The sequence below is a fragment of the Streptomyces sp. NPDC096046 genome (assembly GCF_040303285.1).
In the GTDB taxonomy this organism is placed as follows: Bacteria; Actinomycetota; Actinomycetes; order Streptomycetales; family Streptomycetaceae; genus Streptomyces.
The window spans coordinates 47,576-92,120 of record NZ_JBEOSZ010000031.1 but is presented as its reverse complement, the minus strand read 5'-3'; the positions used below and the strand labels follow the sequence as shown (position 1 = coordinate 92,120).

The window sequence follows — 44,545 nt, the reverse complement described above, 5'->3', positions numbered from 1 at the left end:
CCGGGCGGCCGCGGGGCCGGGCGGGGCGCCGCCGCGCCCGCCTCGCGAGCCCCCCCCGCCCGCGCGGGCGGGCCCCCCCCGCCCGGCGCCGGCGCCGGCGTCCGTGCCTGTCCCGGACACAGCGGCGGCAGTGCTCGTGCCCGGGGCGGAGGCACCGGCGGAGGCCCAGACGCCGGACACACCTGCGGCAGTGCTCGTACCCGGGCCGAAGGCACCGGCGGAGGAGCTGGTGCCAGTACCGGACACACCTGCCGCGGTGCTCGTACCCGGGCCGGGCGTGAGGCCCGGGTCGGGGGCAGCGGTGGCGGTGGCGTCCGTGGGGGACGGCCCGTACGAGAGCGGGGAGCCGTCGGTGTCGGTCTTCGACGACGAGCGCCCGCTCTCCTACGTGCCCTTCTACGGCATCCCGTACATACCGCTGCCCATGGTCAACCGGCACCGCGTACGTGTCAGATCCTGACGCCGCCCGCCCGGAGGTACGCCAAAGGGTCGACGTCCGAGCCGAACCCGGGCCCCGTCCGCACCTCGAAGTGCAGATGCGGGCCCGAGCTGTTGCCGGTGGAGCCGGAGCGGCCGATGCGCTGGCCGGCACTCACCGACTGCCCGTCCCGTACGGAGATCGCGGACAGGTGGGCGTACTGGCTGTAGCGGCCGTCGCCGTGCCGGATGACGACCTGGTAGCCGTAGGAGCCACCCCACCCCGCGCTGACGACGCTGCCCGCCGCGACCGACTTGACGGTCGTGCCTGTGGGAACGGGGAAGTCGACGCCGGTGTGATAGCCCTTCGACCACGCCGAACCCGCCTTGCGGTAGGGCGTCCCGAGGGAGGCGCTGACGGGGGCGACGAGCCCCTGCCGGGTGGCCGTGGACCGGTCGGCGCGCTCCCTGTTCTGGTCCTTCGACCGCTCCTTCGACTGCTCCTTGGGCCGTTCTTTGGCACGGTCCTGGGCCGGCTTCTTCGTCGAGGGCTTGGCCGACGGCGCCGGCCGGTGCGCCGGACGCGTCTTCGTGGCGCCCTCGCCGCGCAGCGCCAGGCGCTGCCCGGGCACGATCAGGTCGGGGTCGGCGCCGATGGCCGACCGGTTGGCCGTGTACAGGCCCCGCCAGCCGCCCCGTACGTCCTGGTCGTCCGCGATGCCGGAGAGCGTGTCGCCGCGCACCACGGTGTACATCTCGGCGTTGCCCGCCCGGGACTGCGGCGTGGACTGCGGCCGTACGTCCTCGAAAGAGGTCTTCTTGGCGTCCTTCTGCTTCGTGCGCTCGGCGGCCGGCCGGATGTCGGGCTCGCCGCCGCCCCGGGTCAGTCCGGCCCGTACCGAGCAGACCGGCCAGGCGCCCGGGCCCTGCCCGTCGAGCACTTTCTCCGCGACGGCGATCTGCTGGTCCTTGCTCGCCAGGTCCGCACGGGCCGCGTAGGCCCGGCCGCCGTAGGCCTCCCAGGTGGACTGGGTGAACTGCAGCCCGCCGTAGAAGCCGTTGCCGGTGTTGATGTTCCAGTTGCTGGTGGACTCGCAGGCGGCGACCTTGTTCCAGGTGTCCACGTCCGCCGCATGGGCGGCGCCGGTGCCCATGAACGGCAGCGCCATGCCCGCGCCGCCCGCCGTGACGGTGAGTGAGGCGCGGTTGATCCTGTTCGGCTGATACCGGCGGTGCCGGCCCCGTGCGGCCATGGAAAGCCCCCCTGGACATGCGTCTGGAGGGGCAAAAGTAAGCGCGGCGAACCGGCCAGAACAAGACGGCTATCAGCCGCCCGGGAGTCCAAATGGCCGGTATGAGGCCCCTGTTGCGCGACGTGCGCCTCGGCGGTGCACCGTGTACGGCACGCGGTGCGCGGGTGCGCCGTGCGCGGGGACGCGTACATCGGCTGAGTGCCACGGGGCTCGGTTCCGTATCAGCCTGCGCCACGCCGTGCGACCCGCGCGTGCGGACGACGTAGCGGCACGCAAGGATGGTCGACGGGGGGATGCCCCAGGGCACCGCCCACCGGCAGCACCGGTACCGAGGTCTTTAGGAGCGAACCGAATGAGCAGTACAGCGCAGATCGGCGTCACGGGTCTCGCGGTCATGGGCCGCAACCTCGCCCGCAACTTCGCCCGCAACGGCTACACGGTGGCGGTGCACAACCGGACGCCCTCGCGCATGCACGCCCTGGTGGAGGAGTTCGGCGGTGAGGGGGAGTTCATCGCGTGTGAGAGCGCGAAGGACTTCGTGGCGGCGCTGGAACGGCCCCGCCGGCTGGTCGTGATGGTGAAGGCCGGTGAGCCGACGGACGCGGTGATCCAGGAGTTCGCGCCGCTGCTGGAGCCCGGCGACATGATCATCGACGGTGGCAACGCGCACTTCGCGGACACCCGGCGCCGGGAGCGCGACCTGCGTGAGCAGGGCATCCACTTCGTCGGCATGGGTGTCTCCGGCGGTGAGGAGGGCGCGCTGAACGGGCCGAGCATCATGCCGGGCGGCCCGAAGGAGTCCTACGACTCGCTGGGCCCGATGCTGGAGAAGATTTCGGCGAAGGCGGCCGACGGCTCGCCGTGCGTCTCCCATGTCGGTCCCGACGGTGCCGGGCACTTCGTGAAGATGGTGCACAACGGCATCGAGTACGCGGACATGCAGCTGATCGGCGAGGCGTACCAGCTGCTGCGGGACGTCGCCGGGTACTCCCCCGCCGAGATCGCGGAGATCTTCCGGACCTGGAACCAGGGCCGTCTCGACTCGTATCTGATCGAGATCACGGCCGAGGTGCTGTCGCACGTGGACGCGGAGTCGGGCAAGCCGTTCGTGGACGTGGTGGTCGACCAGGCCGAGCAGAAGGGCACCGGCCGCTGGACCGTGCAGATCGCGCTGGACCTGGGCGTTCCGGTGTCCGGTATCGCCGAGGCGGTCTTCGCGCGCTCGCTGTCGGGCCACGCGGAGCTGCGGGAGGCCTCGCGCGGGCTGGCCGGCCCGAAGGCGCAGCCGCTGAGCGAGGCGGAGGCCCGGGCGTTCGCCGACCGGGTGGAGCAGGCGCTGTACGCGTCGAAGATCGTGTCGTACACGCAGGGCTTCCACGAGATCGACGCGGCCCGTGCCGAGTACGGCTGGGACATCGACCTGGGCGCGGTGTCCGCGCTGTGGCGGGGCGGCTGCATCATCCGTGCGGCGTTCCTGGACCGGATCCGCGCCGCGTACGACGCCCGGCCCGACCTGCCGAGCCTGCTGTCGGACGCGACGTTCGCGCGGGAGATCGCGGACGCCCAGGACGACTGGCGCGAGGTGCTGGTCGCCGCGACCCGCCACGGTGTGCCGACGCCCGGCTTCGCCGCGGCGCTCGCCTACTACGACGCCCTGCGCGCGGAGCGGCTTCCGGCCGCGCTGACGCAGGGGCAGCGGGACTACTTCGGTGCGCACACGTACCGCAGGGTGGACCGTGACGGTTCGTTCCACACGCTGTGGGGCGGGGACCGGTCGGAGACCTCCGCGTAGGTGCTGCCGCTGAGGGCGGTGCGCCGGGCGGTGGACGGCAGCACGCGCCGTCCACCGCCCCGTTCGCGTACCGGGGGTCAGGACAGGGGCGGGCCGGGCTCAGGGTTCGGTACGGGGTCCGGTCCCGGGGGGATCGGTGAGGGGTCGGGACCCGGCACGGGGTCGGGGCCCGGGGGTGCCGGCGGGGTCGGGCCCGGCGGCGGGGTGGGCGCGGGCGGCGGCGGAGTCGGCTCCGGGCCCGGCGGGGGCTGCGGGTTCGGGACCGGGTCGGGGTGCGGCTCCGGGCGCTGGGGATCCGGGCCCGGCGTCGGGGCCGGCGGCACGGGATCGGGAATCGGGTTCGTCATCAGGTCCTCCAGCCAGTGGGACGACTCCGGCTCTGGACTACTCCCCCGCCTACCCGGCCCGCCCCCTGCGCAGTCACTCCCCCGCAGGACGGGGACGGGACCAGGTGGGGGTAACGCGGGCCGGGCTGACGGGAACGGCCGTCAGAAACGGCCGGGGTGGTCCCTCAGCCAGTCCTTCGCCACCGCGAGGAGGGCCTGATCGGCCGGCTTCGCCTCGTCCGGATGGCGTTCGGCCCACCTGGTGACGTAGGGGCACAGGGATGCGACCGTACGGTCCTCGCGGCCGGCCAGCGTGTAGAGCTCACGGGCGAGTGAACCCGCGATGCCCTGGCCCTCGTGGGCCGGCTCGACGATCGTGTGGACGGGCACCAGGGCGCGCTCGGGGCTGTCGAGCACGAAGTACTCGATGCGGCCGACGACTCCGCCGCCGGACACGGCCTCCAGCCGGCCCGCCGCCCTGTCGTCACGGATCTCCGGGTCGCCGGTCCCGGGGTCGCTGGTCTCCGGGTCGCTCATGGACACGCTCCTCGTCTTGCTGCGGTCAGGCCCCGACGGCCTGCGGGCTGCGCTGCTGGTCCGAGCCGGGCACCGGCTCGGACGGGTCGGCGCCCAGAGCCACGATCCGGTTGTCGCGGTCCACGTGCACGACCCGGGGAGTGAGTGCCCGCGCCTCGGCGTCCGTCACCTGCGCGTAGCTGATGATGATCACCAGATCACCGGGGTGGACGAGATGGGCCGCTGCCCCGTTGATCCCGATCACGCCGGATCCGCGCTCGCCCTCGATGACGTACGTCTCCAGCCGGGCGCCGTTGGTGATGTCCACGATGTGCACGAGCTCGCCGGGCAGCAGATCGGCGGCGTCGAGCAGGTCGGCATCGATGGTCACCGATCCGACGTAGTGCAGGTCGGCCTGGGTGACGGTGGCTCGGTGGATCTTGGACTTGAACAGAGTACGCAGCACTTTGGACTCCTGGAAGACGGCTCCCTGCCAGCTTTGTGCAGGTCAAGGGCGGTCGTCACTCTACACGGGCACGCGTCGAAGTCGACGACTGTGAGGAACATCGCGCTCTCATTGGGGATGGGGCTCCCTGCCTGGAGTTCCGCGCCATCCAGGCTGTTGTGACGCCACCGGCCAGGTGCCTGTCCGACAGCCTTTCAGGATGTTCGGGAACTGATGCCGACCAGATGCCGACTTGCCTGACCATGCGCCAGGCACGCGCTCCGTCGAGCACGGAGCCACTCTCCGCGTCGACCTGGAAGTCGTTCAACGCGCCCGGCGGTCCGGGGCTTGGTGATGGAGATCCATGTCGGCCACCCAGCACCGCGCGGTACGGCCCTTCTTCCAGCGATTGCAGTCTTCGCAGGCTGGAACGAAGTTCCAGCAGACGCCTGCTCCGGTATCGGCGAGGGGCATCTCGTGGTCAATCGTGGTGGCCGCGGAGCGACCGCAGTGGACACACAGGCCCCGATGCGCCATCAGGACCATGAGCCACTGCCAGGTCTTCTGTTTGCCTCGCTCTCCACGACGGATCTCGTCCATCACACCCCCTCCGTTACCGCAGGCTGATCAACGGCGATCGCAGAAGGCGGCGCTGACAATCGAAGGGCGAGCCGGACGTCGCGGTGGACGTACCCCCGCCTCCGAGGCAGCGCGCGGGCAACTTTCGCGGCTTCCCGTACCGCCCCCAGGTCCAGTTCATCCGCACTGATGTCCAGGTCCGGTGCCTTGGGCAGCCGGTAGAAGTACAGCGGGAAGTGAGCCCACCCTTCGACGCGGCCCACGGCAGTGGCAGTCCAGTCCAGTGGCGTTGTGCGGCTCGGCACCTGAGTCCACGGGTCCGGGACACGTGGGACGTGAGGGCCTGTCTGGTGTGTCACTTGTGCTCCAGTGCTCCCGGATGAAACCGATCACGAAGACGCCCACGACCGCCACCGTGGTGGCGACCCGGCGCACCATGCGGGTCATCACCGGCAGGAACACCAGGAGCAGCACTCCGTAGGCCCCCAGGGAGCTCAGCGCATGTCCGCTGGGAAAGCTCAGGCCCGACGGCGTGCGTGTCCAGGGGCTCGTCGACGCCCGGCCGTAGTCGGCCGGCCAAGACCTTGATCACCGAGATCGGGACCAGGCGCCCATCGCGGCCACCACGTACAGCGCCGCTCGCACCTGCGGCACAACAGCAGCCACACCACACCTACGCCGGTCAGCCAGGCCGGCGCCGGGCTCCCGCCCAGGTCGGTGACCACCCGCAGAGCCCGCACCACCACCCCGTGGCCGGCCACGGCTCCGTTCAGGCCCGTCGGCCACCTCCTGATCCATCCGCCGCAGCGGGCCCCACTCGCCACGCACCAGCAAGAGCAGCAGTACGCAACCCGTCGCGGCCGGCAACAGCAGCAGCGCCCCGGCCCCAGGGGCGCGTCACCGTCGGCTCACCCCGCATCTGCCTTCCTCCCGCCACCAGACCCTCCGGTCCCCCGGCCGCCCGCCGCCTACCCACGCGGTCCCGGCACCGCTCCTGATCACCAGAGTGCAAAATTTTCTTTATGCAATATTTTATGCACCTCTGGACCGGGTACATGGGTTGTGACGGCGTAACCCCGGAGGTGATCCGCTGGTGACCCAAACCGATGTGGGCAGAGCACAGACGGAACAGCGCGGTCGGCTCACGTTCCCTAGGCGCCTCACGATGAGGCGTTCCTGGAAGCCGTGCTCCGATCGTGCAGCCGAGTCACCGGGCCCGTCGACTGAGGGCGCAGCCGGAGCGAGAGGGCGAAGGGAAATGACTGGGACAGAGAGAAGCGCAGAGGATGCCACTTGCCTGGTTCTCCTGCAGCGGATAGCAGCGGCCGCGGACGCCACCGCGAAGCTGGAGCCGCCTGAAGCGGCGACGGCGCTCAAGACCCTGGCGGGCGCCTACACGCTACTCGTGAATCCCCTGCTCAGCCCAGGCGATATGCCGCTGGAGCCGCACCTCCTCGCGAGTCCGCGGCCATAGCGATGCTGCGAAATTCGCCTGGGCGCCGCTGACGTTCACTCGCAAGGGATGTGCGGCGCAAGGCACCCCGCGTACTCAAGTGACCCTGGCGGCATACTCGCCAGGGCGCCGTGCAGGACCCTTGAGTACCGGAGCGACCTGCGCGCCCGCACGGGCGATGGTGATCGCCGGTTGCCCAGTGCGGCCAACGGGGGCTCACGAGAAGTCGGCCTCGATACCTGAGATGCGGAGCATCACAAGGCCTTGCGACACCGGCGCTGACGCCCTTGTTGAGCGGCAGCGCCGGTGTCGCCTGCCCGGTTCCGGCGGCAGCCCGTCGTAATGACATCCATTTTCAGGTACCGTCTACCTTGCTCACTCTTCCCACCGGAGGTCCCCATGGCCGTGCCCAAACGCAAGATGTCGCGCAGCAACACCCGGCACCGCCGCGCGCAATGGAAGGCGGCGATGCCTCAGCTGGTGACGGTCACGGTGGACGGGGCCCCGTACCGTGTCCCCCAGCGGCTGGCCAAGGCGTACGAGCGTGGCCTGCTCCGCCCCGAGGGCTGACACCGCATGACGCAAACCCCCTCGCGCCGCCTGCCCGTCACCGTTCTGTCGGGTTTCCTCGGCGCCGGCAAGACCACCCTGCTCAACCATGTCCTCGCAAACCGTGAGGGCCTGCGCGTCGCCGTCATCGTCAACGACATGAGCGAGATCAACATCGACGCCGCCCTGGTGCGCGGCGGCGAGGCGGCCCTGTCGCGCACTGAGGAACGCCTGGTCGAGATGACCAACGGATGCATCTGCTGCACCCTGCGTGACGATCTGCTGGAAGAGGTGGACCGGCTGGCACGGGAGGGGCGCTTCGACTACCTCCTCATCGAGTCCTCCGGCATCTCCGAGCCCATGCCGGTCGCCGCCACGTTCGCCTTCGCCCGTGACGACGGCGCCACCCTCGGCGACCTGGCCCGGCTGGACACCATGGTCACGGTGGTGGACGCCGCCAACTTCCTGCCCGAGCTGGCCGGTGGCGACGAACTGGTGGAGCGGGGCCTGGATCAGTACGAGGACGACGAGCGCACGGTCAGCGATCTGCTGATGGACCAGATCGAGTTCGCGGACGTGATCGTCCTCAACAAGCTCGACCTCGTCGACGCCGCGTCCGCCGACCGGTTGCGAGCCACCCTGGCGCGGCTCAACCCCGCCGCCCACGTGGTGCCGGCCGTGCGCGGCCGCGTACCGACCGGCGAAATTCTAGGCACCGGCCGCTTCGACCTGGAGCGAGCACAGCAGGCTCCGGGCTGGGTGAGGGAACTCAACGGCGATCACGTTCCCGAGACGGAGGAGTACGGCATCTCCTCGACCGTCTTCCGCTCCGGGGCGCCCTTCCACCCCGGGAGGCTGTGGACGTTCATCACCGAGTCGCTCGACAGCGGCGTCCACGGACAGGTACTCAGGTCCAAGGGCTTCTTCACGCTGGCCACCCGCCCTCATGTGACGGGACTGTGGTCCCAGGCCGGCTCGGTAGCGCGCTTCGAACCCGCCTCCGCCCGTGACGTCGAGAGCCCCTTCGCCCAGGAACTCGTGTTCATCGGCACCAGCCTGGACACCGAGTCCCTGTGGGCGGCACTGACCGACTGCCTGATGAGGGAAGACGAGCCGAATCCCCGTTCCGACCCCTTCCCCGCCTGGGACACCTACGGCTTCGACGAGGTCTGCGAGCACGAGCACGAACCCCTCACCTCCGTGACGGGGCACTGAGACTCCGGGCCGGACGGTGGTCGCAGCCACGGCACCGTCCGGCCCGGAACCCGATCTGCCGCAGGGAGGCCGGTCATGGACAGGATGAAGCCGCGTTTGGGAACGGTTCAGGAGACTCTCCTCATCCCGCTGTACGCGCGCGCCGTGGAGAACCGCAGGGAATCTCCCCTGCTGCGCGACGCCCGGGCCGAGGAGATCGTCGCCGCGATCGACTACGACTTCGCACGCTTCGACGGTCTGCCCAGCCTCACCGGCGCGATGTTGCGCACCCTGCTCTTCGACCGTTGGGTGGCGGACTTCCTGGCCGCACACCCCGACGGAACCGTGGTCGAGATCGGCACGGGACTGAACACACGCTACGAGCGGGTCGACAACGGCCGGGTCACGTGGTTCGACCTCGACCTGCCCGACGCGATGGCCCTGCGCGCCCACTTCTTCGCGGACACCGCACGGCGGACGATGATCGCGGCCTCGGTGACCGACGAGGCATGGGCCACCGAGGTGGCCTCTCGAACCGACGGGCCGTACCTCTTCGTGGCGGAGGCCGTGCTGCCCTACCTGCACGAGCCCGATGTCCGTCGAGTCGTCGATCTCCTCTCCGGCCGTTTCCCGGGCGCACTGCTGGCACTCGACACCGCCGGTCCGGGCTTCTTCGACACCCAGGAACAGCACGACGCCCTCGGCAAGGTCGCGGCCTGCATGCACTGGTACTGCCCCGACCCGGCCGGACTGGCCGCTTGGCGGCCGGGCGTCCAGGTGCTGGCGTCGCACACGCTCACGAGCCTTCCCGGCCCGCTGGTCGACGAACTGCCGGTCTCCCACCAGGAGATGCTGTCCGCCCTCGCCGCACAGCGGCTCCCCCAAGCCGAGGGCTACCGGCTCAATCTCCTGCGCCTGCCCTGACACCGCGAAGCGTGTGTCGGTCCTCAGAAACCCGCGAGGGTTGACCGACCGTAGGCAGGAGGGCGGCATACGCCGGGCGAGCTCCTGGCCCCGACTCCGCCGAGACGCGGCCAGGAGCTCCGTCCACTGCGAGAACTCCGGTGCTACCAGGACGACTTGGTGACCCCGGGAAGGAAGCCGGCGTGGGCCTGCTTCCGCATGCGGACCCGTGACAGGCCGAACTTCCGCAGGTGGCCGCGCGGCCGCCCGTCCACGCTGTCACGGTTGCGCACGCGGGTGGCACTGGCGTTGCGGGGCTGGCGCCGGAGCTCTTCCACGGCTGCCTGGCGTTCGGCGTCGGTGGAGGACGGCCGGCGGATGATCTCCTTCAGCTCCGCCCGTCGGGCCGCGTACCGCTCGACGATCGCCTTGCGCTTGTCGTTCTGCGCGATCTTGCTCTTCTTGGCCATCAGACCTTCACTCCCCGGGCGCGGATGCGGGCCACCGCGGCCTCGATTCCGATGCTGTCGACGGTCTTGATCGCCTTCGCGCTGAGCGTCAGCCGGACGTACCGGCCCTCGCTCGGCAGCCAGTAGCGCTTGCGCTGGATGTTGGGGTCGAAGCGGCGCGAGGTGCGCCGGTGCGAGTGGGAGATGGTGTTGCCGAAGCCCGGCTGGGTGCCGGTCAGTTGGCAGTGGGCGGACAAGGTCGTGCCTACCTTTCGTCGGACGGCCGGCTTTTGGTAATGGAAACCATTCCCATATAGTACCCGCACGGCTCGCCCCGAGATACGCCCGATCATCAAGCCGCTCCACCGCGGGGACCTGAGCGGCGACTCGCGCCCGGCCGGTGACGCTCGGGACCGGCCACGGAAGCCGGCCCTGGCCGAGTCGGCGGACAACGCCCGGCGGGCGGCGGACGGCTGGCAAGCTACCGGCTGTGACAGCTCATGAGGCAGTGCGGAATCCCATCACCGCACAGATCAGTCGGGCCGACGACGCCACCGCCGCCGTTCGGAGGGAACTGACCGCATGCTGGGCGGCGGTCATCAACGCCGGGGGAGCCGTCGTGCCGATGGACTGCCCACTCCCACCGGTGACGGAGGCCGCGCTCCGGCCGGCGGTCGAGAGGATCACGCGTGACCTGTCCCCGGACCGGAGCAGACTCCTTCTGGCGAGGGTGGACGGCGCGCTCGCGGGCTGGATGCTGCTGCGCCGCGAACAGCACCCTCTCGTGGCGCACTGCGGCATCGTGAACCACGTCCAGACTCATGTCCGCTTCCGGGGCAGGGGCGTGGGGACCGCGCTGCTGCGACGCGCCGGCGATGTCGCGCGCGACGACATGGGTCTGGAGCGGCTGCGGCTCGCCGTGCGGTCCGGCCTCGGACTCGAGGACTTCTACCGCAAGGCGGGCTGGACCGAGGTCGGCCGGTGGCCGGGCGCGCTGCGTGTGGCGCCCGGTGACGACCGGGACGAGATCCTGATGAGCCTGGCCCTCTGAAGCGTCTTTCTCCCTTGCGGGCTCATGGCCCGGCGGGAGCACGGCCCTCGCGAGCGTCGTCCATGACCGCCACCAGTACGGCGCTGTCGCCGTACTGCCAGACCGGCGCCACATGGGCGAAGCCCGCCCGGCGCAGCAGTTCGGTGTGGCGGCACACCGTCATCTCCTCGTCGCCCCCGCTCCCGGCGTGTGCCGCCTGGCGCCGTCCGCGTTCGTCGAGCAGGTCGGCCAGTTCGGGGTCCCGGGCCGCGGCGTCCCACCAGGACCGCCAGTCCTCCTCGGCGGGTCCGCCCGTACGCTCGGACCTGCGACGGCCCACATGGGCGGTGAGGGCCGAGCACGGTGCGGCGCCCGGCGGGAAGTGGTCGCCGTTGACGAGGACGCCGCCGGGGCGGATCAGGGACGCCAGCGAGCGGTACGTGCGCAGCAGGTCCTGCTCGGGCAGGTAGTGCAGCGCGGTCGACGAGACGGCGGCGTCCAGGGGGCGTCGCAGTGCGAGGGCGTCGGTCCAGCCCTCCTCGCCGATGACGGTGTCGACGTAGCGTGCGGCGTCGGCATGGTGGGTCCGCCCCAGTTCCAGCAGCAGGGGATCCATGTCCGCCGCGACGATCTCGGCGTGCGCGAAGCGGGCGGCGAGCCGGGCGGCCAGGGAGCCGGGGCCGCACCCGAGATCGAGCAGGAGGGGACGGTCACGGCCGGTGGTGATGTGCTCGACGACGTCCGCGATCACGGTGAACCGCTCCTCGCGGTCCACCGCGTACCGCTGCTGCTGTCGTTCCCAGCGCTCCACCCACATCCGGGCCGTCGCCATGCTCACGCCCATCGCTTGCGCCACCTCATCCGTCTCTCGTCCGTCCGTAGGCACAGACGAATCTACAGGTGGAAACGGTTATCAGTTGCCATTCACGCGAACGAGGCCAGAACGCCCAGCAGGCGATCGATCTCCTCCGCCGAGTTGTACACGTGCAGGCTCACCCGTACCGAACCGTCCCGCTCGTCGGCTCCGGCCTGGCAGAGGCTGTCGGCGCGCACCATGAAGCCGTGACTGTAGAGGATGAACCCGAGGTCGTCCGAGGGGATGTCGCGGTGGCGGAAGGTGACGATGCCGTGGCGGCGCTGGGCCGCGGGGAGCGCGGAGTCGGCGGCCAGGCTCGCCGGGCAGCCGAGGACCTCGTACGCGCCGAGGCGCCTGAGCCGGTCCGTCAGCCGGGTGGTGAGCGTGGTCGTCCAGCGGGCGATCCGCTCGACTCCGGCCGCGTCGAGCCAGTCGAGCGCGGCCCGCAGGGAGGCGATGCCCACCGTGTTGGGCGTGCCCTGCCAGCCGCCCGACCGGAACACGGGCCCCCGGGCGTTGCGCGCCCAGACCGCCCCCGATCCGGGCAGGGCCATCGCCTTGTGCCCGGAGAAGACCACGAAGTCGACGTCGAGGGACGGATCGTCGAGGTGGACGGGCAGGTGGCCGACGCTCTGCGCCGCGTCGAGGCAGATCGGTACGTCCGGGCCGACCGCCGCGCGGATGCGGTGCACGTTCATGTCACCGCCGTAGACGTGGTGGACGTGGGTGGCGGCCACGAAGCGGGTCCTCGGGCCCACGGCCTCGTCCAGGGCCCGGTGGTCGTAGTCACCGGAGAGCGGCTGGTACGGCAACGCCCGTACGCGGACGTCGACACCGCGCTCGGCCAGCAGCCGCCGGGCCTCGAGCCAGGGGTCCAGATTGGCCCGGTGGTCGGCGTGGGGCACGAGGATCTCGTCGCCGTCGGTGAGGTACGGGACGAGCCAGTCGCGGGCGACGGCCCGCAGCCCCTCGGTGGTGCCGCCGGTGAAGTGGACGCGGGAGCGGTCCGGTGCGGGGTCGTGGAGGAACTCCTTGACCCGCTCCCGGGTCGAGTCCACCAGTTCCGTGGTCTGGTTGGCCCAGGGGTAGGTGCCGCGGCCCGCGTTGGCGTTCGACGTCGTGAGGTAGGTCTGGACGGCCTCCAGTACGGCGCGGGGCTTCTGGGACGTCGCCGCGCTGTCGAGGTACGCCAGCTCGGGATGGCCGGTGATGATCGGGAACTGCTCCCTCAGGTCCCGCTGCCAGGACAGGTCTTCCTCACCGTCCGTCCCGGGAAGCGGCGGGGCCGCGCTCACTCGCGCACCAGCGGCGCGCCGGCGTCCCGCCAGGCGACGATCCCGCCGTCGAGGCTGCGGACGTCCGGGTGGCCCATCCGGGCCAGCGCGGCGGCGTAACGCAGCGACTTCTCCCCGACGGGGCAGGCGAGCAGCACGGGAGTGCGCTTGCTGAAGGGCAGCCCGCCGCGGAGCAGGTCCTCGAACACCTCGTCGACGATGTTGACCGAGCCCTCGATGTGCAGGGCGGCATAGGCGTGCGGGCTGCGCAGGTCGACGACGAGCGGTCGGGGGTCGCCCGCGGCGGTCCAGCGCCGGGCGTCGTCGACGCCGATGACGCGGGCCTCCGCGCGGGCTTCGGCGTCGGTGACGGCCGTCGCGGAGCGCCCCCGGTCCGTGCGGCCCAGGAGTTCCGGACGTCGCTGACGCACATAGCTGAGGTAGCTCTCGGCCCGGTCGCAGACGATGAAGACCGCCGTCCGGCGCTCCCCCGTGTCGTCCAGCTCGGCGTCGGCGTGCCGCAGGTGCCGGACCGCTCCCTGGTAGGCGGCGCCTCCGGTCGGCCCGGACAGCAGTCCGCAGCGCCGGATCAGGGTGAGCATCCCGTCGATGGCCTCCCCGGAGGTCACCGACTCGATGGCGTCGTACGTCGCCGGGTCGAACAGGCCGACCTGGTGCACCTCGTCGATGGTGCGGATACCGGGGATGAAGTCCGACTTGTGGGCGACCAGGCCGAGGACGCGCACCTGCGGGTCGTGCTCGCGCAGGACCCTGGCGACACCGGTCGACGAACCCGCCGTGCCCACGCAGGCGACGAACCAGTCCGGCACCCGCCCGTCCAGGTCCTTCACTATCTCGGGACCGGTGCCCGCCGCGTGCGCCTCGACGTTGCGCGGGTTGAAGTACTGGTCGGTGTGCAGATAGGTGCTCCCCGGGTCGGAGAGCGCCTGGTGGAAGTGCGTCAGCGGGTCGTCCGTGTCGGTCGGGTCGAGGCACTCGCTGCGCCCGGGGAGTTCCTCTATCTCGGCGCCGAGAAGCAGGAGGAGTTCCTTGATCTCGGGTACGCGCATGCGGTTGGTGACGCTCTTGAACCTCAGCCCGTGCATGCCGGCCAGCAGGGCGAGGGCCTTGGCGGTGTTGCCGCTGGAGAGCTCCACGACCGTGCCGTCGCCGCCGGCGGCCGCCTCCAGATGGGGCCGGGCCATGTGCCAGGCGGGCCGGTCCTTGACGGAACCGAAGGGGTTGAGCATCTCCAGCTTGGCGTAGAGGTCGATGTGGCGCAGCCCGTGCACGGCGGGATCGATGCGCACCAGGGGTGTGTTGCCTATGGCCTCGGTGATGCTGTCGTACCTCATGCGGTGGTTCCCCTCAAGGGTGTGATCGGCCAGTAGTCCTCGTCCGGGCACCAGCGCCAGGAGTCGCCCTGGCGCTCCACCGCGACCGTCCGCGCGATGGGCTGCCGCTGTGCGTGGTGGGCGTGGAAGTCCATGGCGTATCCGGCGGTGTTGGCGAAGGCCAGCAGATCTCCCTCGCGCGGCAGCCGGGGCAGGAACACCAGGCGACGGGTGATGAGATCGCCTTCCAGGCACAGGTTGCCGGTGAGGTAGACGCCGACCGGTGCCTCGTCACCGGCCGCCGCTTCGCCGCGTGGCAGCGGCACGGGGTCCACGAGGACTCCGTGCTCCTCAAGGCTCATGTCTCCGGCGTTCATGCCGAGGCGCACGAGGTGGTGGCCGGAGTCCGTGTCCGCGGGCCGGACGTCCAGCACCCGCGCGAGCGACAGCCCGCACTGGTCGACCAGGGAACGACCGGGTTCGATGTAGAGATCGTGGAGGTGTTCGAGGAGGAGGGTGGCCGACGGCCGGCCCAGCGCCGGCGCGGGGAGGGAGAGGAGTTCGTCGAGGTACCCGGGGCCGGCGGTGGGCCGGTACGCCGGGTACAGCGCGGCGGCCCCGCGCACCGTGCCGCCCTCGTTGCGCAGCCCGTAGCTGTGACCGCGCCAGGTCAGCGGCGGGCGCACACCGAGCACGGCCTCGGTCAGCGCGGTGGTCCACCGCTCCCACTCCCCCGCCTCGGCGACGTAGCCGACGCCGAATCCGCCCCCGATGTCGAGGGCGCGCGGCGCGAGTCCCCGGGCCCGGCACTGGTCCAGGAACAGCACGCACTGCTCCAGCGCCCGCGCCTTCTCCTCCACGCCGGTGGTGTCCAGGTGATAGGCGGCGCCGGTGAACTCCACGGCGTCCGCGTTGCGTTCGAGCGCCGCCAGCAGCGCCTGGGTGTCCCGTACCGGGGTGCCGAAGCGGCTGCGCCGGGAGAGCATCCGCGTGCCCGCTCCCCCGTGGCCGTCGGCGGACTCGAATCCGGACAGGCGCACCAGTACGGCGACCCGGCCGAGACCGTGCGAGCGCACCAGGCCGGAGAGCCGTTCCAGTTCTCCCGGCGAGTCGAGATTCACCGTCGCGCCCACGCGCGCCGCCAGCCAGAGGAATTCGGCGTCCTTGGGGCCGGTGGCCATGATGCGGTCCCCGGTGAATCCACAGCCCAGTGCGTGCTTCAGCTCTTCCAGGGAGGCGACGTCGACGCCGACGGCGGCCGGGTCCTCGGCCGCCAGTCTCCGTACCAGGGCGCTGGAGCGGTTCGCCTTGTGCGCGAAGTACACGCGTCCGGCCAGATGGTGGCGGCGGAAGACGGAACGGAAGCGGGCGGTGTTCTCCGCGACGGCCTCGGGGAGCAGCACATGGAGCGGTGACCCCAGGGCGTCGACGAGCGAGTGCAGGAAAGGCCGGTCCGCCAGCAGCGCGGCGAGTGGCGGATCCACCCTCGGCCTCAGGTACAAGGGCGCATCCACGTGAGACCCCTCCCGGTGTCGGCCGACCGTCGTCCGGACGATCGTTCGGGAGTAGTCGTTTCCAGGTAAACCCGCCGCTAAGCCTCACCGGCCCGGATACCGGGCGGCATCCCGGGCTCAGGAGGGGGTGGTGGTGAGGATGCGGTTGAGCGCGCTGCCGTGGCGGCCGGTGAGTTCCTCCCAGGTTCCCTCTTCCGTGATGCGGCCTTCCTCCAGGACGGCGACGCGGTCGGCACGGCGGATGGTGGCCGGGCGGTGTGCGATGACGATGGTGGTGCGGTCCTCCTCCCGCAGGGCCGTGGCGAGTTGGGCGTCGCCGGTGTTGTCCAGGTGGGCGGTGGACTCGTCGAGGATCAGCACTCTCGGGCTGACCAGCAGCGCGCGGGCGAGGGCGACGCGGGCCCGCTGGCCTCCCGAGAGCGTGGCGCCGCGCTCGCCGACGAGGGTGTCCAGCGGGGCGATCCGGTCGACGCCGCACAGCCGTGCCGCTTCGGCGAGCCGGTCGTCGTCCGCCTCGGGTGCGGCGAGCCGCAGGTTCTCGGCGAGGGTGCCGTGGAAGAGGGGCGTCTCCTGCCCCACGAGGACGACCGCGCGCCGCAGTTCCGCGTCGTGCACCTCCCGCACGTCCACGGGTTCGCCGTGGGCGGGCAGGAGCTGGACCGCTCCCTCGGACGGGTCCCAGAAGCGGGCCAGCAGGTGGGCGCAGGTGGACTTGCCGGCGCCCGAGGCGCCGACCAGGGCGAGCGTCTGTCCCGGGCGGACGGTCAGCTCGACGCCGTCCAGCACGGGCCCGCCGCCGTAGTCGAAGCGCACCCGATGCAGCCGGACGCCCAGCGGCCCCGGGGGCAGGGCGCGGGGTGCGGCGGACGGTGGCGCGAGGGCGGGAGCCGTGACGGCGGCGCCGACGCGGGCGGCGGCGGCGCGCAGTGCCACGGCCTGGCTCAGGGCGCGGGCCGATTCCGCGACCGGCCCGAGGACGGACAGGGCCAGGGCCATCGCCGCCGGGGCCCAGGCGCCGTGCAGCCGTCCGGAGGTCACGGACTGTGCCGCCGCCGTGACCACGCCGAGGACGGCGGCCACGATGAGGAGGTCGCGGACCGCGGCGGCGACAGCCTCCCAGGTGGCCTCGGCACGCTGGGCGTCACCCACCTGCCGCCCCCGCTCCGCGAGCGTGCGGCGACGCTTGGCCAGGGAGCCGAAGGCGAGCAGTTCGCGCAGCCCGTCGACGGTCTCCACCGTGTCGGCCGACAGTCTCGCCATGGCCGTCCGGGTGCGGCTGCCGCGCGCCGCGCGGGCGCGGGCGTCGGCGAAGGGTGCCGCGGCGAGCAGGGCCGCGACCGGCAGCACGGCCACGAGCAGCCACGGTTCCACCGTGGCGAGAACCACGGTTCCGCCGGTGAAAACCGTTCCCGCCGCGAGGAGTTGGGCGGTGGTATGGGCGTAGAAGAACTCCAGGGCCTCCACGTCGGCCATGGCGGTGGCGGCGAGGTCGCCGCTGCGGCGGCCCGCGACCCGGGCGGGGGCGCTGCGGGCGAGTCCGTCGAAGACGCGGACCCGCAGTGCGGCGAGGACCCGGTAGGCGAGGTCGTGGGAGAGGTCCATCTCCCGCCAGGTCATCAGGGCGCGTACCAGGACGAGGGCGACGAGCGCGGCGGCGGTGCCGGCCGAGGGGGCGCGTCCCTCGATGACGGCGGTGCCCACGGTGTGCGCGGCCAGGGTCAGCAGCGCGACCAGGGAACTCTGTTCGAGGAGCGCGGCGGCGCAGGTGCGGGCCGTCATGGCGCGGTGTGCGGCCAGGGCGGGGAGCAGGGCGCGCAGCGCCCCGCGGGCGGGCACGTCCGCGTCGGTGGTGGCGGGTGCGGTGACGGTGCTCATGCGGCGAGTTCTCCTCGGTGGGCGCGGCCGGCCTCGACGAGCCGCGTATAGACGCCGCCGGCCTCGACCAGGTCGGGGTGCTCGCCGACGGCGTCCACCCGTCCGGCGTCGAGGACGACGATGCGGTCGGCGTGCCGGACGGCGGCCATCCGGTGGGCGACCACCAGGACCGTCCTGCCGCTCGCCGCGTGCAGCAACTCGCGGACGATGCCCGCCTCGCGGCGCTCGTCGACCGCGCTGGTGGCCTCGTCGAGGACGAGCACCGGCGCGTCCGCCAGCAGGGCCCGCGCGAGGGCGAGTCGCTGGCGCTGCCCGCCCGAGAGGGTTCCGCCGCGTTCACCGAGGACGGTGGCGTAGCCGTCGGGAAGGGCGACGATCTCGTCGTGGATCCCGGCGACGCGCGCCGCCCTGGTCAGTTCGTCGTCCGTGGCGTCCGGCCGGGCCAGGCGCAGGTTGTCCGCGATGGTGGCGTGGAAGAGGTACGTCTCCTGCGAGACCACGGCGATGTGCTGCCGCAGCGAGTCGAGCGCGTACTCGGTCGTGGGGCGCCCGTCGAGTGTGATCCGGCCTTCCTGGACGTCGTGGTGGCGCAGGAGCAGTGCCAGGAGGGTGGATTTGCCCGCGCCGGAGGGGCCGACGATCGCGGTCGTCCGTCCCGCCTGCGCGGTGAAGGAGACGCTGTCCAGGGCGGGTGCCGGTGCACCGTCATAGGTGAACCGGACGTTTTCGAAGCGTAGTTCGGGCGGCGCCTGCCCGTGCGCGGAGGCCGTTCCGGTGTCGGGGACGGCCGGTTCGGCGGTGCGCAGGGCCGCGAGACCGTCCGCGGCCGACACGCCCAGGTATCCCGCGTGCCACTCGCGCGCGAGGTCGCGAACGGGGCGGAAGCACTCGGAGGCCAGCAGCAGCACCAGATAGGTGCCGGTCGCCGTGGTGGATCCGGTGACGGCCGACCAGCACGCCAGGAGCGCGGCGGCGGCGGTGCCGCCCTGGATGGCGAGGTCGGTGATCCCGGTGTCGACCAGGGACACGCGCAGCTTGGCGACGGTCGCCCGGTGCAGCGCCGACGACCGCTTCTCCAGGCGGGCGCGGGTGCGGCCGACGGCACCGGCGGCGCGCAGGGCCGGCATGCCCTGGAGGGCCTCCAGGTAGTCGGCGCCCAGCCCTTCGTAGGTGTCCCAGTGCTCCTTGCCGCGGGCGGCGAGGAGCCGGTCCCAGGCCCGTGGCCCGGCCAGCGCCAGGAGCAGGGCGGGGACCAGGCCGAGCAGGACCCGCGGTTCGACCGCGGCCAGAGCGGCCAGCACCAGGGGCGGCACCGTGAAGGTGACCAGGAGCTGGGGCAGGTAGCGGGAGACATAGGCGTCGACGCCCTCCACCCCGTCGACGAGGGTGGTGCGGACCGCTCCGGCCCGCGCGGTGGTCAGCTGAGCGGGTCCCAACCGGCCCAGGTGGGCCAGGAGTTCGTCCCGCAGGGCCACCCTGACCCGGGCCCCGGCGCGGGTGGCGGTGCGCCGCTGCCACACGGCGAGCCAGGCGCGGGCGGCGACGACGGCGAGCACCGCGGCCAGCAGCCAGGGCAGTTGGCCGGTGGTTCCGCGGGCCAGGCCGGCGAGCGCGAGGGCCAGCAGCGCCGCCTGTGCCAGGTGGGTGAGGGTGACGGCGCCCAGCAGGAGGGTGGCCGTGAGCAGGGGGCGCCGTGCGGGCCGGGTGGCGCGGCGCAGCTCGGGGTGGACGATCACGTGGTGTTCTCCTCGTCGGCGTGGCGGGTGCCGAGGGCCAGGGCGTGGACGACCCAGTCCCGGCCCGGGGCGGCGCCGAGCGCGGCGCCGAGGTCCGCCTGCTGCCAGGAGCCGACGGGCCGGGCGGCCAGTCCGTGCCGCAGGGCGGTGACATGGGCCAGGTGGACGGCGAAGCCGGCCCTCAGGTGGGCACGGCGGATGTGCGCGGCGTCGGCGTCGGCGGGGCAGCCGTGGGCGAGCAGGACGGCTCCCGCGTCCGCGATCCACGCCTGGCCCGCCGCCCAGGCCGCGAGCGTCGCGCGCGCCTCGCCCGCCGCGTGCCGCCGCAGGGTCGTCCCGTCGGCGGACCGTTCCATGAGGCCGGGCCGTGGCGGGCCGACCGCGGCGCACCAGCGCAGGTCGCCGGTGCCCGCCCGTTCGGCGGTGGTGAGGACCGCCCGCAGCGCGTTCGGGGAGGGGGCTCCCGGCAGCGGCGGTGGGGCACTGCGGCGCGCCAGCAGTTCCGCGGGCGTGGGCGGGCCTCCCGTCGGCTCCCCGGTGCGGGGGCCGGCCGGACGCGCCGGGCTTCGCCCGTCGGGCGGCGGGATGTGCACGGACGCCAACGGGTACTCGGTGCGCCCGTCCAGCCGTACCTCTGGCTCGGCCGCGCCCAGTGCGCGGGCCGCCAGGAACAGCGCGGCGGCGGCGTGCCCGGTGTCCAGCAGCAGCAACGGCCAGGCTCGGTGACCGTAGTGGGAGACCGTGCGCCGTGCGGTGACGGAGAGCTCGGCGCTCACCCCCGGCAGGGTGCCGTCGGGTTGCCGGCCGAGGTGGTGGACGCGGTGACGCAGCGGGTCGTAGCCGTAGCGGCCGGGCGGCAGGGAGCAGCCGGGGCCCACGACCAGTTCGGTGTCCACCGGGTGCAGCGCGCCGGCGGAGGGCGCGGGCCGCATCCGTCCGGAGCCGTCCGCAGCGGCCAGGGACAGACGCAGCAGGGCCCGCAGATCGAGGTCCGCCGGGCCCGCCGCCGGGATCGGGAGCGGCGCACCCGGCCACGCCCGGACCGCTGTTCCGGCGGGCGTGTCGGGACCGGGGCGTTCCTCGGAGCGGGCGCGGGCGAGGGCGGCGACGAGGTCCTCCGGGCGCTCCGCACGGGGATGATCCATGGGTGCGGGCCTCACATGTGCGGCGGAGGCGCCAGGGTGAAGTCCCCCGGTGCGCTCGGCGGGGTGGTCCGCCATCCCCGTGCGACGGCGGTCTCGGCGAGACGCGGGCAGCCGAAGTAGCCGAAGGCCGCGGGGGCGTTGGGCAGGAGACCGGAGACGAGGACCCGGGCGACGCGCAGGGGTGTCTCGGCCACGTCCTCCGTGGTGAGGTCGAAGGTCATGACCCGGTGGCCGCCCGCGTCGAGCGCGCTGTCCAGCCGCTCCCGGCCGCCGGGCTCGACCTCGTCGACGGACACGGTGCCGAGGGCGGGCTCGGTGAAGCGCCGTGCCTGGGCCGCCATCCGTTCGTCCAGCCACACCTGGACGTGCGCGCCCAGGTCCCGCACGTGCTCGAACTGCTCGCCGCACGCGTCGAGATAGCGGCCGTCGGCACGGTGCTCCAGGTACAGCCCGCGGGCGAGCAGCCCGGCCTCCACGGCCTGGAAGACCCAGCCGCCGGAGTCGGTCAGGCCCTGGGTGAAGACCCAGGTGTGGACGGCTTCGAGGACGGCCTTGCGGGCCGCTTCGGCCGGGTCGTACTTGCAGGCGAACCCGGCGGCGTACAGGCCGAGACGCGGGTCGTGGACGAGCGCGGCCATGCAGGGGGCGAACTCCGAGCGCATCTCGACGATGTGGACGTCGAACGCGGAGCCGGCGAGGTCGTCGGCGAGGCCGGGCACGCTCGCCGGGTCGATGCCGCGGGCCGGGCCGTCCAGATGCCACCACAGTTCCAGGGCGTCGCGTTCGACGATCTCCAGCAGGGCGCGCTCGACGGCGTCGTCGAGGCCCTGTCCGGTGGCGATCCCGGCGTAGTTGAGGTGGTGGGTGCGGGGCAGCTCGCGCAGGTCGCCCTGGCGCCAGTTGAGGTGGGTGAGCGAGACGGGCGCCCAGACCTCCGACGTCCGTCCGCCGGGCAGCCGCTCGGTTCCGCGGGTCCACAGGGCCGGGGTGTCGGCGGTGAGGGGCCGGTAGGGGAACTTCTCGCGGGCGTACTGCCAGTCGGCGTACGCGGGCAGATCCCCGGGGCCGTACAGAGGCAGGCCCTTCTCGGCCAGTTCGGCGGCGGTGGCACGGACAGGGGCGTCGGGATGTCCGGGCGGCGGCACGCGGTTGCCGCAGTACCGCTCGATGCCCTCGGCTATGGCGGCGACGCGGGCCTGATCGGGGTCGCCGAAGGTGGTGCCGAGGGAGACCCGGTCGGCGGGCCACAGCCCGAGTCTGCGGGCGTCGGATATCTCGGCGGTGAGCGCGGTGTAGCGGGGCGGGGCGCCCGCGGGGTGTTCGACGGGCTTGACGTCGCGGACGATGCCGCAGAGGGGGTCGACGAGTGCTTCGAGTGGCAGAGCCGTCATCGCGGGATCTCCTCGGCGGGGTCGATGGGGGTGGGGCGGGACGGGAGCACGGGCAGCGTGAGCGCCACCCCGGCCGGGTCGACTTCGCGCCGGGAGACGAGCAGCCGGTCGGCCGTCACCGGGTCGTCGCCGGTGTGGGGATTGCGGGCGTGGGCCGGAAAGTGGTGCCCGGCGATCTCCAGGCGCAGCCGGGTACCGGCCCGGAGCCGGCGCGCGAGCCGGCCGAGCTCGACGGTGAAGTCGGTTGCCCTGCCCGCGGGTTCCTCGCGCCGCAGGACGCCGACGGCGAGCCGCTCGGCGGTGCCCTCCGGTGCGAGGGCGACGAGCCGGACCGCCCAGTCGGCGGACGGCGTGTGGGCGGTGGCCCGCAGCCGGACCCGCACGGGTCCGACCACGTCGAGCGGACGCGGCTGCGGCGGGGTGACCAGCAGGCAGCGGTCGGGCGGACCGCCGGTGGGGACGGTCAGGTCGTCGGAGCGGACCGGGCGGTCGGGGTCGGCGGTGAAGGTGAGGCCGTGCAGCGGCCGCAGCCGTGGGATACGCGGCGCGCCGTCGGTGCCGGCGGACAGCCACAGGTCGGCGCCGCCCAGCGCGAGCGCGCCGTGGCGGCCGGGGGCGAGTGCGCCGGTCAGGGCGCGGCGGGCCCAGCGCACGTACAGCTCACCGAGGTTCAGCCGGTGCGCGGGCGCCGCGTCCGGGCCGGGCGCGCTGACCAGGCCGTGCCCCCACGGGCCGAGCAGCAGACGCGCCGAGGGTCCGCCCCAGGCGCGCCACAGTGCGACGGTCTCGGCGGTGAAGTGGTCGTGGTGGCCGCCCACCGCGAGCAGAGGCGTCCCGGCGTGTGCCGCCCGCACGACGAGGCGCCCGCGCTCGTGGTGGCGCCACAGATCCCCCCAGGAAGGCAGACTCCGGCCCAGCCGCTCGGGGAGACCGGACACCGGCAAGTGGGTCAGGAGTGCGGGATCCGCGGCCAGGGCCTTGTCCAGCGCGCTCTCGTCGGAGTCCCGCCGGTCACCGTGAGCGGCCCACCATCCGGCGCGGGACAGCAGCCGCTCCGGGCCGGACGCCTCGCGCGCCGTGTCCGCGGGACCGAGGGCGGGCACGGCCGCGATGACGGCGTCCGGTCGGGTGTCCTCGGGCGCGTCGAGGGCGAGGACGAGGGCGCAGTGGGCCGCGTAGGAGGCACCGACGGCCACCAGCCGGCCGTCACTCCACCGCTGCCGCCGGATCCAGCGGACGGCCGCCGCTCCGTCGGCGGTCTCGCGTGTGTACGGGTGCCACTCCCCCGGTGACGCGAAGCGGCCCCGCACGTCCTGGACGACGGCGGCGAATCCGCGGCGGGCCCAGCCGCGTGCCTCGGCCCCGTGCCGGATGCGGTCGTACGGGGTGCGGATCAGGACGGCGGGGAAGGGGCCGTCGCCGGCCGGGAGACAGACGTCGGTGGCGAGCTCCGCCACCGCCGCGCTGAACGCCGTCATATGTCCTTCTTCGGCATCGGTGCGACGTCGGGCACCGGAAGGATGGAGTGCTCGGTGACGGCCAGGGTGCGCAGGTCCACGCGCCGGAGCCGGCGACGCGCCGGGAGGCCGGCCGTGTCGGGGGCGCCGGTGGCCCACCGGTCGAGGTCGTCCGCGAGCAGCGCCGCGAGCAGCGTGGCGGCGGGAACGGCGAGCCGCACCGGTGCGCCGGAGGTGCGGGGTCCGCTCCAGTACGCGGCCAGTTGGCGGTGAGCGGGCGTGGCGGCGAGCCGGCGGGACCGGACGTGGGCCGAGGTGACGTCTCCGGGAGCGGCCGCGAGCGGCTCGACGTACGCCTGCCAGCCCTCGCGGTGGCAGCGCAGCCACGCGACACCGTGTCCGGGCAGGCTGTCGGCGGTGTCCCACAGCCCGTCGGGCACGGGTCCGTCGAGGCACCACACGACTGCGGAGGGGGCCCCGTCGAGCAGGTCCTCGATACCCACCGGTGCTCCGCCGGAGGCGGGCGGGGCCGGAGTCGTACGGGGCCGCGCGCCCAGGGCGGCCAGTTGCGCGGCGAGCGGTTCGGTCAGTACCGGGTCGCCGAGGATCCGGATGTTCCGGCGGGCGGCGGGCCACTCCGTGGGCGGTTGCCCTTCCGCCAGATAGCCGGCCTTCTCGAACGCCAGGACCACAGGTGCGAGTTCCTCGTCCACCGGGGCCGTGGTCGCGCCGCTGAGCAGGGAGAGCAGGGTGTTCTCGTCCGCACCCCCGGTCCTGACGCTGAGGAACTCCCCTTCGGAGGTGCGGACGGCGAGCCCTCCTTCGGGTACGGCGACGACCTCGACGCCCGGGACGAGTCGGCTACGGGACACGGCGATCCTCCTGACGGCGGCTCTGGGACGGGAGTGGGCCCGCCCGGAAGGCATCGGGCGGGCCCACGATCGAGGGTGGCTAGGCCCTCGCTTACTCCTCGGTGTCCTCGAAGGGGTTCTCGACGAGCGCGTTGGAGTGGGAGGCCGAGGCGTGAGCCAGCTGGCCCGGGTCGGCGATCGGTGCGAAGACCTTCTCGTTGTCCATGAACTCTCCTTCATCAGCAGGGAGATGCGGCGTTCCGGTGAGCGCCGCGACCCACACTAATGAATCTGATTTTCATATTCTAGAGCGGGGAGAGGGTGATCTGGGTAACACACCGGCCAGCCCCCCTCGGGATCCCGGCCGACCCGGCCGGCCACCTTCAGCACGTCCGCCAGCAACGCCGGTGTCACGACCTCGTCCGGCGTTCCGTCGGCCACCACGCGGCCGTCGCGCAGGGCGACGATGCGTTCGGCGAACCGGGCGGCGTGCGCCAGGTCGTGCAGCACCATCACCACGGTGAGTCCGCGTTCCCCGCGCAGGCGGACCACCGTCTGCAGCACGTCGAGCTGGTGGTGCAGGTCCAGGTAGGTGGTCGGCTCGTCCAGCAACAGGACGCGGGTGTCCTGGGCGAGCGCCATCGCGAGCCGGACCCGCTGGCGCTCGCCGCCGGACAGCGCGTCGACATCACGGTCGGCCCACTCCTCCACGCCGACATCGCGCAGTGCCCGGCGCACGACGGGGTCGTCGCCCTCGCGCAGCATGCCCAGCGGGCCGCGTGCCGCGTACCGCCCCTGACGGACGAGGTGACGGACCGTCATGCCCGGGACGGCCGGAGCGGACTGGTGCAGCAGCGCCACCCGCCGGGCCGTGGCGCGCCGCGAGAGCAGGGCGAGGTCGTCCCCACCGAGCAGCACGCGCCCCTCGTCGGGTTGCAGCAGCCCGGCGGCCAGCCGCAGCAAGGTGGACTTGCCGCAGCCGTTCAGGCCGATGAGAGCGGTCAGTTCGCCCGGCCGGACGGTCAGGTCGACGCCCCTCAGCACGGGTCGTCCGGGGTAGCCGAACCGGACCCCTTCCGCGTGGATCCCCACGGCCTCGGTCATGCACTGTCCTCGATTCGACGTCAGAACGAACGGCTCGGCGTGCGGCGCACGACGACCAGCAGCAACACGGCGCCGAGACAGGCCGTGAGCGCCCCGACCGGCAGCGTGAGCCGCTCGGACTCCAGCGCCGCGGCCAGCAGCCGTGAGGAGAGCTGCGCCACCGCGTCCGCCCCGCACACCACGACCGCGCCCACCAGGGCGGCGCCGGGCAGGCCGACCCGCAGGTCCGCGCCGAAGACGGCCACGGCCAGGTGCGGGACGAGCAGCCCCACGAAACCCAGCGCGCCTACGGCGGCCACCGCGCCCGCCGTCAGCGCCACCGCGCACAGCAGGGCCAGGGTCCGGGCCCGGCGGGCGGAGAGCCCGGCGGCGAGGGCGATGTCGTCCCCGCAGCGCAGCAGGGTCAACGGCCCGGCCAGCAGCCAGGCCGCGGCCCCCCAGAGAAGCGCCCAGGGCCATAGCAGGTGCCAGTGCTGCCACACCCGGCCCTCCGTGGTGCCCACCAGCCACTGCACGACACTGCCGAGTTCGCCCGGCTCCACGAGCAGCACCATGGCGGTGAGCCCACCGAGCACCGCCGACACCAGCACCCCGTGCACGGCGGTCTGCGCGGGATCACCGCGTCCGCGGCCGGCCAGCAGCCACAGCAGGGCCGCTCCGGCGCAGCCGCCCGCGCAGGCGGCGAGGACCACGGCCAGGGGCGAGTCCCACCCGGCGAGTCCCAGGGCCGTGGCGGTGACGGCGCCGAGCACCGCCCCCGGGGTCACGCCCGTCACCTCCGGGCCGGCCAGGGGATTGCGCAGCGCGGACTGCAGGACCAGCCCCGCCACGGCCAGGCACGCGCCCGCGCCGAGGGACACCAGCAGCCTGGGCAGGCGAAGTTCGAACAGGATGTGGCGTTCCGTCGCGTCACCGCCCCCGTTCAGGACATCCCAGGCCACCCCCGGGGACATCCCGCGCCCGGCCACCATTTCCACGCCGGCGCACACGACGGCCAGGGCCGCGAGCGCCGTGAAACGCCGGGTCACCGTGCCTCCTCCGTTCCGGAAGCCCTGGAAGGTGCCGTCCCGGAAGTCCCGGAAGTCCCGGAAGGAGGCGGGCAGACACCGCCGGGACCATCGTGTCGGGACTCGTCTCGACCTGCGCCGGCCGGCGCCCCGAGGCGAGGGACTCCGTCCGCCGCACCGGACACCGGCCCCCTCGGCCGGTGCGACGTCGTGCGCACGGCGGCCGAAGCGGCCGGTCCACGCCGGGCGGCGCGGCCGCGCCCCCCGGACCGCATCAGCGCGACCCCGGCCGGCACCCCCAGCAGGGCTGTCCAGGCACCGGCAGGTGTCTCCACGGGCGCCAGCGCCAGCCTGGCCGGGACATCGGCGGTCATCACGACGACGGCACCCCAGGCGGCGGACCACGGCAGCCAGCGCACGGCCCCCGCGGCGGGGTCGAACCGACGCGCCAGGTGCGGGGCGAGGAAACCCACCCACGCGACGGGTCCGCACACGGCCGTCACCGGGGCGATCAGCACCACGGCGATGCCCAGCGCGGCCAGCCTCGCGCGATGAGCGCGCACACCCAGCGCCTCGGCGTCCTCGTCTCCCAGCCGCAGCACCGACAGCACCGGCGCGCACAGCACGAGTGCGGGGGCCGCGACGAGCAGCCACGGCCACAGGCCCGTCACGTCGTCCCAGGTCCGGGCCGAGAGGGAGCCGAGCAGATAGCGGTAGATGAGCTGGAGGTCGAGCTGGTCGGCCATGACCATCAGGACGAGCAGAGCGGCCTGCAGCGCGGCCGCCACCGCTGCGCCGGTCAGCAGCACGGCGGACGGACTGCGGCCCACTCCGGCGACCAGGAGCGTCAGCCCGCCGCCGAACGCGGCCCCGCCGATGGCCAGCAGCGGCACGACGACGGCCGGCAGCGACAGGGTCAGCACCAGCGGTGCGGCCACCCCCAGCGCGGCCCCGGACGACACGCCCAGCATCTCCGGCACCGCCAGGGGATTGCGCAGCGCCTCCTGGAGCACCAGTCCGGCCGCCCCCAGACAGGCCCCGGCGACGAGCGCCAGCACCAGGCGGGGCACGCGCAGTTCGGTGACGACGATCCCGGCGAGCGTGCCGTCCCCCTCCAGCACCGCGGCGACCAGCCGGTGCGGGGGAACGCCGGGGGTGCCGAGACTGAGCGCGCAGACCGAGGACACGGCCAGCAGTACGACGACCAGGAGTGGTTGCCACCTCCGTGCGCCGCGCGACGGCCGGGGGCCTCCCGCCGCGGTGCGATCCACCGCGGCGGGAGGCGAGAGGGACGACCTCACCGCAGCGCGGCCGTGGCCTCGTCGAGGACGATGCCCAGCGAACGGGTGCCGCGCCCCTTGGCCCACACCTCGGAGTTCACCTCGTGGACGTCGCCGTTCTTCACGGCCGGGATCTTGCCCCACAGAGGGTTCTCGGCCAGCTTCTCCGAGAGCTTGCCGTCCGCCTCGCCGAAGCTCAGCGTCTCGACGAACAGCACGTCGACGTCCTTGGCGAGGACTTCCTCGAGGCTGTAACTGCCCTCCACACCACGGGACTTCCACGGGTAGTCGGCGATCTTGGGGAACAGGCTCGCGGCCACGTCGCCCTCCGGGGTCGCGACGCCGAAGTTCTCGTCGCTGCCGTAGACGATGAGGGCCGTCTTGTCGCTCGGGGCCTTCTCGGCCGCGGCGAGCTTGGCCCGGAAGGTCCTCTCGGCCTTCTCTCCCTCGGCGGTGCGGCCGGTGAGCGCGGCGACGTCGCGCAGGTACCCCACGCTGTCCTGCCACGTCTCGGGCTGCATGGCCCAGAACGTGGTGGCGCCCTTCAGCGCCGGGGCGAGCTTGCCGTGGGTGTCCCCCAGCCCGATGACGAGGTCGGGCTTGTGGGAGAGGATCGCCTCCACCTCGGGGGCGATGAACCCGCCGGGGATGACGTCGACCTCCTTGGCCTTCTCCTCTCCCAGGAAGTCCGGGTGCGCCAGCAGCCCGCTGTTGGTGGCCGTCGGGGCGATGCCGAGTTCGGTCAGGATGTCGTCGCACAGTGCGAACAGGCAGACGATCCGCTCCGGCTTCTTCTTCAGGGCGATCTCGGCGCCGTTCGTGTCGGTCAACTCCGTCGCCGCCTTGATGGGTTCGACGGTGACCTCGGTCTTCGGGGCCGGCCCGGCCTTGTCACTCGCGGGTTCTTCGGACGACGAGCCGCAACCGACCAGGAATGAACCCACCACCGCTGCGGTGATCCAAGTGCGGATGAATCTCGACGGTGAGCGCAGCATCGATGCCCTCGCTTCTTCTCAAGTACCGGGAACGCACCGAAGATACATGATAATCGTTTTCACCAGACCGGTTTTCTGGAGGATTCCATGCCCGCTGCCGCTCCCGTCCTGCTCGTCTCCGACCACGTGGACGGTTCCGTACACGTGGTGACCGTGCCGGACGGCGCCGTCGCGGGGCGCCTCACAGGCCGTCATCTCTCCGAGCACGCCGGGTTCCTGGCGCTGCCGGGCGGGCGGGTGGCCTGCGTCGACGACCGCCGAGGGGAATTGCTGGTCCTCGATCCCTTCGCGGAGAAACTCGTGGAACGGGCGGTCCCGGTCGCCGTGCCGGGCGAGCACCTCGCGTGCGACCCGTCCGGTCGCCGGCTGGCTGTGACCACCGGCCTGGGCGTGAACAGCGAACCGTGGTCGGACCTGCTGACGGTCGTCGATCTGGCCACCGGAGAGGCCACCCGCGTCCGCACGCGGGTCGGCGAGCCGGGCGTGACGGTGCTGGGCGGCGAGGATCCCCTGGTCGTGCTGCGACACCGGGAGCCCGGCGCGCTGGCCGTGCACCGGTTCGCGGACCTCCTCGCGGCTCCGCCCGGCTGCCCTCCGGTCACGCCCCACTCGGTTCTGCCGCTGCCGGACGACGGCCACGGGGACGCTCAGGAGCCCGGCGTGGGACGTGTGTTCGCGGCCACGGGCGAGGGCGTGCACCGGGCCCGGAGGGAGGGCGACGCACTGGCCGCCGAGGCGGTCATCGCGTGGGAATCGCGCGCCCGGGGCTGGTACCTCCGGCTCGACACCCGCCGGCAGGCGCTGTGGAGCACGCTGCGCGGTGGTGATCCTGATCCGCTGCGGTGGCCGGAATGGACCAACCAGGCATGGCACCACGACCTGGAAACGGGCCGCACGCTCCACACGGAACTCGGACCCGGACTCGTCTTCCGGCTGGCTCTCGCCCGGCGCCACACCGCCTTCACGCGTATCCACCCCGACGGCGACGAACTGGTCCTGCTGAGCACCGACGACATCGTCCACCGCTGTCCCCTGCCCCCCATGGACGGCGCTCCCCGTCGCGGCGGCACCCCCTGGGAGGGCGTCCAGCGACGGGCGGTGGCCGCCTCACCGGGCTCCGACTGGATCGCCGTCAGCCGGGGAGGGCACGGCGAGGTGCACCTCGTCGACGCGGAGACGGGCCACGAGGCGACCCGCGTCCGGCTGAGCACACCCCTGCATCACGGCGGCCACATGGCACTGCGCGTCCGGAACGACGGCGCCGACGGTGATCCCGTGGGACGGTGACGACGTGTTCCGGACCGGCCCGGTCCACACGCCCGGAACAACCGCACCCCGCAGGGGGATGACCGGCACCGCGCACCATGGCCCGACGGTGGGACCGGCCGGCATCCGGGTGCCATGGGCCCGGCAGCGCCCGGGGGTGGCGGCGTGCCCCCGTCGGCGCGGCCGGAAAGCCGCGGCGGCGAGGGCACGAGGGCGTGGCGGACAGGAGGCGGTCAGTGACCGGCGACGACGCCCGACAGTTCGTTGGTGCTCTCCGGCAGGGTGACGGAGGTGATCTTCTTCCCCGTCTCCAGGTCGATGGCGTGCAGGCCCTTCTTGCCGGGCTCGGAGACATACGCGATGTGGTCGCGGACGAACAGGGTCGGCCGGGCCTGCTGCCAGTCCAGCGGCTCCTGCCACTCGCCCACGGCGGGGATCTTCTTCTCGACCTTGCCGGTGTTCTGGTCGATGACGTGGATGGCGCCGTCGGTGCCGAGGACCAGGGCCTCCCCGTGCGGGCCGCGGGCCAGTGAGCGGAAGGAGTAGCTGGTGCCCAGGTTCACCAGGCGCAGCTTCTTCTTCTCGGTGTCGATGAGGGAGACGCGGGTGGGCCGCTCCAACTCGGCCTCCGGGTCGGTCTTGTAGTCGCCCAGCAGGATCGGCGAGGTGTCGCTGCCGGCCTGGTTGCCGATGCGGCCGTAGTCGTCGGGGGCGTCGATCTTGGTGAACTTGCCGTCCTTGTAGATCAGGATGCCGTCCTCGCAGCCGATGCCGATGGCTTCGTTCTCGGCGGCCGCCTCGCCGTGGACACCGGGGCAGTCCTCGTTGCGCGCGATCTCCTTGTTGTTCTTGTCCAGTACCAGCGCGCCGGTGCGCTTCTCCTCGGTGCCCAGGGTGCTGAGGAGTGTGCCGTCGGCCAGTTCGACGGCGACACCGTGGTGGGGTTCGGCGGAGGTGTAGGTGCGTCCTTCCGGCTTCTTGCCGCTGCTCAGGTCCGCGGGGTCGAAGACGTTGACCTCCCCGGTGCCATCGGTGAAGAGCACGGTCCTGCCCGCGTGCCGTACGACGTGGCCGGGCTTGGCACCCTCGTACACGATGTCGGTGAGGGTCTGCCCGGTGGCGTTCAGGACGCGGAAGCCGGCGTCGGTGGAGACGACGACATGGTCCTCGTCACCCGCCGGGTTGACCCGGTTGAAGCCGGGGAGCTCGATGGTCTCGGCCGTCTTGAGGCTCTTGCCGTCCAGGATGTAGAGGCCGCCGTCGAAGGTGGCGACCAGCGGGTCCTTGACCGCGGCGGCCTTGGCGCCCGGGGCGTTCTTCGCCTTCGTGTCGGAAGAGGAGGAGGCGCCCTCTCCTCCGCAGGCGGTCAGAACCGCGGACACCGCCAGGGCGAGTGCCGTGCCCGTGAGAGCTCTGTTGCGTATCGGCTTGTTCATCGGTGTGTTCCTTTCCGCGCCGCTCGGTGGCGGCAGCGAGGTGGAGCTGATGGCTCGTCAGCCGGTGGCTGCAGGGGCCTGGAGGGTCAGTCGCCGGTCAGGCCGTCGACCATGGCGGTGGTGTTGGCGCGCATCATCCGCAGATAGGTGTCGGCGCCCTCGCCCTCGGCGGTCAGCGACTCCGAGTAGAGCTCGACGACCTGGACCCGGCCGCCCATCTCCGCACGCAGCACCTCGGCGAGCCGTCGGGGCTGGGAGGAGTCGGCGAAGACGGTGTGTACGCCCGCCCGTTCCATCGCCTCGGTGAGGGAGCGGAGATCCGAGGAGCTGGGTGAGGCCAGCGTGGTGCCGCTCGGGATGACCGCGCCGATCACCCGGAAGCCGAAGCGGTCGGCGAGGTATCCGAAGACGTGGTGGTTGGTGACCAGGGCCCGCTTGCCCTCGGGTACGCGGTCGAAGGACTTCTCCATCCAGGCGGTCAGGCCGGTGAGTTCTTCGGCGTAGCGGTCGGCGTTGGCGCGTATCGTGCCGGGGTCCACGCCGTCGACGTGCTCGATGACCTGGTCGGCTATCAGACCGGTGGCCTTGCGCACCCGGTCGGGGTCGGTCCAGAAGTGCGGGTCGGGGCGCCCTTGCTCACTGCGGGGACCGCCGTCGTCTGCCGTGTGAAAGGTGAGCGGGTCGGCCGCCTCGCCGGCCGCGAAGGTGGCGACACCGGACTCGCGGGCGGCGTCCACATGCCGTAGTACGTTCTCCTCCAGCCCGAGACCGTTGCAGACGACCAGGTCGGCCCGTTCCAGTTCGGCGGCCTGCACCGCCGACAGGCCGAAGGAGTGCGGGTCGGCGTTGGGCTTCATCAGAACGGTGACGGCGGCCTGGTCACCGACGATCTCCCGGGTGATGTCGCCGAGGATGTTGGTCGTGACGACGATGCCGGGCCGGTCGTCGTCGGTGGTGCACGCCGTCGCGGTCGCGGCGGTGACGAGGGCGAGCAGGCCCACGACCAGACTGCGCAGCCGCGCGATCCCCACCCGCGCGCGCTGCTTCGCCTCGGTCCGGCTCATCGTCCGGTCTCCGCCATGAGAACCGGCTTGACGTCCAGGTCGAAGGAGCGCGCGATGCGCAGGCCGTCGTTGTAGTCGATTTCGAACACCTTCTTGCCTTCGGGGTCGTTGACGTAGGCGCGGCTGCGGTCCACCTCGATCACGGGGGCGCTGCCCTTGGCGCCTGTCCTCGTCCCCCCGGTCAGCAGCGGCTTGGTCCGCGCGGTCCGCTTTCCGGTGGCGATGTCGTAGCCGTGCAGCGAGCCGTCGGATTCCAGGACGAGCAGCGGGGAGCCTTCTCCGGCTGTGTTGGCGGCGACGACCGGACCGGTGTCGACCCGGGTCCACGTCCGCTCGGTGACGTCGAGGACCCATACGGCGTCGCTTCCGGCCGGGGCGGTGAGGGTGTCGCTGCCGGGCCGCTGACGGAAGGAGGTGGCCCGCTCCCGCGCCGGGACGTCCTTTCCGTAGGGAATCTCCTCGGCGGTGAAGGCGCCGTCCTCGGTCCGGACCAGCAGGGCACCATCGGCGCAGCCCAGGATCACGCCCCGCCGGGTGACGGCGTCTCCCCTGGGCTGCTCGCACTCCACGTCCGGGGCGGCGACGCGTTCGCCCGTGCGGTCGAGGACGACGAGCTCGGTGGTGCCGCCGTTGTCGGCGAAGGCGAGCAGGTGTTCCTCGTACGGCACGACGGCGCCCGTGTAGGTGCCCGGCAGCGTCCGGGGGGACGCGATCCTGCCCTTCTCCAGCTTGCCGCGGTCGTAGAGGAGGGTGCGCCCCTCCCCGTCGGTCACCGCGGTCACGGCGGCATCGCCGCGTACCTGCGCCCGGCTGCGCGCGGGAAGTTCACCCACGTCGCGTACCGCCGCGCTGTAGTAGTGGACATGGTCCCCGTGGTCCACCATCCAGGCGCCGCTGTCGAGCACATGGATACCGCCGGACGCGTGGAGGTAGCCGAACCTGCCGTCCGTTCCGAGCCGGACGGCGCCTTTCACCTGAGCGGTGGTGTGCACCTTGCCGGTGATGAGGTCGAGAACCCTGGTGCTGCCGCTGCCGGGGTCGTTCAGCAGGAGCCGGGACTGCTGCTCGGCGGCCTCCTGCGCCCCCTCGACGTATCCGTGCGGAGTGGCGGAGGGGGAACTCACCGCAGGGCGGGAGCCGTCGGCCTTGTCCGCCGCGCAGCCCGTGGCCAGCAGCGCGGCGAGTGTCAGTGCGGCCGAAGCCCATGGAGTGACGTTTCTGCAGACCGTCATGACGATCGCCTCAGGCTTCTTTCAGTCGACTTCGAGTACGGGAGCGGCGGCGGGGGCATGGCGCGCACGGCGTTGAAGCAGCCCGGACACCGCGTGGGAGAGGAAGAACAGGCTCACCGCGAGGGCCGCGACGGTCGCGCCGGCGGCGGTGCTCAGATGCCAGGACAGCAGCAGGCCGCCGAATGTGGCGGTGGCTCCGAGGACGGCGGCGAGGGCCATCACCCCGCGCACGCCGCGGGCCCAGGGCAGCGCGGCCGCGGGCGGTGCGATGAGCAGTCCGAGGACGAGCAGCGTTCCCACGATGTGGAACGAGGCGACGATCGCCAGCCCGAGCAGGCCGAGCAGTACCCCGTGGGCCAGACGCGGCCGCAGCCCCAGGGTCTGGGCCTTGCGCGCGTCGAACGTCAGGGCCAGGAAGGCGCGGTGGCCGAGGACCGACACCACCAGCGCCGCGAGCAACGCCGTCGCGAGCACGAGGAGGTCCTGCTGCCGGACGGCGAGGACGTCACCGAAGAGGAAGCCGGTCAGGTCGACCGCGAAGGACTGCGAGCGCGAGACGATGATCACGCCGAGGGAGAGCATGCCCACGAACAGCAGTCCGATGCCGGTGTCCTGGGACAGCCTCGGGGTACGACCCAGCGCGGTGACGCCGGCCGTCATGACGGCGGCGCTGACCACCGCGCCCACCATCAGGTTCCCGCCGAACAGCGCGGCCAGCGCGACACCCGGCAGCAGCCCGTGCGACATGGCGTCCCCCAGGAAGGCCATCCCCCTGAGCACCACCCAGGTGCCCGCCAGCGCGCAGATCGCGGAGACGAGAACGCCGCCCCACAGGGCCCGCTGCACGAAGGTCACCTCGAAGGGGGCCGTCAACCATTCCATGACCGCGACATTACAATGAAAATCATGTTCACTAAACCGCGCCCCTCGCCCGCCCCGCCCCGAGAGGGGACCGCTCACATCCGCTTCCGCGGACTGTGCGCCGGCTATCCAGGGCGCCCAGTGCTCCATCAAGTCAGCGCGGACATAACGACGTTGGCCACGACAGTGCTCGTCGGCCCGAACGGCAGCGGCAAGTCGACCCTGCTCGGCGTGCTCGCCGGTGTGATCAAGCCGACATCCGGCGATCTCCACCTCAACGGAGACCGGCCGCCCGCCTTCGTGCCTCAGCGCGGAGCCGTCGGCGACACCCTGCCGCTCACCGTCCGGCAGGCCGTGGAGATGGGGCGCTGGGTCGAGCGCGGCCCGTGGCGCCGGCTGACCCGCCAGGACCACACGACCGTGGACGCCGCGCTCGACCGACTCGGCATCCGGGACCTCGCCTCACGTCAACTGGGCGAGCTGTCGGGTGGGCAGCGCCAACGCGCGCTCATCGCGCAAGGGTTGGCGCAGGCATCCGACCTGCTGCTCCTCGACGAGCCGACCACGGGCCTGGACCCGGAGGCCCGGGAGCGCATCGGGGCGCTGCTGACCGACCTCGTCGCAGACGGGGTGACGGTCGTCCAGGCCACGCACGACCTGGAGGCCGCGCGCACGGCGGACGCATGCCTCCTGCTCCAGGACGGACGCCTCGCCGGACAGGGGCATCCGGACCAGGTCCTCACCACGTCGGCGCTGGCCCGCGTCTGGCAACCCCTCTGAGGCGCGGCGGCGCACAGCACTTCGGCTGCCCGGCGCTTCGGCTGCCCGGCCGAGATCGCCCGGCCGACACCCGGGGCCGAGGCTCCTCATGACCCGGTGTGGGCACGCCGGGCCATGAGGAGTCTCCTGCCCGGCCCCCCGCCGGGACCCTCTCCGGGCCAGGGGCTGCCGCATCCGCCGTGCCGGTTGGTGAGTTCGAGATCCGAGCCGGGTTATCCGGCTCCCACTCGCCCGGCTCCGCCCTTCTCCAACCGGTGGACGGTCTCGCCACCCCCGTGCGCCCGGAGTCCCGTGAAGACCAGGCGGTCCACCGTGGACGTCGCCTGTGCGGCGCGCCCCCGCACCAGCGCGGCGCCTTCCGTGCACGGTGCACCCGCCCGGCCGGACGATCCGCACCAGGGAACGCGCGCCCCGTCGCCCAACACATTCGTACATCGCTATATGTTAATGTCGCTATACACGGTCGCGGTCGGCGAGAACCCATGCCTCGACCGAGCAGGAACACGACCCACCGCACGATCAGGAGCACGAGATGACCAGCGCCACCGAGCACCGCACGCACGACGACCACACCCACACCCACGGCGAGGGCTGCGGGCATGTCGCCATCCCCCACGGCGACCACACCGACTTCGCGCACGACGGTCACCTCCACCGGAACCACGACGGCCACGTCGACGAGTGTGCGAGCACCGGCCACGCCACCCATGAAGGTCACGACCACCAGCACGGCGAGAGCTGCGGGCATGTGGCCATCCCCCACGAGGACCACGTCGACTACGTGCACGACGGCCACCGTCACGCGGCGCACGAGGGACACTGGGACGATCACTGAGCCGGTTTGCGGGGCGCCGCCAAGGAAACCGGCAATCATTGCCACTTGCTAATGTGCGCATATGACGACCACTCCTCCGGCGACCCCTTCCGACGAACCGATGCGAGCCCTCCTGGCGGCCAGTGACCTCCTGAAGGCGCTGGCCTCCCCGGTCCGCCTCGGCATCGTGCGCGAACTCTCGGACGGCGAGAAGTACGTCCACGAACTGGTCGCCGCCCTCGGAGTGAGTCAGCCACTGGTGTCGCAGCACCTGAGGGTGCTGCGCACCTCGCGCATCGTGACCGCACGCCGGCAGGCACGGGAGATCCGGTACGGCCTCACCGACGAGCACGTCGCGCACATCGTGCTGGACGCCATCCGGCACGCACAGGAGTAGCCCCGCCTGTCCGTGATCCGGCACCCCCGCGATGCGGCAACGCCGGACTTCCTTGTCGACCCCGGACTCCGGAAGTCCGAGCCTCAGCGGGCCACGTGCCGCGGGCCGGGTCCCGCGCACGGCCGGGCGGGCCGTCCGCCGCCGTCCGCATTGCGGCCCTCGGCCGGGCGCCGACCGTCTCCGCGCCGGCCTCGGTGACGAGCGGACCCAGGCGCACGACAGCCCCGGCGGGCTTCGGTCCGGTGTGCACGGCCGCACGGCCGCGTACAGCCCATGGCCTCGGCGGCGGCACGGGATCACCCCCAGGCAGCCGGTGGAGACCATGCCCCCTGAGGGACAGCCCCACACGGCGCGTCACCCGAGTGGCCTGATCGGCCAGGGCGTGAGGCAGCCGCATCCGCCGCACAGGCAGCCGTCACGTCAAGCCTTGGCAATGATTTTCACATCGCTCAGATTCAGCCATGGTCCTGACATTCGTTTCCATCTAGCGTGGGTAAGTAACCGGCTTCGACCGACTGATCCGATCTCGGCTGATCTGTCGCGAAAATTCCCCTTACCACCCGCCCTGGAGGACCCATGCGCACGCCGCCGCCCCGCCGCCACCTGGCGCTGATAACCGGGGCCTCCCTGGCGCTGCTGGCAGCCTGCGGCAGTTCGGACTCCGCAGCCGACGGGAGTTCCACGTCGGACTCGAGCGGCTCGTCCAAGATCACGGTGGTGGCCTCGACGAACGTCTACGGCGACATCGTCGAGCAGATAGGCGGCGAGCACGTCGACGTCACCTCCATCATCAGCGACCCCGACCAGGACCCGCACTCCTACGAGGCCGACACCCAGAACCAGCTGGCCCTGTCCAAGGCGAAGGTCGTCGTCGAGAACGGCGGAGGCTACGACGACTTCGTCGACAGGATGCTGAAGAGCAGCGACTCCTCCGCCGAGGTGATCAACGCCGTCAAGGTCTCCGGCAGGACCGCGCCCGAGGGCGGCGAGCTCAACGAGCACATCTGGTACGACTTCCCCAGCGTCGCCAAGATCTCCGACAGCATCGCCACCGCCCTGGGCAAGGCGGACCCGGACCACGCCGCGACCTTCACGAAGAACGCCGAGACCTTCAAGTCGAAGCTCACTCCGCTGGAGTCGAAGGAAGCGCAGATCAAGAAGGAGCACGGCGGCGAGGGCATCGGCATCACCGAGCCGGTGCCGCTGTACCTGACCGAGGCGAGCGGCCTGGTCAACAAGACGCCCGAGGAGTTCAGCGAGGCGATCGAGGAAGGCGACGACGTCTCCCCGAAGGTCTTGCAGGAGACCCTGGCCCTGTACAGCGGCAAGCAGGTCGAAGCGCTGGTCTACAACGCGCAGACCTCCGGCCCGCAGACGGAGAAGGTCGAGAGCGCGGCCAAGGCGGCCGGCATCCCCGTCGTACCCGTGACCGAGACCCTGCCCAAGGGCGAGAACTACCTCGGCTGGATGACGGCCAATGTCGACGCGCTCGCGAGCGCGCTGGCCAAGTGAGGCGACCGGGCATGTCCTCCCTGCCCCAGGCCCACCGGAGCGACACCGGCACCGGCGTCGCCGACGGCTCCCCGGTGCTCGCTCTGCGCGGCGCCGCCGTGTCCTACGGCGAGCGGATGGTCTGGCACGGCCTCGATCTGGAGGTGCGGCCCGGTGAGTTCCTGGCCGTCCTCGGACCGAACGGGTCGGGCAAGACCACCCTCGTCAGGACCCTGCTGGGCCGGCAGCAGCTGTCCGCAGGAACGCTGACCGTCCTCGGCCGGCCCGGGCCCGAGGCAGGCCGGCACATCGGCTACGTCCCCCAGCAGGCGGACGTGTCCGCCCACGCGCTGCTGCGCGCCCGCGACCTCGTGCGCTTCGGGATCGACGGGCACCGTTTCGGACCGCGGTTGCGCACCGCCGGCGTCCGTCGACGGGTGGACGAGATCCTGGAGGCGGTCGGGGCCTCGGCGTACGCCGACGTCCCCCTCGGCATGCTGTCCGGGGGCGAGCGGCAGCGGGTACGCATCGGGCAGGCCCTGGCGACCGACCCGCGCATCCTGCTGTGCGACGAGCCGCTGCTCTCCCTCGACCTCCACCACCAGCGGGCCGTCACCGAACTCGTGGACGCCCGGCGCCGCTCCCACGGCACCGCGGTGGTCTTCGTGACCCACGAGATCAACCCGGTGCTGGGGCTGGTGGACCGGGTGCTGTACCTGGCACGCGGCGGCCATCGGGTGGGAACGCCGGAGGAGGTGCTGACCTCCGAGTCGCTGTCCCGGCTGTACGGCACCCACGTCGACGTGGTCCGGGTGCACGGCCGGATCGTGGTCGCCGGAGCCCCCGACGAGCCGGCCCCTCCCCATCATCCCGCCCCCGAGACCCATCGGACCGACGGAGCGCGCCCATGACGTTCGCCGACGGGATCTGGCAACAGATCTTCAGCTTCGACAACTACACCGAACTGCTGGTGCTGGTCCGCAACTCCCTCGTCGCCGGCGCCGCGCTCGGTCTGATCGGCGGCCTGGCCGGGGTCTTCGTCATCATGCGGGACCTGCCCTTCGCGGTGCACGGCATCAGCGAGCTGTCGTTCGCGGGCGCGTCGGCCGCGCTGCTGATGGGGCTCAACATCGTGGCGGGCTCCATCGTCGGCTCACTGATCGCGGCCGGAGCGATCGGCGTGCTCGGAGCGCGCGCCCGGGACCGCAACTCGGCGATCGGCATCCTCATGCCCTTCGGTCTCGGCCTCGGGGTGCTCTTCCTCGCTCTGTACAAAGGCCGGGCGGCCAACAAGTTCGGCCTCCTCACGGGCCAGATCGTCGCCGTCGACACCCCGCAGATGACCTGGCTGCTGGGCACCTCCGCCCTCGTCCTGGTCACCCTGGCGATCATCTGGCGCCCGCTGGCCTTCGCCAGCGCCGATCCGGACGTCGCCGAGGCCCGCGGCGTGCCGGTGCGGGGACTGTCCTTCGCCTTCATGCTCGTCCTCGGACTCACGGTCGCCCTGTCCGTACAGGTCGTCGGCGCCCTGCTGGTCCTCACCCTCGTCGTCACCCCCGCCGCGGCAGCCGCCCGCATCACCGCGTCACCCGTCCTCCTGCCGCTGCTCAGCGTGGCCTTCGCCGTGGTCTCGATCGAGGGGGGCATCCTGCTCGCCCTCGGCAGCTCCATCCCCATCAGCCCCTACGTCACGACGGTCTCCTTCGCCATCTACGTCGTCTGCAGGTGGGCGGGCAACCGCCGGACGCGACGCCGGGGCACAGGACGCCGGGGCACAGGCGGAACCCCTCCTCCCCTCGCGTGGGCCTCAGCGGAAAAGGTGCCTCGCTGACGAACACAGGCGCACCATCGACGCATCGGCGTAGCCGTACGGCTCCTCGTGAACGGCCGGCCCGGGCGTCCGCGGTACGGGCTCAGGGGCGCCCCGAATAGTTCCTCACCCCCTGGAGGACCTCGCGCAGGCCATGCCAACTTCCGCTGCTCCACGCCCTCTTGACCAATGAGCCTTCGATTTAGGTTAGGCTTGGCTAAGTGGCATCTCTCCCATGTCGGTGAGGAAACGGAGTGACCGCGTGACCGTGACACCCGCCCGAGCAGGGGATCCCTCCGTCCAGGCCCTTCCCTGGCCCGAGGAGCCGCGGGGCGGTGTGGTCGTCGTGAAGTTCGGCGGCAACGCCATGGTGGACGCGAGTCTGCAACGGACCTTCGCGCGGGACGTCGTGGAGTTGTGGCACGCGGGTCTGCGGCCGGTCGTCGTGCACGGCGGCGGGCCGCAGATCAGCGCGATGCTCGACCGGCTCGGGCTGGAGACCCGGTTCGAGGCCGGCCTGCGGGTGACCACCCCGGAGACCATGGACGTGGTGCGCATGGTGCTGACGGGTCGCGTGCAGCGGGAGCTGGTCGGGCACATCAACGCCCACGGGCCTTTCGCGGTGGGCCTGACCGGCGAGGACGCGCACACGATGACGGCCGTACGGCGGCCGGCCCGGGTCGACGGCCGGGCGGTGGACCTCGGTCTCGTCGGCGATGTCGTGGACGTGAATCCGGCCATGGTGCGCGCGCTGCTGGAGCAGGGGCACATCCCGGTCGTCTCCCCCGTGGCGCGCGGCGCGGACGGGCAGGTCTACAACGTCAACGCCGATCTCGCGGCGGCGGCCCTCGCCGTGGCGCTCGGCGCCGAGCGGCTGGTGATGCTCACCGACGTCGAGGGGCTGTACGCGGACTGGCCGCACAGCACCGAGGTGATCGCGCGACTGACGGCCCGTGCGCTGGACGAGCTGCTGCCCGGGCTGGCGAGCGGGATGCTGCCGAAGATGGAGGGCTGTCTGCGGGCCGTCCGCGGCGGGGTGCGCAGGGCGCATGTGGTGGACGGGCGGGTACCGCACGCGGTGCTGCGCAGCGTGCTCACCGGGGCGTGCCCGGGCACCACCGTGGTCCCCGACCAGGTCACCTCCTCCTGACCAGCACGTGCGCGTTGCGCCGCGGGTCCAGGGAATCGGCCCAGGAGCGCGGCGCCTGACGGGCCGTCGTCCGCGTGAAGCCGTAGCGCAGGAACAGTCCGGCGCTCCCGGTGGTCGCCGTGTACAGGGCGTCGAGCGACCGGGCGTGCGCCGTGGCGAGCACCGCGCGTAACAGTCCGGCCCCCGCTCCGCTGCCCTGCCGGTGCGCGGCCACGCAGAAGTTGTAGACGACGCCCGCGCGTTCGTCGCCCTCCCCCGGGCCCGCGGGGTACGCACGCAGGCCGACGCAGCCGTCGAGGGTTCCTTCGGAGGCCTCCAGCACCAGGAAGTCGGCCGCGTGGGCGGCGTAGAGGGAGACGGGGCGTTCACGCAGTGCGCCCGAGTGGACGAAGGGCCGGGACAGGGCGGCGAGGGCGGGAGCCTCGTCCGGGCGGGCGGTGCGCACGGACGGTGTCAGCGCCGGAAAAGCGACGGGCGGCGTGGCAGGGCGCGGCGTGGCCGTGGTCAAGGGGTTCCTTCCTCGGTCCTAACCGGGAATCAGGCGCGCGGGTGGCTCGGGAGGCCGTCGACGTAGGTCTGCGCCACCTCGATGTCGCCGATGCGCGAGGGGTCGACGCGCCGGGGGTCGTCGCCGAGGACGACCAGGTCGGCGCGTTTGCCCGGGGTGAGGCTGCCCAGGCGGTCCTCCCAGTGACAGGCGCGGGCGCCGGCGACAGTGTAGGCGTGCAGGGCCTGGTCGACGGTGACGGCCTCGTCCGGGCCGATCAACTGCCCGGAGGCGGCAACGCGTTCGACCAAGAACTGGACGGCGCGCAGGGGCGATCCATCGGCGACGGGGCGGTCGGAGCTGCCCACCAGCGGGATGCCGTGGTCCAGGAACGCCTTTCCCCGGTACATCCAGGGCGCCCGTTCCTCACCCATGATCGAGGCGTAGTCGTCGCCGAAGCAGCGCAGGAAGGCGGGCTGGACGACGGCGGTGACGCCGAGTCGCGCGAAGCGCGGGAGCTGGTCGGGCCGGATCAGCCCCGCGTGTTCGATGCGGTGGCGGGCCCCGGGACGGGGTCGCAGGCGCTGAGCGCGCTCGATCGCGTCGAGGGCGATGTCGGCCGCGCGGTCGCCGATCGCGTGCACGGCGAGCTGCCAGCCGGCGAGGTGGCCGTCCACGATGACGTCGGTGAGCACGTCCGGGTCGTCCTGCAACTGCCCGGCGTGGTCGAGTCCTTCGTACGGGCGGGTCAGCGCGGCCGTGCGGGCCATCATCCCGCCGTCGGTGTAGATCTTCAGCGCGCCGACGGAGAGCCGGTCGTCGCCGAAGCCGGTGCGCAGGCCGAGGTCGAGGGCGCGCGGGATGCCGTCGGTGTCGTGGGCGGCGACCGGGCGCAGCCGGTCCGCGGAGACCATGAGCTGTACGCGCAGCGGCAGCAGCCCCTTGTCCCGGGCGAGTTGGTAGGCGCCGAGTTCGACCGGGCTGTGACCGAAGAGGGTGCCGCCGATGCCCGCTTCGGCACAGGCGGTGACCCCCTCGGCCAGGCAGGTGCGGGCCGCGCGGCCGATCGCCTCGGCCAGGTCCTCCTGGGAGCACGGCAGACGCAGGGCGCGGGCGGCGCCCTGGCCTGCTCGGCGAGGAAGCCGTTCTCGTGCGGGATGCCGTCGGGGAGCAGGTCCAGGACGGCGGTGTTGACGACGCAGCCGTGCCCGGAGTCGTGCAGCAGGTAGAGCTTGCGTCCGTCGCTGACCCGGTCGAGGTCCGCGGCGGTCAGATGGCGGCCCAGGGCCCGCTGGTCGTACCCGGCGATGCTCACCCAGTCGCCGGGTGCGCTGGTGCGGGCGACGGCCCCGGCCACGACTGCGAGCACGTCGTCGATGCGGGTGCGGCCCGCGATGCTCGGGGTGTTCTGCTTGAACCCGGTCCAGGCGAGGTGGACATGGGCGTCGATGAACCCCGGCAACACCGTGGCGCCCTGGAGGTCGACGGTCTCCCGGGCCGGCAGAGCCGTCACGGCGTCGTCGAGACCCACGATCCGGCCCTGCCAGATGCCCAGGTCATGGGCGACCGGGTGGTCCGGATCCATGGTGAGGAAGCGGGCGTTGGTCAGCCTGGTACACAGCATCGACAGAGTCAGGCGTCCTGGGCCGCGGCGAGGGACCGGGGGCGCAGGTCCGTCCAGTGGGTCTCGACGTACTCCAGGCACGCCTCGCGGGTGTTCTCGGCGAAGGCGATCGTCCATCCCCCGGGCACCTCGGCGAAGGACGGCCAGAGGGAGTGCTGGCCCTCGTCGTTCACCAGGACCAGGAAACGGCCTTCGTTGTCGTCGAAGGGGTTGGTGCTCATGCGCGGTGCCTCCTCGGAGGGTCAAGGTTAGGTTAGGCTCGCCTAATTGATGGAGCTTAGCCTTTGCCCCTTCCCTCTCACAAGGAGACGTTCATGCGCTTGGCCGCGGCCGACAGGGAGGACGCCTTCGCCGAGTTCGGGCTGCCGGGCGCGCCCGGCAGTGACGCGTTCTGGACCGCCGCCGCGGGCGCACCCGTGGCGGTGCCGGACGGCGCCGACGGCTGGGGGACCCTGTTCCTGTGGCGCGGGTCCGAGCCGGTGACCGTCGAGTTCGAGAGCTGGTCGGAGCCGGTCGCCCTACGGCGCTGGAAGGACACGGACTGCTGGTACGCCGAGGTGCGCATGCCCGCGCGGCTGCGGGTGACGTATCGGTTCCTGGCGGCTGACGCGTCGTACGCCGACCCGCTCAACCCCGCCGGGGCAGGCGGTGACCGGTCCATCGCCGCGACGCCGGACGCCCCGGAGCAGCCCCACTGGCCCCTGCTGGGGGCCGATGCGGTGCTGCCCGTGCCACGGGCGCGGATCCGCTGGGCGAGTGCGCGGCTGGGCGGGCGGCGGACCGTGCGGGTCCATCCGGCGGGGGGCGGAGGGCCGGTGGTGCTGCTGCTCGACGGGGACGACTGGCTGTATCTGCATCCGGCCATGACGGCGTTCGACTCGGCGGTGGAAGCGGGGGATCTGCCGCCGGTCACTCTGGTCTTTCTGCCCGCCAAGGACCGGGCGACGGAGTTCACGTGCCGGCCGGAGCTGTGGGAGGCCGTGCGGGACGAACTGCTGCCACTGGTGGCGGAGTCGGGCGTCCACGCCGATCCGGGGCGGCTGGTGGTCGCCGGGCAGAGTCTCGGAGGGCTGAGCGCGGTGTACGCGGCGCTGGAGTTTCCCGAGTTGGTGTCGCGGGTCGCCTGTCAGTCCGGGTCGTTCTGGTGGACGCCGGATGCCCCGGGGTGGGCCGATCCGCTGGGCGGGCCGGTCGGTGGCGCGGTTGCCGAGCGGCTGCGGGAGGGGGCCGAACTGTCGGGGCTGCGGGTGGCGTTCGATGTCGGCGAGCACGAGGACCGGATGCTGCCCCACTGTGAGGTGACCGAGAGCTTGGTGGAACGCGCCGGGGCGACCGTGCGGGTTTCCCGGTCCGCTTCGGGGCATGACCGGGCCGGGTGGCGTCATGCCCTGCTCAGGGACGTCGGCTG

At 72.5% G+C, this 44,545-nt stretch carries 42 protein-coding genes and 1 pseudogene; 15 read left to right on the top strand and 28 right to left on the bottom strand.

The genetic code is table 11. The features are described 5' to 3' along the window. The first annotated feature begins 229 nt into the window (after positions 1–229). Positions 230–460 carry a hypothetical protein gene (locus tag ABTX62_RS24980; RefSeq protein ID WP_352118284.1) on the top strand — a complete coding sequence of 77 codons (231 nt, stop codon included), beginning with the start codon at positions 230–232 and terminating at the stop codon, positions 458–460. Here the strand turns inward: ABTX62_RS24980 and ABTX62_RS24975 are convergent. Then, a complete protein-coding gene (locus tag ABTX62_RS24975) occupies positions 450–1,670 on the bottom strand; it encodes a transglycosylase family protein (protein ID WP_352118283.1) in 1,221 nt (406 codons plus the stop codon). The genes ABTX62_RS24980 and ABTX62_RS24975 overlap by 11 nt on opposite strands. Positions 1,671–2,022: 352 nt before the next feature. On the opposite strand from ABTX62_RS24975, the gene gnd reads away from it, so the two are divergent. Beyond that, complete coding sequence (gene gnd / locus ABTX62_RS24970) at positions 2,023–3,462, top strand: NADP-dependent phosphogluconate dehydrogenase (RefSeq protein ID WP_352118282.1); 1,440 nt, start codon at positions 2,023–2,025, stop codon at positions 3,460–3,462. A 488-nt stretch (positions 3,463–3,950) separates the two neighbouring features. Here gnd and ABTX62_RS24965 read toward each other — a convergent pair whose 3' ends face one another. From ABTX62_RS24965 to ABTX62_RS24955, 3 genes are all read right to left on the bottom strand, one after another. Further along, complete coding sequence (locus ABTX62_RS24965; protein ID WP_352118281.1) at positions 3,951–4,325, bottom strand: GNAT family N-acetyltransferase; 375 nt, start codon at positions 4,323–4,325, stop codon at positions 3,951–3,953. A 25-nt stretch (positions 4,326–4,350) separates the two neighbouring features. Then, positions 4,351–4,770 carry an aspartate 1-decarboxylase gene (gene panD / locus ABTX62_RS24960; RefSeq protein WP_142156860.1) on the bottom strand — a complete coding sequence of 140 codons (420 nt, stop codon included), beginning with the start codon at positions 4,768–4,770 and terminating at the stop codon, positions 4,351–4,353. A gap of 303 nt (positions 4,771–5,073) precedes the next feature. Next, entirely contained in the window at positions 5,074–5,349 is a 276-nt protein-coding gene (locus ABTX62_RS24955) for an HNH endonuclease (RefSeq protein ID WP_352118280.1), read from the bottom strand. 1,831 nt (positions 5,350–7,180) lie between these two features. Between ABTX62_RS24955 and rpmF the strand changes: the two genes are divergently transcribed. The 3 genes from rpmF (at position 7,181) to ABTX62_RS24940 (ending at position 9,448) form a co-directional block, all read left to right on the top strand. Continuing rightward, positions 7,181–7,351, top strand: coding sequence for a 50S ribosomal protein L32 (gene rpmF, locus ABTX62_RS24950; RefSeq protein WP_352118279.1), 171 nt, complete (start codon positions 7,181–7,183; stop codon positions 7,349–7,351). 6 nt (positions 7,352–7,357) lie between these two features. Then, positions 7,358–8,545, top strand: a complete 1,188-nt coding sequence (locus ABTX62_RS24945) for a GTP-binding protein (RefSeq protein ID WP_352118278.1) — start codon at positions 7,358–7,360, stop codon at positions 8,543–8,545. Positions 8,546–8,620: 75 nt separating this feature from the next. Next, positions 8,621–9,448 carry a class I SAM-dependent methyltransferase gene (locus ABTX62_RS24940; protein ID WP_352118277.1) on the top strand — a complete coding sequence of 276 codons (828 nt, stop codon included), beginning with the start codon at positions 8,621–8,623 and terminating at the stop codon, positions 9,446–9,448. Positions 9,449–9,591: 143 nt separating this feature from the next. Here the strand turns inward: ABTX62_RS24940 and rpsN are convergent, their stop codons facing one another. After that, complete coding sequence (gene rpsN / locus ABTX62_RS24935) at positions 9,592–9,897, bottom strand: 30S ribosomal protein S14 (RefSeq protein ID WP_352118276.1); 306 nt, start codon at positions 9,895–9,897, stop codon at positions 9,592–9,594. After that, positions 9,897–10,133, bottom strand: a complete 237-nt coding sequence (gene rpmB / locus ABTX62_RS24930) for a 50S ribosomal protein L28 (RefSeq protein ID WP_352118275.1) — start codon at positions 10,131–10,133, stop codon at positions 9,897–9,899. The genes rpsN and rpmB overlap by 1 nt, the downstream gene beginning before the upstream one ends. Before the next feature lie 233 nt (positions 10,134–10,366). On the opposite strand from rpmB, the gene ABTX62_RS24925 reads away from it, so the two are divergent. Further along, positions 10,367–10,927: a GNAT family N-acetyltransferase gene (locus tag ABTX62_RS24925; RefSeq protein ID WP_352118274.1), complete on the top strand. Its 561-nt coding sequence runs from the start codon at positions 10,367–10,369 to the stop codon at positions 10,925–10,927. Between the two features lie 22 nt (positions 10,928–10,949). Here ABTX62_RS24925 and ABTX62_RS24920 read toward each other — a convergent pair whose 3' ends face one another. From ABTX62_RS24920 to ABTX62_RS24850, 15 genes are all read right to left on the bottom strand, one after another. Then, positions 10,950–11,750 carry a class I SAM-dependent methyltransferase gene (locus ABTX62_RS24920; RefSeq protein ID WP_352118273.1) on the bottom strand — a complete coding sequence of 267 codons (801 nt, stop codon included), beginning with the start codon at positions 11,748–11,750 and terminating at the stop codon, positions 10,950–10,952. A gap of 80 nt (positions 11,751–11,830) precedes the next feature. Further along, a complete protein-coding gene (locus ABTX62_RS24915) occupies positions 11,831–13,057 on the bottom strand; it encodes an aminotransferase class V-fold PLP-dependent enzyme (protein WP_502998010.1) in 1,227 nt (408 codons plus the stop codon). Further along, a complete protein-coding gene (locus ABTX62_RS24910; RefSeq protein ID WP_352118272.1) occupies positions 13,054–14,391 on the bottom strand; it encodes a pyridoxal-phosphate dependent enzyme in 1,338 nt (445 codons plus the stop codon). The genes ABTX62_RS24915 and ABTX62_RS24910 overlap by 4 nt, the downstream gene beginning before the upstream one ends. Then, on the bottom strand, positions 14,388–15,884 hold the full coding sequence (locus ABTX62_RS24905; protein ID WP_352118271.1) for a Y4yA family PLP-dependent enzyme: 1,497 nt from the start codon (positions 15,882–15,884) through the stop codon (positions 14,388–14,390). Before ABTX62_RS24905 ends, ABTX62_RS24910 begins: the two co-directional genes overlap by 4 nt. A 117-nt stretch (positions 15,885–16,001) precedes the next feature. Further along, entirely contained in the window at positions 16,002–17,759 is a 1,758-nt protein-coding gene (locus ABTX62_RS24900; RefSeq protein ID WP_352118270.1) for an ABC transporter ATP-binding protein, read from the bottom strand. Continuing rightward, the gene (locus ABTX62_RS24895) at positions 17,756–19,495 is read right to left on the bottom strand and encodes an ABC transporter ATP-binding protein/permease (protein ID WP_352118269.1); all 1,740 of its coding nucleotides are present in this window, start codon (positions 19,493–19,495) and stop codon (positions 17,756–17,758) included. The genes ABTX62_RS24900 and ABTX62_RS24895 overlap by 4 nt, the downstream gene beginning before the upstream one ends. After that, positions 19,492–20,640 (bottom strand): nitroreductase family protein, encoded by a 1,149-nt coding sequence (locus ABTX62_RS24890; RefSeq protein WP_352118268.1) that lies wholly within the window; start codon positions 20,638–20,640, stop codon positions 19,492–19,494. Before ABTX62_RS24890 ends, ABTX62_RS24895 begins: the two co-directional genes overlap by 4 nt. A gap of 11 nt (positions 20,641–20,651) precedes the next feature. Continuing rightward, positions 20,652–22,031: a YcaO-like family protein gene (locus ABTX62_RS24885; protein WP_352118267.1), complete on the bottom strand. Its 1,380-nt coding sequence runs from the start codon at positions 22,029–22,031 to the stop codon at positions 20,652–20,654. Then, positions 22,028–23,509, bottom strand: a complete 1,482-nt coding sequence (locus tag ABTX62_RS24880) for a CocE/NonD family hydrolase (RefSeq protein WP_352118266.1) — start codon at positions 23,507–23,509, stop codon at positions 22,028–22,030. Before ABTX62_RS24880 ends, ABTX62_RS24885 begins: the two co-directional genes overlap by 4 nt. Then, positions 23,506–24,360 carry a hypothetical protein gene (locus ABTX62_RS24875; protein ID WP_352118265.1) on the bottom strand — a complete coding sequence of 285 codons (855 nt, stop codon included), beginning with the start codon at positions 24,358–24,360 and terminating at the stop codon, positions 23,506–23,508. The genes ABTX62_RS24880 and ABTX62_RS24875 overlap by 4 nt, the downstream gene beginning before the upstream one ends. Before the next feature lie 91 nt (positions 24,361–24,451). Then, entirely contained in the window at positions 24,452–24,565 is a 114-nt protein-coding gene (amiA, locus tag ABTX62_RS24870; RefSeq protein ID WP_352118264.1) for a streptamidine family RiPP, read from the bottom strand. 56 nt (positions 24,566–24,621) lie between these two features. Continuing rightward, positions 24,622–25,443, bottom strand: a complete 822-nt coding sequence (locus ABTX62_RS24865; RefSeq protein ID WP_352118263.1) for an ABC transporter ATP-binding protein — start codon at positions 25,441–25,443, stop codon at positions 24,622–24,624. Between the two features lie 20 nt (positions 25,444–25,463). Further along, on the bottom strand, positions 25,464–26,414 hold the full coding sequence (locus ABTX62_RS24860; protein ID WP_352118293.1) for a FecCD family ABC transporter permease: 951 nt from the start codon (positions 26,412–26,414) through the stop codon (positions 25,464–25,466). A 53-nt stretch (positions 26,415–26,467) separates the two neighbouring features. Beyond that, the gene (locus ABTX62_RS24855) at positions 26,468–27,643 is read right to left on the bottom strand and encodes a FecCD family ABC transporter permease (protein ID WP_352118292.1); all 1,176 of its coding nucleotides are present in this window, start codon (positions 27,641–27,643) and stop codon (positions 26,468–26,470) included. Between the two features lie 104 nt (positions 27,644–27,747). Beyond that, complete coding sequence (locus ABTX62_RS24850) at positions 27,748–28,725, bottom strand: ABC transporter substrate-binding protein (protein ID WP_352118262.1); 978 nt, start codon at positions 28,723–28,725, stop codon at positions 27,748–27,750. Positions 28,726–28,812: 87 nt separating this feature from the next. On the opposite strand from ABTX62_RS24850, the gene ABTX62_RS24845 reads away from it, so the two are divergent. Further along, positions 28,813–30,012: a YncE family protein gene (locus ABTX62_RS24845; protein WP_352118261.1), complete on the top strand. Its 1,200-nt coding sequence runs from the start codon at positions 28,813–28,815 to the stop codon at positions 30,010–30,012. Positions 30,013–30,224: 212 nt separating this feature from the next. Here the strand turns inward: ABTX62_RS24845 and aztD are convergent, their stop codons facing one another. The 4 genes from aztD to aztB all read right to left on the bottom strand — a co-directional run bounded on the left by aztD (position 30,225) and on the right by aztB (position 34,605). Next, complete coding sequence (aztD, locus tag ABTX62_RS24840) at positions 30,225–31,427, bottom strand: zinc metallochaperone AztD (protein WP_352118260.1); 1,203 nt, start codon at positions 31,425–31,427, stop codon at positions 30,225–30,227. A gap of 86 nt (positions 31,428–31,513) precedes the next feature. Continuing rightward, positions 31,514–32,491 (bottom strand): zinc ABC transporter substrate-binding protein AztC, encoded by a 978-nt coding sequence (gene aztC, locus ABTX62_RS24835; RefSeq protein ID WP_352118259.1) that lies wholly within the window; start codon positions 32,489–32,491, stop codon positions 31,514–31,516. Continuing rightward, positions 32,488–33,723 carry a hypothetical protein gene (locus ABTX62_RS24830; protein ID WP_352118258.1) on the bottom strand — a complete coding sequence of 412 codons (1,236 nt, stop codon included), beginning with the start codon at positions 33,721–33,723 and terminating at the stop codon, positions 32,488–32,490. The genes aztC and ABTX62_RS24830 overlap by 4 nt, the downstream gene beginning before the upstream one ends. Before the next feature lie 21 nt (positions 33,724–33,744). Beyond that, the gene (gene aztB / locus ABTX62_RS24825) at positions 33,745–34,605 is read right to left on the bottom strand and encodes a zinc ABC transporter permease AztB (RefSeq protein ID WP_352118257.1); all 861 of its coding nucleotides are present in this window, start codon (positions 34,603–34,605) and stop codon (positions 33,745–33,747) included. A 15-nt stretch (positions 34,606–34,620) separates the two neighbouring features. Between aztB and aztA the strand changes: the two genes are divergently transcribed. The 7 genes from aztA to argB all read left to right on the top strand — a co-directional run bounded on the left by aztA (position 34,621) and on the right by argB (position 41,026). Continuing rightward, positions 34,621–35,364: a zinc ABC transporter ATP-binding protein AztA gene (aztA, locus tag ABTX62_RS24820; protein WP_352118256.1), complete on the top strand. Its 744-nt coding sequence runs from the start codon at positions 34,621–34,623 to the stop codon at positions 35,362–35,364. 532 nt (positions 35,365–35,896) lie between these two features. After that, on the top strand, positions 35,897–36,199 hold the full coding sequence (locus ABTX62_RS24815) for a hypothetical protein (RefSeq protein WP_352118255.1): 303 nt from the start codon (positions 35,897–35,899) through the stop codon (positions 36,197–36,199). Positions 36,200–36,260: 61 nt separating this feature from the next. Then, a complete protein-coding gene (locus tag ABTX62_RS24810; protein WP_352118254.1) occupies positions 36,261–36,575 on the top strand; it encodes an ArsR/SmtB family transcription factor in 315 nt (104 codons plus the stop codon). Positions 36,576–37,151: 576 nt separating this feature from the next. Beyond that, positions 37,152–38,087 carry a metal ABC transporter solute-binding protein, Zn/Mn family gene (locus ABTX62_RS24805; protein ID WP_352118253.1) on the top strand — a complete coding sequence of 312 codons (936 nt, stop codon included), beginning with the start codon at positions 37,152–37,154 and terminating at the stop codon, positions 38,085–38,087. 11 nt (positions 38,088–38,098) lie between these two features. Next, complete coding sequence (locus ABTX62_RS24800; RefSeq protein WP_502998009.1) at positions 38,099–38,977, top strand: metal ABC transporter ATP-binding protein; 879 nt, start codon at positions 38,099–38,101, stop codon at positions 38,975–38,977. Continuing rightward, positions 38,974–39,897, top strand: coding sequence for a metal ABC transporter permease (locus ABTX62_RS24795; protein WP_352118252.1), 924 nt, complete (start codon positions 38,974–38,976; stop codon positions 39,895–39,897). The genes ABTX62_RS24800 and ABTX62_RS24795 overlap by 4 nt, the downstream gene beginning before the upstream one ends. Positions 39,898–40,138: 241 nt before the next feature. Then, positions 40,139–41,026 (top strand): acetylglutamate kinase, encoded by an 888-nt coding sequence (gene argB / locus ABTX62_RS24790; protein ID WP_502998008.1) that lies wholly within the window; start codon positions 40,139–40,141, stop codon positions 41,024–41,026. Here argB and ABTX62_RS24785 read toward each other — a convergent pair. The 3 genes and pseudogenes from ABTX62_RS24785 to ABTX62_RS24775 all read right to left on the bottom strand — a co-directional run bounded on the left by ABTX62_RS24785 (position 41,013) and on the right by ABTX62_RS24775 (position 43,358). Beyond that, a complete protein-coding gene (locus ABTX62_RS24785; protein WP_502998007.1) occupies positions 41,013–41,534 on the bottom strand; it encodes a GNAT family N-acetyltransferase in 522 nt (173 codons plus the stop codon). The genes argB and ABTX62_RS24785 overlap by 14 nt on opposite strands. A 29-nt stretch (positions 41,535–41,563) precedes the next feature. Beyond that, a pseudogene (locus ABTX62_RS24780) lies at positions 41,564–43,137 on the bottom strand (amidohydrolase). Between the two features lie 8 nt (positions 43,138–43,145). Continuing rightward, positions 43,146–43,358, bottom strand: a complete 213-nt coding sequence (locus ABTX62_RS24775) for an MbtH family protein (RefSeq protein ID WP_352118251.1) — start codon at positions 43,356–43,358, stop codon at positions 43,146–43,148. A 93-nt stretch (positions 43,359–43,451) separates the two neighbouring features. Here ABTX62_RS24775 and ABTX62_RS24770 point away from each other — a divergent pair. Continuing rightward, on the top strand, positions 43,452–44,545 hold a 1,094-nt coding region (locus ABTX62_RS24770; protein ID WP_352118250.1), incomplete at its 3' end, for an alpha/beta hydrolase-fold protein.

Bases quoted from the DNA above. Each gene is read 5' to 3' on its own strand.
- ABTX62_RS24845 (WP_352118261.1), top strand. From the start codon at position 28,813: ATGCCCGCTGCCGCTCCCGTCCTGCTCGTCTCCGACCACGTGGACGGT.
- ABTX62_RS24920 (WP_352118273.1), bottom strand. From the start codon at position 11,750: ATGGGCGTGAGCATGGCGACGGCCCGGATGTGGGTGGAGCGCTGGGAA.
- aztC (WP_352118259.1), bottom strand. From the start codon at position 32,491: ATGAGCCGGACCGAGGCGAAGCAGCGCGCGCGGGTGGGGATCGCGCGG.
- ABTX62_RS24965 (WP_352118281.1), bottom strand. From the start codon at position 4,325: ATGAGCGACCCGGAGACCAGCGACCCCGGGACCGGCGACCCGGAGATC.
- ABTX62_RS24775 (WP_352118251.1), bottom strand. From the start codon at position 43,358: ATGAGCACCAACCCCTTCGACGACAACGAAGGCCGTTTCCTGGTCCTG.
- ABTX62_RS24850 (WP_352118262.1), bottom strand. From the start codon at position 28,725: ATGCTGCGCTCACCGTCGAGATTCATCCGCACTTGGATCACCGCAGCG.
- ABTX62_RS24800 (WP_502998009.1), top strand. From the start codon at position 38,099: ATGTCCTCCCTGCCCCAGGCCCACCGGAGCGACACCGGCACCGGCGTC.
- ABTX62_RS24900 (WP_352118270.1), bottom strand. From the start codon at position 17,759: ATGAGCACCGTCACCGCACCCGCCACCACCGACGCGGACGTGCCCGCC.
- ABTX62_RS24885 (WP_352118267.1), bottom strand. From the start codon at position 22,031: ATGACGGCTCTGCCACTCGAAGCACTCGTCGACCCCCTCTGCGGCATC.
- ABTX62_RS24945 (WP_352118278.1), top strand. From the start codon at position 7,358: ATGACGCAAACCCCCTCGCGCCGCCTGCCCGTCACCGTTCTGTCGGGT.
- ABTX62_RS24975 (WP_352118283.1), bottom strand. From the start codon at position 1,670: ATGGCCGCACGGGGCCGGCACCGCCGGTATCAGCCGAACAGGATCAAC.
- amiA (WP_352118264.1), bottom strand. From the start codon at position 24,565: ATGGACAACGAGAAGGTCTTCGCACCGATCGCCGACCCGGGCCAGCTG.
- ABTX62_RS24910 (WP_352118272.1), bottom strand. From the start codon at position 14,391: ATGAGGTACGACAGCATCACCGAGGCCATAGGCAACACACCCCTGGTG.
- aztB (WP_352118257.1), bottom strand. From the start codon at position 34,605: ATGGAATGGTTGACGGCCCCCTTCGAGGTGACCTTCGTGCAGCGGGCC.
- ABTX62_RS24830 (WP_352118258.1), bottom strand. From the start codon at position 33,723: ATGACGGTCTGCAGAAACGTCACTCCATGGGCTTCGGCCGCACTGACA.
- rpsN (WP_352118276.1), bottom strand. From the start codon at position 9,897: ATGGCCAAGAAGAGCAAGATCGCGCAGAACGACAAGCGCAAGGCGATC.
- ABTX62_RS24795 (WP_352118252.1), top strand. From the start codon at position 38,974: ATGACGTTCGCCGACGGGATCTGGCAACAGATCTTCAGCTTCGACAAC.
- ABTX62_RS24890 (WP_352118268.1), bottom strand. From the start codon at position 20,640: ATGGATCATCCCCGTGCGGAGCGCCCGGAGGACCTCGTCGCCGCCCTC.
- ABTX62_RS24940 (WP_352118277.1), top strand. From the start codon at position 8,621: ATGGACAGGATGAAGCCGCGTTTGGGAACGGTTCAGGAGACTCTCCTC.
- ABTX62_RS24805 (WP_352118253.1), top strand. From the start codon at position 37,152: ATGCGCACGCCGCCGCCCCGCCGCCACCTGGCGCTGATAACCGGGGCC.
- aztA (WP_352118256.1), top strand. From the start codon at position 34,621: ATGAAAATCATGTTCACTAAACCGCGCCCCTCGCCCGCCCCGCCCCGA.
- aztD (WP_352118260.1), bottom strand. From the start codon at position 31,427: ATGAACAAGCCGATACGCAACAGAGCTCTCACGGGCACGGCACTCGCC.
- ABTX62_RS24810 (WP_352118254.1), top strand. From the start codon at position 36,261: ATGACGACCACTCCTCCGGCGACCCCTTCCGACGAACCGATGCGAGCC.
- ABTX62_RS24865 (WP_352118263.1), bottom strand. From the start codon at position 25,443: ATGACCGAGGCCGTGGGGATCCACGCGGAAGGGGTCCGGTTCGGCTAC.
- ABTX62_RS24955 (WP_352118280.1), bottom strand. From the start codon at position 5,349: ATGGACGAGATCCGTCGTGGAGAGCGAGGCAAACAGAAGACCTGGCAG.
- rpmF (WP_352118279.1), top strand. From the start codon at position 7,181: ATGGCCGTGCCCAAACGCAAGATGTCGCGCAGCAACACCCGGCACCGC.
- gnd (WP_352118282.1), top strand. From the start codon at position 2,023: ATGAGCAGTACAGCGCAGATCGGCGTCACGGGTCTCGCGGTCATGGGC.
- ABTX62_RS24815 (WP_352118255.1), top strand. From the start codon at position 35,897: ATGACCAGCGCCACCGAGCACCGCACGCACGACGACCACACCCACACC.
- ABTX62_RS24880 (WP_352118266.1), bottom strand. From the start codon at position 23,509: ATGACGGCGTTCAGCGCGGCGGTGGCGGAGCTCGCCACCGACGTCTGT.
- ABTX62_RS24860 (WP_352118293.1), bottom strand. From the start codon at position 26,414: ATGGTGGCCGGGCGCGGGATGTCCCCGGGGGTGGCCTGGGATGTCCTG.